This window comes from Arthrobacter sp. Z1-9 (assembly GCF_054792695.1).
Window position 1 is genome coordinate 2792209 of sequence record NZ_CP096456.1, and the last position, 56804, is coordinate 2849012.

Below are 56804 nucleotides of genomic sequence, written 5' to 3' on the forward strand. Positions count from 1 at the left end.
CCAGCGTGGGCGCGGGAGGCGCTTCAGTCCCTGCCCGAGATCATGGCCGGATCCGACCAGCTGGCATCACGGATGGAGCGGATGGCCCTGGATACCGTCGAGGCTGCCCTGCTGGTTAACCACATCGGGCAGGAATTCGACGCAATCGTGATTTCCGGGTCCAAGCCGCAAAAAGAGAACGGCAAAAACGGCAACGGCAACGGCAACGGGAAGAACGGTAACGGGAACGGTGGTTCGGGGATCATCCAGATCGCAGACCCCGCTGCAACCGCCCGCTGCGCCGGAGAACTGGTGTCCGGGACCAAGGTCCGGGTCCGCCTCGTCTCCTCGGATATCGCAACGCGGGAAGTCCATTTCGAGCTCGTGGAGTAGTGGCGTCGAGGGGCCCCGCGGCCCCCAAAGCCGGGATTTGGGCCGCCTGCGGCTAGACTGGAGATGTAGAAATGGATGCCCGGTCGTTGATTTCCTTGATTTGAAACCAACAAGCCCGCCCCTACGCGATCTTGAGATACACCCGCTGGTCACCAGTGCCAGCATTTAGATAGCCCGCGATCGGCTTCCACTGGAATTGCTTGTGCGCCCGAGCGTGCTCCGGAACAGTCCCTGGCCGGCCCGTTGAGCAGGCAGCGCCACTGCCCAAATGAATAAGGAAACTCCCCAGTGAGTGAATTGCATACGCACCAACTTCTGACCGACGAGTCCGGCACCGAGACTATCGAGCCGGAAGAAACCATCATCTCGGACGAAAAGCCGCACGAGATCGCGGAGAAGTCTTTCGCGGACTACAACGTCCGGGCTGACATCGTGGAATCCCTGGCCGACGCCGGGATCACCCACCCCTTCCCCATCCAGGCCATGACCCTGCCGGTGGCCCTGTCCGGCCACGACATCATCGGCCAGGCCAAGACCGGTACCGGCAAGACCCTCGGCTTCGGCATCCCCGCCCTCCAGCGCGTGGTTGGCCAGGACGACCCCGGCTACGACAAGCTTCCGGTCCCCGGTGCCCCGCAGGCCCTGGTCATCGTGCCTACGCGCGAACTCGCCGTGCAGGTGGCCAATGACCTGCAGACGGCATCCCGGAAACGCAACGCCCGCATCACCACCATCTACGGCGGCCGTGCCTACGAACCGCAGGTGGAGGCCCTGAAGAAGGGCGTGGAGATCGTGGTGGGAACACCGGGCCGCCTGATCGACCTCTACAAGCAGAAGCACCTGAGCCTGAAAAACGTCAAAATCGTCATCCTGGACGAAGCTGACGAGATGCTGGACCTCGGCTTCCTGCCGGACGTGGAAACCCTCATCGCCGGTACACCGGCAGTCCGCCAGACCCTGCTGTTCTCCGCCACCATGCCCGGCCCGGTCATCGCCATGGCCCGCCGCTACATGACGCAGCCCACCCATATCCGGGCAGCAGATCCCGACGACGAGGGCCTCACCAAGCGCGACATCCGGCAGCTGATCTACCGTGCCCACAGCATGGACAAGACCGAAGTCGTGGCCCGCATCCTCCAGGCGCGCGGCCGCGGCCGCACCATCATCTTCACCAAGACCAAGCGCACCGCCGCCAAGGTGGCCGAGGAGCTTGTGGACCGCGGCTTCGCAGCCGCCGCCATCCACGGCGACCTGGGCCAGGGCGCCCGTGAACAGGCGCTCCGTGCCTTCCGCAACAACAAGGTGGACGTCCTGGTGGCTACCGACGTCGCCGCGCGCGGCATCGACGTGGACGACGTCACCCACGTCATCAACTACCAGTGCGTGGAAGACGAGAAGATCTACCTGCACCGCGTGGGGCGCACCGGCCGGGCCGGCAACAAGGGCACCGCCGTGACCTTCGTGGACTGGGATGACATGCCGCGCTGGAGCCTCATCAACAAGGCCCTGGGCCTGAGCGTGCCGGAGCCCATCGAGACCTACTCCTCCTCGCCGCACCTTTACGAGGACCTGGACATCCCTGAAGGCACCAAGGGCCGCCTGCCCCGCGACAAGCGCACCCTGGCCGGAGTTGACGCCGAGGTCCTTGAAGACCTGGGCGAAACCGGCAAGAAGAACAGCCGCGGCGGCCGTGACAGTGGCCCCTCGCGCGAACGCGACGGCCGGGACCGCAGCAGCCGGGGCCGCGACAGCAGGGGCGGAAACCGCGACGACAGCCGCAGCAGCGGTGAATCCGCCGGTCGCACCGGGGAACGCCGCCGTCGTACGTCCGATTCCGCTGCAGCCCCCACCGCTGCCGCCGAATCCCCCGCCGCGGCCTCAACCGCAACTGAGGGCGAGCAGCCCTCGCGTACCCGCCGGTCCCGCACGCGCACCCGCCGCCGCAACGGCGAGGTAGTGGCGGGCAGCGACACAGCAGCACAGCCCGGCAGCACCGAGGCCTAACCCCCTCAATGACTGACACTGTCTGGGCGCCGGACGGCAGCAGCATGGTGGTCCACGCGGACAACGCGGAGTTCCTCCCCTCGCTGCCGGACGGCGCCTTCACACTGATATACGTGGACCCGCCGTTCAACACCGGCAGGCCGCAGCAGCGCCAGCAGACCACCATGGTCGCCAACGCTGGCGGCACGGGCGACCGGGTGGGTTTCAAGGGACGCTCCTACGACACCATCAAGGGAGCGCTGCACCGTTACGACGACGCGTTCAGCGACTACTGGTCCTTCCTTGAACCACGGCTGGTCGAGGCATGGCGCCTGCTGGCCGAGGACGGCACGCTGTACCTGCACCTGGACTACCGCGAAGTGCACTACGCCAAGGTGATGCTGGACTCGATCTTCGGCCGCGAATGCTTCCTGAACGAGATCATCTGGGCCTACGACTACGGCGCGCGGGCGAAAAACCGCTGGCCCACCAAGCACGACAACATCCTGGTCTACGTCAAGAACCCGGCCAAGTACCACTTCGACAGCGCAGAAGTGGACCGCGAACCCTACATGGCGCCCGGCCTCGTCACGCCGGCAAAGCGCGAACTGGGCAAGCTGCCCACCGACGTCTGGTGGCACACCATCGTCTCCCCCACCGGCAAGGAAAAGACAGGCTATCCTACGCAGAAGCCCGAAGGCCTTGTCCGGCGGGTCGTGGCTGCGTCAAGCCGGCCAGGGGATTGGTGCCTGGACTTCTTTGCGGGTTCCGGCACGCTCGGCGCCGTTTCGGCGAAGCTCGGCCGGAAGTTCGTGTGCGTGGACCAGAACCAGCCGGCCATCGACATCATGGCCAAGCGGCTGGGTGCCCACGCCGAGTTCACCGCTTTCCCGCCCAACTAGGTAGCGCTATGTGTCGTTTTGACGCTCGAAAACGACACTTGGCGCTACCTACTTGCCGTGTTCAGGAGCGGACGACGGCGGTCCCTGTGCCCATGTCCTCGATCCGGGCCAGGACCTCCGGTCCCGTTAGGTTTTCCCCCAGCAGGTTGGGTTTGCCGGTGCCGTGGTAGTCCGATGAACCGGTGATCAGCAGGTCATGCTTCGCGGCGAGCTGGCGCAGGAAATCACGGCCCTCCTCCGGATTATCGCGGTGGTCGATCTCCAGGCCCGCCAGACCGGCGTCGATCATCTCATGGTAGACGCGCTCCCCCACGATGCGGCCCCGCGAGGAGGCCACCGGATGGGCAAACACGGGCACCCCGCCTGCAGCGCGGACCAGTTCGACGGCGGTGGCCGGGTCCGGCGCGTAATGCTGGATGAAGTAGCGGGACCGGGAGGTGAGAATGGAGGCGAACGCCTCGGACCGGTCCTCCACCACCCCGGCGGCCACCAGCGCATCGGCGATGTGCGGACGCCCCAAGGTGGCACCCGGGGCCACATGATGGATGACGTCGTCCCACGTCAAGGGGTAATCCTCCGCGAGGAGGGTGACCATCCGCTCGGCACGGGTATGCCGGGCATCCTTGGCTTTGGTGATTTCCTCCAGGAGCCCGGGATGTTCGGGATCGTGCAGGTAACTCAGGAGGTGGACGCTGATTCCCTGCTCCGTCCGGCAGGACACCTCCATGCCCGGCACCAGTGCGACGCCGTGCTGCACTGCCGCAGCGGACGCTTCCATCCAGCCCGCGGTGGAATCATGGTCGGTCAGTGCCACCACGTCCAGTCCGGCACGGGCGGCCGACGCCATCACGTCGGCAGGCTTTTCGGTGCCGTCGGAGACGTTGGAGTGGGCATGCAGGTCAATCCTCACCACACCAGCCTAGTAGACCCTGCATCCTCCGTTCATACGGCATTCGCACAAGGCTTCGTGCTGGTGAGACGATGGTGCCGTGAACGCTGCCGATAACACCCCAGATTCTGCTTCCCAGCCCTTGGAAGAGCGGGTCAACAACCGCTCCCAGCGGCCCAGTTCCAACGCCTTCAAGGCCTTTATGGCCAGCAACTGGGCGCCGTCCAGCCAGGAGCTCCCGCCGCGCGACGCCGTTGCCAGCCACGCCGCAACCCGGCGCAAGGCCATCTCCGACCAGTTCAAAGGCGAACGCCTGGTCATCCCGGCCGGTCCGCTGAAGGTCCGTTCCAACGACTGTGACTACCGCTTCCGCCCGCACTCGGGTTTTGCGCACCTCACCGGGCTTGGCCTTGACCACGAGCCTGACGCCGTCCTGATCCTGGAGCCTGTCGATGAAGGAAAGGGCGACGACGGCGGCAACCACCGTGCCACGCTCTACTTCCGGCCACTCGCCGGGCGGGATACTGAACAGTTCTACGCCGACTCACGCTCCGGCGAGTTCTGGATCGGCGCCCGCCCCACGCTTGCCGAGTTCGAGGCGCGACTGGGCTTGGCCACGGCACACATCGACCAGCTTGAGACGGCCGTCACCAAGGACGTGGGTGCCCCTGAAATCGGCGGCATCTCCATCCGCCTGGTGCGCAAGGTGGACGAAAACATCGATGCCCTGGTGGACACCGCCCGGTACAACACGGCAAAGGACCCAGACAACCTGGACCTCGCCGTCCTGGACGCCCTCGACGAAAAGCTCAGCGAAGCCCTCTCCGAGCTGCGCCTGCTCAAGGATGAGTGGGAAATCGAGCAGATGAAGCTCGCCGTCGCCGCCACCGTGGAAGGTTTCGAAGAGGTAGTGAAGGCCCTCCCCCGGGCCCTGACTCACGCCCGTGGTGAACGGGTAGTGGAGGGCGCGTTCTTCGCCCGCGCCCGCGAAGTGGGCAACGAGCTGGGCTACGACACCATCGCGGCCTCCGGCAACAACGCCACGGTCCTGCACTGGACCCGAAACACCGGAAAGATCAACGCCGGCGAGCTCCTGCTGCTGGACGCCGGTGTGGAAGCTGATTCGCTGTACACCGCTGACATCACGCGCACCCTGCCGGCCACAGGAGTGTTCTCGGAAATCCAGCGCAAGGTGTACGAGGCAGTGCTGGACGCTGCAGACGCCGGGTTCGCAGCGGCACAGCCGGGCACCCGGTTCCGTGACATCCACACCGCCGCCACCACTGTCCTCGCGGAAAGGCTCGCGGAATGGGGCATCCTCCCCGTCACCGTGGAAGAGGCGATCAGCCCGGAGGGCCAGCAGCACCGCCGCTGGATGCCGCACGGAACCAGCCACCACCTGGGACTCGATGTGCACGACTGCGCGCAGGCCAAACGCGAGCTGTACCTGGACGGCATCCTCACCGAGGGCATGGTGTTCACCATCGAACCGGGCCTGTACTTCAAGGAAGAGGACCTTGCCATCCCGGCGGAATACCGCGGGATCGGCGTGCGCATCGAGGATGACATCCTGATGACCGCAGAGGGTCCGGTAAACCTCAGCGCCGCCCTGCCGCGCAGGGCGGACGACGTGGAGAACTGGATGGCCGGTATTTACCGCGACGCCGAGGGCGCAAACTAGGGACACAAAAAAGCGGGGCAACCGGAGAGATATCCGGTTGCCCCGCTTTTGCTTGTGGCTGCCCCAACTACTGCCGTGGGTTGTCCGGGCGTTGATCGTCGCCAGGGCGCTGATCGTCAACAGGCCGCTGGTCCGCCGGCTGACCGCCGTCGGACGGTCCTGCGGAGTGCTGCGCCGCAGCCTGCTGGGCGTCGGCAACCTCGCCGGCGCCTGCCTCAGGACCCTGGGGAAGCCGGACGCCATACTGGGGCCGGCCGTCCGGGAGGTCGGGGTAGCGCACCGCGCGCGCCGGCGACGCTGCGGGCTGCTGCTGGACACCGGCGTCGGCCTGTTGTCCGGCCGGCGCCCCGTATGCCGGGTTTTCCTGCACCTGGTTCCCCGAAGACTGGCCGTACGGATCGTTCCAGCCGGAGGGGCGGGCAGGGCCCTGGCCCGGCTGCTGCTGGTAGGGCTGGTTCTGGTAGTCCCGCTGCGTGTAGGGACCGTTTCCCGCGGCGGCGTCCGAGCGGGTCATCGGCAGCTGCTGCAGCAGCCGGCGCGCCTCGTGCGCGGCTTCGGGCGAGACGACGACGTCGTAGCTGGTAGCCACCACCTGGCTGGTGGACGTGAAGTCCCGCTTTCCGCGCTGCATGGCGTAGGTGACGATGCCGAACAGCATAAAGAAGGCCGCGCCCATCAGCACGGACGTCAGGATGGAGAAGTACCCCGGCGACGGCGCGAAGAAGGAGAGCATCACGCCGACGAAGAGGCCGAACCACATGCCGCTCAGTGCCCCGGACAGAGCCACACGGGGGTAGCTCAGGCGTCCCGTGACCCGCTCCACCATCTTCAGTTCGTTGCCCACGATGGACACCATGTGGACCGGGAACTGCTGGTCCGCGAGGTAGTCCACAGCCTTCTGGGCGTCCAGATAGGAAGTGTAGGAACCAACGGTGTTGCCGGTGGGAACCGCGCGGGCTTCGTCCGCGCCGTTGGGCCCGCCAGCCTTGGGAGCACCAAAAATGTTTGCCATGGTCCCATTCTTGCCCATGACCATGTGTGCTGCCTGTAAATTCAGCTAAAAGAGAGCAGACTCGGTAGCCTGTAGGAGTGAGCACAACTCCTACCCGCGTCTTCGTGGCGCGCCTGCTGGGCCTGGACGTCTTCGACCCGCTGGGCGACCGGCTGGGCCGGCTGCGCGATGTTGTTGTGCTCTCCCGGGGCACACAGGGTGCCCCGCACGTGGTGGGCATCGTGGTGGAGGTCCCCGGAAAAAAGCGGGTCTTCGTGCCCATGACGCGGATCACCTCCATCGACCAGACCCAGATCATCTGCACCGGACTGGTCAACCTCCGCCGCTTCGAGCAGCGCGGCGCCGAAACGCTGGTGGTGGCAGAGATGTTCGACCGCCGCGTCACGCTCCGGGACGGCAGCGGCGACGCCACCATCGAAGACATCGCCATGGACCAGCACCGCTCCCGCGACTGGTTCGTCAGCAAGCTCTTTGTCCGGCGGGGCCATTCCCTCTCGCCGCTGAGCCGGCTGCGCCGCAACGAAACCCTCATCATCGACTGGGCCGATGCCCTGCAGGGCCCCCGTACTGAGCCTCAGGCAGCCACCCAGTTCGTAGCAAACCACGAAGACCTCAAGCCTGCCGACTTCGCCGAGGCACTCCAGGAGATGAGTGACAAGCGCCGCTTCGAAGTGGCCAGTGAGCTGCAGGACGAGCGCCTGGCCGACGTGCTCCAGGAGCTGCCGGAGGATGACCAGGTGGAGATCCTCTCCGCCCTGGACGTCCAGCGCGCAGCCGACGTACTGGAGGAAATGGATCCCGACGACGCCGCCGACCTCCTCGGCGAGCTTCCCTCAGCCCAGGCGGAGGAGCTGCTCCAGCTGATGGAACCCGAGGGTGCAGAGGACGTCCGGCGCCTGCTGGAATACGACGAGGACACTGCCGGCGGCCTGATGACGCCTGTCCCGGTCATCCTGCCGCCTGAAGCCACGGTGGCAGAAGCACTTGCGCATGTGCGGCGTGAGGAGCTCTCCCCCGCGCTTGCATCGTCCATTTTTATTGCCAGGCCTCCGCTGGAGACGCCTACCGGGCGCTTCCTGGGCGTAGTCCACATCCAGCAGCTGCTCCGGTACCCGCCGTTCGAGCCGCTGGGAAACCTGGTGGACAAGAACCTGGAGCCGCTGTCCGACCAGGCCCATATCAGCGAAGTGGCCCGGACCCTGGCTACCTATAACCTCAACTCCCTTCCGGTAGTCAACGACACCGGCCGGCTTGTGGGGGCGGTGACTGTTGATGACGTCCTGGATCATCTGTTGCCGGATGACTGGCGGGCCCATGATGGCGAAGCCCCGATAAGAAGGCTCGGTGGCCGCATTGGCTGACATTGGTGCTCCCAAGAACCCCAACCTGCGGACGCCCGCCAAGGCGGCGGCGAAGGGCAGCCTGGACACCCCGTTGAGCGGCCGCCAGCGGATCCTGCCCAAGTTCTCTCCGGATCCGGATGCCTTCGGCCATGCCACGGAAGGCTTTGCCCGCTTTATGGGTACGCCAACGTTCCTGGTCTACATGACGGTCTTCGTTGTCGTCTGGCTGGCTTGGAACACCTATGCGCCGCTTGCCTGGCAGTTCGATTCCCGCGACCTTGGCTTTACCCTGCTGACCCTGATGCTGTCCCTGCAGGCGTCCTATGCGGCTCCGCTGCTGCTGCTCGCCCAGAACCGCCAGGACGACCGCGACCGCGTCTCGCTCCAGCAGGACCGCCAGCGCGCCGAGCGCAACCTTTCCGACACCGAGTACCTGACCCGGGAACTGGCATCGTTGCGGATCGCGCTGCGCGAGGTGGCAACGCGCGACTACGTCCGTGCGGAGCTGCGTTCTCTCCTGGAAGACATGCTGGAAGCCCAGGAGGAGCTCCGGACCCATGACCCGTCCGGGCAGGGGCAACACGAGTCCCCGCGCGACAAGGTGCGGGAAAAACTCAAGGAACAGCGGGACCGGCAGCGTAACCCCCGCACCCAACAGCTTCCCCGGGTCAAGCCCGGGCACTCCACCCAGGACCGCTAAGGAGCGCACCCATCAAGAACACCTCGCTGGCCGGGGCAGTTAATGCCGCCCTGGCAACGGTCATCGATCCCGAACTCCGCCGTCCCATCACTGAGCTGGGCATGGTGGAGTCCGTCAACGTGTCCGACGACGGCAGGGCCAGCCTGGTTGTCCTGCTAACCATTGCTGGCTGCCCGCTGCGGGACACCATCACCGCCGACGCGACGACGGCGCTGCTGGCAGTGCCGGGAGTGGCCGCCGTCGACATTGAACTGAAGGTGATGACGCAGGAACAGCGCGATGCCCTCAAGGAACTGCTCCGGGGGGCCGGCGGCAGGCGCGGCATCCCCTTCAACGAGCCCGGCTCGCTCACCAGGGTCTACGCGGTGGCCAGCGGCAAGGGCGGCGTGGGAAAGTCCTCAGTGACCGTCAACCTTGCCTGCGCCCTGGCCGCACAGGGACTGCGCGTCGGAATAGTGGACGCCGACGTCTATGGCTTCTCGGTTCCCGCCCTGATGGGCATCAGCCAGGCGCCCACGCGCGTGGACGACATGATCCTTCCCCCTGTTGCGTATGGCGTGAAGGTGATCTCCATCGGGATGTTCGTGAGCGGGAACCAGCCCGTGGCCTGGCGCGGGCCCATGCTGCACCGGGCCCTTGAGCAGTTCCTGACGGATGTCTACTTCGGCGACCTGGACGCCCTGTTCCTGGACCTGCCGCCGGGCACCGGAGACATCGCGATCTCCGTGGCGCAACTGCTGCCCAAGGCGGAGATCCTGGTGGTCACCACGCCCCAGGCCGCAGCGGCCGACGTCGCGGAGAGGGCCGGCGCCATCGCCACCCAGACGGGGCAGTCCGTGGCGGGCGTCATCGAGAACATGTCCTACCTGGAAATGCCCGACGGCGGGAGAATGGAGCTGTTTGGAAGCGGCGGCGGGGCGGTCCTCGCCGAGCGGCTGACGGCCACTGTGGGCACCGAGGTGCCGCTGCTGGGACAGATACCGCTGGACATCCAGCTGCGGGAAGGCGGCGACGCGGGGCTACCGATCGTCCTGGGCCAGGCAGGTACGCCGGCGGCAGAAGCGCTGACGGACATTGCCGGAAGGCTGGCGGCAAGACCCCGGGGCCTGGCTGGCATGAAGCTGGGGCTGCAGCCCCGCTGAGTGTCCGCCTGCCCGGGATTCCCGGGGCCGGCCTTAGCTACGTGGCTTCTGTGTCGAAAGGGGCAGCTTCGCCCGGTGGAAGCGACTGGAGCACCCTCTCAGGCCGCTTCGGAGCGGCGGTCTCAGCCACAGCTACGGCCGCGGCGCCGGAGACGGCCGCAACGGCTGCAGGCGCACCGGCGCTGACTGGCTTGGGGTCATCGTCCAAAAGCGCCTCTTTGATGATGCGCCGGGGGTCGTACTGGCGGGGGTCGTACTTCTTCCAGTCGACATCATCGATGTCGATCCCCACTTCTTCCTTGATCTGCTCGCGCGCGCCGGAGGCCATACGGCGGACTTCCTTGACCAGGTTGGCCAGCTTCTGCGTGTATTCGGGCAGCCGCTGAGGACCGATCACGAGGACGCCAATGATCAGCAGAAGAAAGAACTCCGGGCCGTTGATTCCAAACACTTTAGGAAGATTACCCTCTCCGGGCTGCCAGTGACGATTCCCACCCACGGACGGCGGAAACCGTCCGTTTTACTGGGTAAAAAGGGCCACGATCTTGTTCACGCCGCGCTGCAGGCGTTGAGCCACCGGTTCACTGTCATGCGCCCGGGGCTCCTCCAGCACCTCCGCTGCGACGCCTTCTCCCGCTTGTTCGCTGAGGCGCTGCAGGATGGGCACGGCGTCGTCAGCCTGCTCCGGCGGGAGGTCGGAGACGACGGTAAACGTGCGGCCCTCCGTCCGGTACCTGGCCGACCAGGGCGACGACGCCAGGATCTGCAACGGCGGGCCGGGCAGTCCCGAACCAGGTTCTGCTTCTGTGTCCCCGCCAGGGTAATGCCGTTCGGTGATGGTGGCGTAGTGCGTTCCGTCGGAGAGCTTCAGTTCCACGGCAGGCCCGCCCTCCAGCACCACGGCCTTCGCTGACTCGAGGTGGAAGCCCATCGCCTCAAGCTCGGGGCACACCCATCCCTCCGAGCGCAGTCCCGACAGCCGGTCCTCGCTCAGGGTCCTTCCGTCGGCCGGAGTCTGGGCAGAGACCTGCGAGAGGGTGGCTCCGGCCTCAGCGCCATCTGCCTGAAGTGGATCACCGGCCACAGTAAAAGCGCCGGCAGCGAGCACACCCGCTGCGGCTACGGTGCCCCCCGCCGTCATGGCGAGCGCCCGGACCACTGCCCTGGCTGGCTGGTGATGCGGGGCAGGAGCCGGTTGCCGGGCTGCCAACTCCTGGGTCCTGGCGAGCAGCCGGGCAGTCAGGTCATCGCTTGCCGGCGGAATGGGCGCGTCCCGCAACCGCTCCAGGTACTGCCGCTCCCGGCGCACGGCTGAAGCGCACTCGGGGCAGGACTGGATATGGCTGGCGGTGCGCTGATGCCTGCGGCTGAGCGGAATGTGGGGCCTCATATGCCGTTCAGAGGATGCCGGCGATGCGCGGCAGCGACAGCTTGGGCCTGGACTGCTGCGGTCGCGGGTCGCGGTGGGCCAGCTTTTCCCGGAGCATGGTGCGGCCGCGGTGGATGCGGGAGCGCACCGTACCGAGCTTGACGCCCAGGGCCTCGGCCACCTCGTCGTAGGACAGGCCTTCGAGGTCACAGAGAACCACGGCGGCACGGAAGTCCGGCGGGAGTTCCTCAAGGGCGGCCTGAACGTCGAGGTCCAGGTTGTTCAGCTCGAAACTCTGCTCGGGGCCCGGTTCCCGTCCGGGAATCCTCGATTCGGCGTCCTCGGCAAGGGCGTCAAAGCGGATGCGGGTTTTACGCCGCGCCTGGTCCAGGAAGAGGTTGGTGGTGATGCGGTGCAACCAGCCGTCCAGCGTTCCGGGCTTGAAATTCTCCAGCGAGCGGAAGACGCGGACAAAAACCTCCTGGGTGAGGTCTTCGGCGTCGTACTTGTTTCCGGTCAGGCGGTAAGCCAGCCGGTAAACCTTTGCGGAGTGGTTGGTCACCACTTCTTCCCAAGTGGGGCGCACCCACTCGGACTCAGGCTTGTTTGCTGCAGGGACAGGTGCCACAACTGATGATGACATCGTCCACTCCCCTCGTGGAATGCTTACGCCCGGACACTGTTGACATCTCTGATTCGGCGCCGGCCACCCTATGGATGACCAGAAAATAATCATTTCAAATTTGGCTGGGAATTTCCTGACTGCCGGGTAACTTCAGCCGTGGGCGCAACAGCCCGCCTTCCCGGCTGTTGCCGAACTACACAGTAGGCTGTAGAGGACACTCCCCCTGCCGCCCAGAAAGCGAAAATCCATGAGCGCCGACAAGTCCACCAGCTGGTCCTACGCAGAAGATCTGCCCGCTGAGGATGAGGTCATGCTGCGGGCCCGGGAGCGCTCCTTTGAATTGGGCGTCACCCCCATCGGGCCCGGCGTGGGTGCTGTCCTCACCGTCCTCGCTGCGTCGTCAAAGGCCCAGACCGCCGTCGAGATCGGAACCGGGGCAGGGGTCTCCGGAGTCTGCCTGCTCCGCGGCCTCGGCCCGCACGCTGTCCTCACCACCATCGACGTGGACGTGGAACATCTCAAAGCCGCACGGGAAGCATTTTCCGAGGCCGGCAGCCCGGCCAACCGGACGCGAACCATTTCCGGCCGCGCGGGAGATGTTTTGCCGCGCCTCACGGACCGCGCGTACGACCTGGTGTTTATCGACGCCGACAAGCCGGGACTGCCCGGGTATGTGGAGCAGGCCATCCGGCTTCTGAAGCCCGCCGGGCTGCTGATCATCAACGATGCGCTGGACAAGGACAAGGTAGCCAACCCTGCCGGCCGCGAGGCCACCACCGTAGTGCTGCGCCAGGTGGGGAAGAGCATCCGCGACGACGAGAGGCTGGCCTCGGCCATGCTTCCCACGGGGGACGGCCTGCTCGTGGCGGTCAAAAAATAAGACAGGACCCGCAGCCCGAAGGCTTGCGGACCCTGTCCGGCACAATTATTCGGTAACGCCGACCAGGCATTCCTTGAGGTTGGCCGCTTCGGCTGCATTCAGTTCGACCACCAGGCGCCCGCCGCCTTCGAGCGGGACGCGCATGATCAGGCTGCGGCCCTCCTTGGTGACTTCCATTGGGCCGTCGCCGGTGCGTGGTTTCATAGCCGCCATGAGGAATTCCCCTCCATTTAGTCCCAGGACTGATCAGCCCGGGTGGGCTGTGTCCGCATGTAGATCAAGCTGCCATGGCGGAGTGGATGGACACCGCCGGGGCTGCGCGTATTCTGAATGCTTATTGTCCTTGCTTACCTACCATTATCGCGGAATTACCCGCCCGTAGCTAATCGATGGACATTTGCGGGCAGGTCCAATTTCCACTCTGACCTGCACGGAAGCCGGGATCTCTATGGGGGATAATCCCCGCCGCCCGGCAATTGCGCCCACGCCCACAGCCAGACAATCCATACGATCTGCAACAGCACAAACATCACCACAACAGCTCCCCGGTAAGCCCGGGACCGGGACAGTAAAGCGGCCCCCAACGCCAGAGGGAAAAGCGGCAGCAGCATACGGAAAGTACTCGTCTGCGGGTGCAGGAACATCACCAGGTAGCCCATGTAGCAGGCGCACCACAGGCGGAGTTCGACGCCGAGCCGGACCACCGGCGGCAGGTACAGCATCGCGCCGAAGAGTGCCACAAAAATGAAGGGCGCCAGCACTCCGAGCACCGGGCCAAAGAGGTTCACGCCGGTATCGAACCAGGGCTTGAACGGCACCAGGTCGTGGCCCCGCCATACAGTTTCAGTCTTGGTGTAGGCCTGGATATCCCCCGTTGCCGCCCATGCTGCGGCCGGCCATGCCAGCGCCGAGAGGCCTGCCACCGCCGTAAGGGTGGCAAGGGCCGCCAGGTCACGGACCGGATGCGATTCCCGGCTGCGGAACCGCTGCACCAAGCGGTGGACCAGAAGGAGCCCCAGCATGGCCGCGAATGGAACGCCCACGGGACGTGAGAGGCACAGCAACACCACCACCGGGATCGCCCACAGGAACTGCCGGCGGACCACCAGCAGCAATGCGGCCGCCAGCAGCAGCAGTGACAACGGTTCGGCATAGGGCACCTGGAGCACCGCGGACACGGGGAAGGTGGCGACGAACGCCACCGCCCAAAGTGATGGCCCGTGTGCTGCCTTATGCCGGAAAAGCACGTAGACCACCAGCGCGGCGGCCAGTCCGGACAGCATGGCGATAATGGTCAGCGAGGCAGCAGGGGTCAACCCAGTCAGTCTGCTGAGCCCACCTGCCAGGGACGGGTACAGGGGATAAAAGGCCCACGTGTTTTCCTGGACGTTGCCGGCCTCATCGGTCGGAAGTTCCGCGGGATAACCGCTGGCGATTACTCTGCCGTACCAGCGCGCGTCCCAGATGTTGATGAAGTTCCAGTAATCAGGCTTGGCCGGAAACCAGGGATTGGGCCCCTGGTGCAGGGCGGCAGCCATAAAAATCGCGGCGCTGACGAGCCTTGCGGCGATATAGATGGCCGAAACCTGGAGCCACCAGGGCCAACCGCTTACGGTTGCCCGGAAGCGGACGGCGAGCGCCTGAACCGACGCTGCAACACCTGGTCCGCGGCGGGTGGCGGTACTCACGCCCGGTCCTCCCCGGCCCCGGGCCCTGCGACTGAGGGCTCGTGGGCTTCCGCTGTTGGTGGTGCCGCCTGCGCCCCAGTCTTTTCAGTCCCGGCCACCCGGACCTCCTGCGCCCCGGACTCAGCGGGGGGCCCGGACTGTTCCGCGGCCTCCAGCCTGGCTTTCAGGGTCTCAATCTCCTGCCGGCTTGCTTCAAGCTGGTCCCTCAATTCATCGAGCACCTGGTCCACCTGGTCCATCCGGTAGCCCCGCAGGCCCAGGGAAAACCGCACGCGGTCCACATCCTGTGGCGCAGCGTTTGCCGGCAGGAGGACCGGCGGGAGGTTGGCGGGAGGCTGGTCGAGACCGGCGTCCAGCAGGGAAGGGAGCGCCCGACCGCCCGGTTTACCGGAGCGTCCCCCTGCGCCGGCCCACAGGACAACGCCGATCAGCGACACGGCAAGGAAGACCAGAAAATAAGTCACTCCCCCATCGTGCCAGACCTGGCCGCCTTCGCTATTCCGGGCGCTGTTCGCCGTTCAGCGAGGGCGTGATGGCAACGTGGAGGACCCGGTCCACGGCTTCCGCCGGGTCATCCACCACCTGGATCAGGTCCAGGTCCTTTTCGGAGACCATGCCCTCCGCCACGAGGGTGCCCCTGATCCAATCGATCATCGGGCCCCAGAAGTCGACGCCGAGCAGCACGATCGGGAAGGACGTCACCTTCCGCGTCTGCACCAGGACCATGGCTTCGAAGAGCTCGTCGAGGGTGCCAAGGCCCCCGGGCAGGACGATAAATCCCTGCGCGTACTTCACGAACATCGTTTTGCGCGCGAAGAAATACCGGAAGTTAATCCCCAGGTCCACCCACTGGTTCAGGCCCTGCTCAAACGGGAGTTCGATGCCGAGCCCCACTGACACCCCGTTGCCTTCAACGGCGCCGCGGTTGGCGGCTTCCATGGACCCCGGTCCGCCTCCGGTGATTACCGCGACTCCGGCCTCGGCCAGCTTCCGCCCCACCTCGACGCCCATCTCGTAGTAGGGGCTGCCTGGCTTGGTCCGGGCTGAACCGAAGACGCTTACTGCCGGGCCGAGATCAGCCAAAGCCCCGAACCCCTCGACGAACTCGCTTTGGATCCTCAGCACCCGCCACGGATCCGTGTGCACGAATTGGCCCAGGCCTTTGGTATCAAGCAAATGCTGGTCAGACATCTCCACCGACGCCTGCTTGCGGCGTAGTTCAAGGGGTCCTTTGCGGCGCGGCTGGGAGTTTTTGGCCGGATCTGCACTGATGCTCATTCCCCAAGGCTAACCTGCCTGCGGGAGGTATCTCTTGAATCACGATCCGCAGGAACTTGGGGTGATTCGCGTCATAAGGCACCGTTGTTCGCTAGATTCTTCCTTATGACTACTCATGTGCCCGGCGATTCCCTCGTCTCCCTGAACGCCGTAAATAAGCATTACGGCCAGCTGCATGTTTTGAAGGACATCAACCTTCAGGTCCGCAAAGGCGAGGTTGTCGTGGTCATCGGGCCTTCAGGCTCCGGTAAGTCCACGCTCTGCCGTGCCATCAACCGCCTCGAAACCATCGAAGGCGGCACCATCAGCATTGATGGGAAAGTCCTTCCCGCGGAAGGCAAGGAACTGGCACAGCTCCGGGCCGACGTCGGAATGGTTTTCCAGTCATTCAATCTCTTCGCCCACAAAACGATCCTCGAAAACGTCACTCTCGGCCCCATCAAGGTCAAGGGCGTTCCGAAGGCAACCGCGGACAAGGACGCCATGGCGCTGCTTGAACGGGTGGGCGTCGGGCACCAGGCTCCGAAACTTCCCGCACAGCTGTCCGGCGGCCAGCAGCAGCGTGTTGCCATCGCCCGTGCCCTCGCCATGAAGCCCAAGGTCATGCTTTTCGACGAGCCCACCTCTGCGCTTGACCCCGAGATGATCAACGAGGTCCTGGACGTGATGATCCAGCTGGCCAAGGAGGGCATGACCATGATCGTGGTCACCCACGAGATGGGCTTCGCCCGCAAAGCCGCGGACCGGGTGGTCTTTATGGCGGACGGCCAGATCGTCGAGGACGCCACCCCTGAGGAGTTCTTCACCAATCCCAAGAGCGACCGCGCCAAGGATTTCCTCTCCAAGCTCCTGACCCACTGATTCACCTACGAACAAACACTCCCAGTTCGCACCCAGGCCGTGACCCACGGCCACCAATGAAAGGAATGTCATGAAGGCATTTATGACCCGGCGGAAGTCATTCTTTGTGGCGGCTACCGCTGCCCTCGCCCTGTCCCTGAGCGCCTGTGGCGGAGGCGGGGCCGGCACCACCAGCGACCCCTCTGTTGAGGCAGCACCCACCTTCGCCGCCGGCACCACCATGGAAAAGCTCGCCTCGGCCGGAACCATCAAAATCGGTACCAAGTACGACCAGCCGCTCTTCGGCCAGGTGGGCTTGGACGGCAAGCCCGTCGGCTTCGACGTCGAAATCGGCAAGCTGATCGCCGCCAAGCTGGGCATCGCCGCTGACAAGATTGAATGGTCCGAAACCGTCTCGGCCAACCGCGAGCCGTTCATCGAGCAGGGCAAGGTTGACCTGGTCATCGCCACCTACACCATCAATGACAAGCGCAAGCAGGTTGTCAGCTTCGCCGGACCGTACTACGAGGCCGGCCAGGCACTGATGGTGAACAAGGACAACGACACCATCAAGAAGCCCGAGGACGTCAAGGGCAAGAAGGTCTGCTCGGTCACCGGTTCCACTCCGGCTGCAACGATCGTGGACAAGTACGGTGCTGAGCTTGTTCCCGCCGCCACCTACTCCGCATGCCTGGAGCCGCTGCGCAACAAGCAGGTTGAAGCAGTCACCACCGACAACGTCATCCTCGCCGGTTTCGTGGACAAGGAGCCGGACGCCTTCAAGCTCGCCTCGGATGAGACCTTCACGAAGGAGCCCTACGGCATCGGCCTGAAGAAGGACGACACCGAGTTCCGCAACTGGATCAACGACCAGCTGGAAGCATTCCAGGAGGACGGGTCGTACAAGAAGGCATGGGAAGATACCGCGGGTTCAGTCATCAAGACTGCCCCTGAGCTGCCCAAGCTCGACCGTTACTAAGTAGCGCCTGTGGTTGCCGGGGCCGCTTCCAGGTCCCGGCAACCACCGCCTTTACCCCCGTCCACGCCCCACAGCCAAAGGATCCAATGGACGTCATTCTTGAAAACCTGCCCCTGTATTGGAACGGTTTTCTCCGCACCCTCTTCCTTTCCGCCGTTTCCGGAGTCATTGCCCTGGTTCTTGGCACCCTGCTGGCGGCTGCCAGGGTCTCCCCCGTAGCAGCGCTCCGCGGCTTCAGCACCGTCTACGTGGAAGTTCTCCGGAACACTCCGCTGACCATCGCCTTCTTCTTTGCAGCCATCGTCCTTCCGCGGCTCGGAGTGAAATTCGAGCAGTTCGAAATCGCCGCCATCATCGCCCTCAGTACCTACACCGCAGCGTTCATCGCCGAAGCTGTCCGCTCAGGTGTCAACAGCGTCCCCGTGGGCCAGGCTGAAGCCGCCCGGAGCATCGGCATGAACTTCGGGCAGGTCCTGAACCTCATCATCCTCCCCCAGGCCCTGCGGACGGTGGTCCCGCCGCTGATCAACATACTGATCGCCCTGGTGAAGAACTCCTCCGTGGCCGGCGCCTTCTTTGTCCTTGAACTGTTCGGCTACGGCCGCCAACTGGCCAACGCCAACGGTGATGCAGTCATCCCCGTCCTGCTCGGCGTTGCGTTCTTCTATCTGCTCCTCACCGTTCCGCTGGGTATCCTGGCCAGCACGGTGGAACGAAAGGTGGCGATTGCCCGATGAGCTCGGTACTGTACGACGTTCCCGGCCCCAAGGCCCGGCGGATATCCCTTATTGGTTCCATCGTCGGTTCCGTGCTGATCCTGGGCCTGCTTGCCTGGATCATCATGACCTTCGCCCAGCAAGGCATCTTTGAAGGGCGCCGGTGGGCTATTTTTACCCGCGCAGACGTGTGGACGCTCATGGGCAACGGATTGAGCGCAACCCTCAGCGCCGCGGCCCTGGCAGCGGTCATTGCTTTCCCGCTCGGCCTCCTGCTGTGCCTGCTGCGCATCGCAGATGCGGCCTTCATCCGTATCCCTGTCCGGGTGCTGCTGGAGTTCCTCCGCGGCATGCCGGTGGTCCTGATGATGCTGTTCATCCTGCTGGGCTTCGGCACCTCGCCGTTCATTGCCGTGGTTACCGGCCTGGTGCTCTACAACTCGGCAGTGTTTGCTGAAATCATCCGTGCCGGCATCCAGTCGCTTCCCAAGGGGCAGCGGGAAGCCGGGCTGGCCATCGGCCTGACCAGCTTCAAGTCCCGCATGCTGATCGAACTGCCGCAGGCCATCCGGCGCATGATGCCCTCACTCGTAGCCCAGATGGTGGTGCTCCTGAAGGACACCTCCCTCGGCTACATCGTGGCGTACGGTGAGCTACTGCGCGCCGTACAGGTGATGGCGGATTTCCTGGGTACGCAGTTCCTGTTCCCCATCTTCTTCGTAGCCGCGGCGATCTACATCGCCATCAACATCCTCGTTTCACGCATTGCCGTGTGGATCGAGCGCCGCGGGTCCAAGAAGGCGGCGGGCGGGGTGGCCAAGGCGGAACCGGAAAAAGCCGAAGCACCCGTCCCCTGATACTTCCTGCAGCAGTGGCCCGGACCTTTTGGTCCGGGCCACTGCCGTTTAAATCAGGCTGCCAACCAGTCCCGCAGCGCCTGCAGGCATTTGCGGATGGCGTCGGCGTGGACGTGCTCGTTGTCCTTATGGGCCAGCAGGGCATCACCCGGTCCGAAATTGACCGCGGGGATGCCCAGTTCACTGAAACGCGCGACGTCGGTCCAGCCGTATTTGGGCTTTGGCTCGGCTCCGACGGCGGCGACGAAGGAAGCGGCGGCAGGGTGCTGGAGCCCCGGCCGTGCACCGGCGGCAGCATCAGTGCGGACGACGTCGAAACCTTCCAGAAGTTCCCGCACCACGGCTTCGGCCTGGTCCGGGGTCTTGTCCGGCGCAAAACGGTAGTTGATCTCCACCACGCACCGGTCCGGAATGACATTGCCGGCAGTGCCGCCATTGATCTTCACCGCGTTGAGGCTCTCGCGGTATTCCAGCCCGTCAACGTTGATGGTGGCAGGTTGGTACGCGGCGAGCCGGGCCAGGATTGGTGCCGCTGCGTGGATTGCGTTGCTGCCCATCCAGGCACGGGCGGAGTGGGCTGCCTCGCCCACAGTTGTCGCCTCAAACCGGCTGGTGCCGTTGCAACCGCCCTCCACCGTGCCGTCGGTTGGTTCCAGCAGGATGGCGAAATCACCGTCGAGCAGGTGGCCGTGGTTGCGCACCAGCCGGCCCAGGCCGCTCTTCACGGCCTCTACTTCCTCGTGGTCGTAGAGAACAAAGGTGACGTCCCGCTTGGGTGCGGCCCCGCCGTCGAACATGGTGGCCGCAAGAGCCAGCTGCACCGCGACGCCGCCCTTCATATCGGTGGCACCGCGGCCATACAGCACGCCTTCCCCGGCGACACCGGACTCCCAGCTGGAAGGAACCGTACCCCTGGACCCTTCAGCTAGGGGCAGCGGAACAGTGTCCAGATGGCCTGCCAGGATGACACGTTCGGCGTTGCCCAGCTCCGTGCGGGCAATGATCGAGTCGCCGTCGCGGACAACGTGCAGTTCCGGAAGGGCCAGCAGGGCCGCTTCGACGGCGTCGGCCAGTTCCGTTTCATTGCCGGAGACGCTGTTGATGTCCATGATCGCGGCGGTCAGGAGCGCAACGTCCTGGCGGAGGTCAAGGCGAAGGGTGGAATAGTCCGGAGCGGTTTCGGCAGTCACGAAGCCAGTCTAGTTCGGAGCAGGTCCCCGCCCGTCGATAGACTGGGGCCATGACTGAGACTGCTTCCTCCGCTGTGCCCGAAACCCAGACTGCCCCCACTGAAGAACGCTCCGCCTACGGCTTTGGCGTGGCCACCATTGCGTCCGCGAAAGGCACCGACACAGGTGATGCCACCGTCCTTGACGTCTGGTTCCCGGCACCCTCGCTGGGCGTCGCTGCCGAACACCTGCGGGCAGTGGAAAATGCGGACGAGGCACTTACCCGGATTGCAGAGGCCGGCACGGACGAGGACCGTGGCACCGAGCAGAAGGTGGTTTTTGTCCAGATCAACCTCGATGAGGCCCCGGCTGATACGGCGGACGCCTACCTGCGCCTGCACCTGCTCTCGCACCGGCTGGTCCGCCCGAACACCATCAACCTCGACGGCATTTTCGGCAAACTGCCGAATGTGGTGTGGACCAACTTCGGGCCCGCCGCCGTGGAGGGCTTCGAATTGACGCGTGCCCGCCTGCGCCGGCGCGGAGCCGTCACAGTGTACGGCGTCGACAAGTTCCCCCGCATGGTGGACTACGTGGTCCCCACGGGTGTAAGGATCGCCGACGCCGACCGTGTGCGCCTGGGCGCCCACCTCGCCGAAGGCACCACGGTCATGCACGAAGGCTTCGTCAATTTCAACGCCGGCACCCTGGGCACCTCCATGGTGGAGGGCCGGATTTCCGCCGGCGTCGTGACCGGTGACGGCAGCGACGTCGGCGGCGGAGCGTCCATCATGGGCACGCTGTCCGGCGGCGGCAAAGAGAAGATCACCATCGGTGAGCGCGTCCTCCTCGGCGCGAACTCGGGCGTGGGCATCAGCATCGGGGACGATTCGGTGGTGGAAGCCGGCCTCTACGTCACGGCAGGAACCCGGGTGCGGGTACCCGGTCCCAAGGACGAGGTGGGCGAAGACACCACAAAGATCGTTAAGGCCGCAGAACTCTCCGGCGTGCCCAACCTGCTGTTCCGCCGCAACTCCACCAACGGCGCGGTGGAGGTCCTCCCCCGCGCGGGCCAGACCGTTGAACTGAACGACGCCCTGCACGCCAACTGATCCCTATGGCACGAAGCCGGGGCCTGCGCCGCCTCCTGGTACTGCTGCTCGCCCTCGCACTGGTGATCGGCGGCGTCTATGCGGCGGTGTTTTTTGTGCAGCGTTCCGAAACCCTTGTTTCGGAACGCTGCACAGCCGTCGTAGGCGGAGGAACGGCAGAACTGGCACCCGACCAGGCCGTGTACGCATCGCTGATTACCGCCGTCGCCGTCCAGCGGGGACTCCCGCCGCGGGCCGCGAGCATAGCGCTGGCCACCGCAATGCAGGAGTCCAAGCTTCGGAACATCGCTCACGGAGACAAGGCCGGCCCCGATTCACGGGGACTGTTCCAGCAACGTCCCTCGCAGGGCTGGGGCAGCGAGGCGCAGGTGATGGACCCGTACTACGCAGCCAACGCCTTTTACGACGCGCTGGTCAAGATCCCGGGCTATGAGTCGATGGAGATCACGGAAGCGGCGCAGCGGGTGCAGCGGTCCGCTTTCCCTACCGCGTATGCCCAGCATGAGCAGATGGGCCGCTTTTTTGCTTCCGGGCTATCGGGCCAGACACCCGAAGCCGTTCAATGCACCCTTCGTTCAGCAGCTGCTGCCGGCGACCCCAGTGCCGTTTCGGCGGAACTGTCCCAGGCCTACGGGCCGCTGGAAACGGCTGTGGAAGGCCAAACGCTGGTGGTGGAAGCCGATGGCAGCCAGGCCTGGTCGGTGGCCCAGTGGGCGGTGGCGAACGCCAAGGGTTATGAGGTGACGCAAGTACAGGTGGCTGGACGCACGTGGGACCGTGCGGAGCGGAACGGCTGGCAGGAATCATCAGCCTCTGACAGCCAGGTCCGGATCACTGTGTCACCGGCCAGCGTCGAAGGCTGAGCTCCTGCCGGCTTGCCTACGCCAGGATTTCGACCACGGGCTGGACGTAGCTGCGGAACAGCTCGGGCTGGCCCATCAGCTCGTGGCTCATGATGATTTTGTCCGGCTCCAGGTACCAGGCCCGCTGCTCATTCAGCGGCAGCTCGATGATGGTCAGCTTGAAGTCGCGGGCGTCCCGCCCCACCTCCAACAGCCTGTCATCCACCATGTCCTCCAGCAGCTGGTCTGCACCGATGGCAGCGCGCTCTGCTTCCAGCTCGGCGTATTCGCTCCTGCGCTCCCGGGCCCAGGTGAGGGCAGAGCCGAAGTGGGCCTGAAGTACGCGCTGCAGGGCGGGTGAATTGGCAAAGGCCTCAAAATTGGGCGGAGACAGTTCGGGCGACGTCTGGGGATGGGCTTTCAGTAGCTGCGTCCACCAGGCCTCCCACTCCGTCTTAAGCACGCCCAGGCCACCAACATCGGCAGTAAGATGGGTATGGTCGGCAGGGCGGATTTTGGGAGCGGCATGCGACAGGGCCGGATGGCCGGCGCCGTCCAGTCCGGCAGCATCGCGGACATACAGGGCAATCATCATCGGTCCGGACGTGTCGGTGGTGATCTGCCACCCTGAACCGCCTGTTTGGTGCATCCGTAATCCTTCCCTGGCACGCTTTACCGGACCTGTTGATCCGGTTTCACGCCCCCGGTTATCAGTCTATTCCCCCATGTTCCGGACGTTAACGGTAGTCAGGCGGCCAGCCCTTCAAGATGCCGCTCAAGGACATCCAGGCACATACGGGCCGGCATCCAGGCCGGCTGGAGCAGGGCATGCATACACAGCCCGTCAAGGGTCGCCAGGAGCCGTTCGGCCTCCACCACCAGCGTTTCCTCAGATGCACCATCGGGCAGCAGGGCGGTGATGACGCGTCCCATCAACGCCGCGACTTCCCGGTGGCTGCGGTCCGCCTCCGCTGCAAGGAACGGCCTGATCCTGGCGGCGTTCCGAAAGGCCATCCAGACGCATGCCTCCACCGCCCGCTGTTCATCCAGCGGCAGCAGTTCGCCCAGGAGTGTTAAAACAGCCGCGCGGTGTTCCCGGCTTGTGGGCGGGTTCTCCTCAAGGGCAGGCAGTGCTTCAACCAGCCGGCTGACGATACGGTTGATGACGGTGGCGAAGGAGTGAGTGAGGAGTTCCTCGCTTCCCGCAAAGTAGTGCCGTACGGAGCCGACGGCGAGGCCAGCCTCACCTGCCACTTCCCGGAGCGACGCCTTCTCCAGCCCGTCCACTGCGACGATCCGCCAGACCGCTTCGACGACGTCCTGGCGCCGGGCTTCGGCATCCACAATTTTAGGCACTCCATTTTTTAGCACGTCTGTGCTCAAAAAAATACCCGGCCCGCCGCTGGCACCGAAAACGCCCGTCATGCTGCCCGTCATCCGGGACACACCCGCGGCGGTACGCCGAGTTGGGATAGCGTTGGAGGCATGAAAATACTGGTCACAGGGGGCACCGGCTACATCGGTTCCCACACTGTTTTGTCCCTGCAGGAAGCCGGCCATGACGTGGTGGTCATCGACAACCTCGTCAACTCCAGCGAAGAGTCGCTTCGCCGGGTTGCGGAACTCACCGGCAAGACCGCAGAGTTCCACAACGTTGACCTCGTGGACGAAGCCGCCGTGGAGAAGGTGTTTGCCGGCAACGCCATCGAGGCCGTGATCCACTTTGCCGGGCTGAAAGCCGTGGGCGAGTCAGTGCGGGAGCCTCTGAAGTACTACTACAACAACCTGGTGGGGACCCTGAACCTCATCCGGGTCATGGACCGGCACAACGTCCGCTCCGTCGTCTTCAGCTCCTCAGCCACGGTCTACGGCGAACACAACCCCATCCCCTACGTGGAAAAGATGGAAATCGGTGCCAACAACCCCTACGGCCGCACCAAGGAACAGATCGAGGACATCCTCTCCGACCTTGGCTCCGCGGACAGCCGCTGGCATATAGCCCTGCTGCGCTACTTCAACCCCGTCGGGGCACACCCCTCGGGCCGGATCGGCGAGGACCCCCAGGGCATCCCGAACAACCTGGTGCCTTTCATCGCCCAGGTGGCCGTGGGCCGCCGCGAAAAGCTCATGGTGTTCGGCGGCGACTACGACACCCCGGACGGCACGTGCCTGCGCGACTACATCCACGTCGTCGACCTCGCCGAAGGCCACGTGGCCGCCCTGGACCATGTTGCGGACCGCGCCGGCGTTTTCCGCTGGAACCTCGGTTCCGGCAAGGGCTCCTCGGTGCTGGAGGTCCTGCGCTCCTTCGAGAAGGCAGTGGGCAAGCCCATCCCTCACGAGATCACGGGCCGCCGGGCGGGTGACCTGCCGGCCTTTTGGGCTGACGCGACCTCCGCCCTGGCTGACCTCAGCTGGTCCACCACCAAAACGGTGGATGAGATGTGCGAGGACCACTGGCGCTGGCAGAAAAACAACCCCCAGGGCTACAACTCCTAAGGCAACGAAACGGCCGCCCACCTCCAGGAGGTGGGCGGCCGTTTCGTTGTTGTGGGGCCACGCCGGCGAGGGCCCCGAACCGTCCGCTTCGGCGAGGGACCCGACCCGAGCTTGCGAGGGTCGGGAGCCGGAGTGACCTTGCGAGGTTTGGGAGCCGGTGGGGATCAGCGGGCCGGGTAGTCCCGCTCCGGCTCGCCGATGTAGAGCTGCCGTGGGCGGCCGATTTTGGTGTTCGGGTCGCTGATCATTTCACGCCACTGGGCAATCCAGCCGGGGAGGCGGCCGATGGCGAAGAGGACGGTGAACATCTTCTCGGGGAAACCCATGGCCTTGTAGATGAGGCCGGTGTAGAAGTCCACGTTCGGGTAGAGCTTGCGCTGGATGAAGTAGTCATCGTTCAGCGCCTTCTCTTCCAGGCGCAGGGCGATGTCCAGCAGTTCGTCGTTGCCGCCGAGCTTGGTGAGGATCTCGTGTGCGGTGGCCTTGACGATCTTGGCGCGCGGATCGTAGTTCTTGTAGACGCGGTGCCCGAAGCCCATGAGGCGGACGCCGTCTTCCTTGTTCTTGACCTTCTCCATGTAGTCCTCGGGCTTGGTGCCCTCGGCCTGGATCTGGCGGAGCATCTTCAGCACTGCCTCGTTGGCGCCGCCGTGGGCAGGCCCGAACAGCGCGTTGATGCCTGCCGAGACGGACGCGAACAGGTTGGCGTTGGAGGAGCCCACCAGGCGCACCGTTGAGGTGGAGCAGTTCTGCTCGTGGTCCGCGTGCAGGATGAGCAGCAGGTCCAGGGCCTTGGCGACCACCGGGTCCACTTCATACTGCTCGGCCGGAAGCCCGAAGCTGAGCCGGAGGAAGTTTTCCACAAGGTTGTGGGAGTTGTCCGGGTACAGCATGGGCTGGCCAATGGACTTCTTGTGGGCGTAGGCCGCGATGACCGGGAGCTTGGCCATCAGGCGGATGGTGGATACTTCCACCTGTTCGGCGTTGAACGGGTCCAGCGAGTCCTGGTAGAACGTGGACAGCGCGGAAACGGCCGAGGACAGGACGGGCATGGGGTGCGCGTCGCGGGGGAATCCGCCGAAGAAGCCCTTGAGCTCCTCGTGCAGCAGCGTGTGCCGGCGGATCTTCTGGTCGAATTCGTCCAGTTCGGTGGGCGTGGGCAGGTTGCCGTAGATCAGCAGGTAGGACACCTCAAGGAAGCTGGAGTGCTGTGCCAGCTGCTCGATGGGGTATCCGCGGTAGCGCAGGATGCCCGCATCGCCGTCGATGTAGGTGATAGCCGAAGTTGTGGCTGCTGTGTTCATGAAGCCGGGGTCAAAGGTGACTGCGCCCGTCTGCTTCAGCAGTTTGGAAACGTCGTAGCCCTCGTTTCCTTCAACAACCTGGATGCGCGGCAGCTGGAGCTCGCCTCCTGCGTGGTGCAGGGTCGCAGCATTGTTGGTCTCAGTCATGGAGTCCCCTTCATGAGGCGCCTGGGCCTCTGTCGAAAGCTTGATCCAACATCAGGTGAGCCGCGCACGAAGCCTGAATGGACAGGTTCCAACACCCGGGCTGCCTTCTTGTAGAAAGCCACCATTGATAGTCACTTAAAAAGCTACCGCTCCTTGGCGGGTGCCACTAATCCGCGACGTTCCAAAATGGCCTAAAACGCGCCGGATGTGGTGCGAGTCACAGCATTGTTACGGTGCGGCGGCCAGCCGGGCGACGGCGGCGTCGATCCGTTCGTCGGTTCCCGTGAGGGCGACCCGGACGTACCCGTTGCCTGCCTCCCCGTAGAAGACGCCCGGGCCCACCACGATGCCGCGTTCCGCCAGCCGCGCCACCGTGTCCCAGGTCCCCTCCCCCGCCGTGGACCACAGGTACAGGCCGGCGTCGGATTCCTTGATCTCCAGCCCGAAGTCCAGCAGCGCCGGAACCAGCCGTTCGCGGCGTCCCCGGTAAAGGTCCTTCTGCGTCTCCACGTGCGCGTCATCGCCCAGTGCCACCCGCATGGCCTCCTGCACCGGATAGGGCACGATCATGCCAGCGTGCTTGCGGCTGTTCACCAGGTTGGCCATCAGGTCCGGATCACCGGCCACAAACGCTGCCCGGTAGCCTGCAACGTTGGATTGCTTGCTCAGCGAGTACACCGCAAGCAGGCCCTGGTGGGATCCGCCCGCAACCCGGGGGTCAAGGATGCTCGGAACTGCCTGGCCGCCGCGTTGGACGTCCCAGTCGCCCCAGCCAAGTTCTGCGTAGCATTCGTCCGAGGCCACCACGGCACCCAGGTCCCGGGCCTGGGCCACAAGTCCCCGCAAGGATTCAATGCCGCGGACGCTGCCGGTCGGGTTGCCCGGTGAATTAACCCAGATCAGCCGGACGCGGGAGCGGGTGGCGTCGTCGAGCTCGTCCAGGTCGTCAGTTGCAACGGACGTAACGCCGGCGAGGGTGGCGCCGATATCGTACGTGGGGTAGGCAACCTTGGGGCGAACGACGACGTCGTCCGGCTTGAGTCCCAGCAGCAGGGGCAGCCACGCCACCAGTTCCTTGGAGCCTACCGTCGGCATGATGTTGCGGGGATCAAGACCGGCCACTCCGCGGCGGCGTTCGAACCATCCTGCAATGGCTTCCCGGAGCGCGGGCGTGCCGTGGACGGTGGGGTACCCGGGGGCGTCCGCGGCGGCCTTCAAGGCCTCCTGGATGAGGGCGGGAGTGGGATCCACCGGAGTGCCGATGGAGAGGTTGACCGCCCCGTCCGGATGCGCGGAAGCCTTGGCGAGATACGGCGCCATGGCCTCCCACGGGTAGTCGGGCAGGTCAAGGCCGAACGTATTCACTGCTGCGGTCACCGATCCTGCCTGCGTCAGTGGTCTTGGTTCTGCGGCGGCAGCGCGGCGATCATGGGGTGGTCCTTGCCGGTGTTGCCGACCTTGGCGGCACCCCCCGGTGAACCGAGGTCATCGAAGAACTCAACATTGGCCTTGTAGTAGTCGGCCCACTCATCCGGGGTGTCGTCCTCGTAGTAGATGGCCTCAACGGGGCAGACGGGCTCGCATGCCCCGCAGTCGACGCATTCGTCCGGATGGATGTACAGCGAACGCTCACCTTCGTAGATGCAGTCGACGGGGCATTCTTCGATACATGCCTTGTCCTTGACATCTACACACGGCTGCGCGATTACGTACGTCACGTCCCTGGCCTCTCCACGTTGGTTCCGGCGACCCGCCGGTTTTTGCATCCGGCAACTCTCGCCGGACCCTGACATCTGAGCCTATTATCTCCCGGCCTGTTCCCGCGAACCTAGCCGGTGGCCTTGTGTGAAGCCCTTTAGTATGAAGTGGTGAACCTGCCTGCCCCCACACCTGCCGGATTTCTTGCCGCTGCCGCGCCCGGTACCCGTGTGGTTGTGCGCTACCGCATCGATGGCGGCTTCACCGATGCGTTGGGGCACTTGGTGATGTGCGACGCCGGTGCCTGCACCGTCCGCACGCGGCAGGCCGACGTCGTCATCCCCCTGGAGCGTGTTGTCGCTGCCAAGGAAGTCCCGCCGGCACCCGAGCCGCGGGGCCCGCGCCGGCAAGCCGCACCATAAGGGCGTCCCACTGCGCAGGCCTGTACGCGATTGGTAAGCCCCTCCAGCTGCCGCGCCCACCAGCGGGCAAAGAAAAAGCCGGGACGACGGCGGCAAAATGCCGCCTGCCGTCCCGGCAGTTTCATTGGCCCTCAGGGCCGTTGCTGCTAGACCTTTGCGCGGGCGCGGTTGGCCTTGGCGCGCTCATTGGTGTCCAGGATCACCTTGCGGATGCGGATGGACTCCGGGGTCACCTCGACACATTCGTCTTCGCGGGCGAATTCGAGGCACTCTTCGAGCGTGAGGTCGCGCGGGGGCGTCAGGTTCTCGAAGGTGTCGGAGGAGGCCGCACGCATGTTGGTGAGCTTCTTTTCCTTGGTGATGTTCACGTCCATGTCGTCGGCGCGGGAGTTCTCGCCGACAATCATGCCCTCGTAAACCTCAGAGGTGGGCTTCACGAAGAAGGAACCGCGCTCCTGCAGGTTGATCATGGCGAACGGCGTTACAACACCGGCACGGTCGGCGACCATGGAACCGTTGGTGCGGTACTCGATGGGGCCGGCCCAGGGCTCGTAGCCCTCGGAGATGGAGGCTGCGATGCCGGCACCGCGGGTGTCCGTGAGGAACTTGGTGCGGAAGCCGATCAGGCCACGGGCGGGAACGATGAATTCCATCCGGCACCAGCCGGTGCCGTGGTTGGCCATGTTGGTCATGCGGCCCTTGCGGGCTGCCATGAGCTGGGTGACGGCACCGAGGTACTCTTCCGGCACGTCGATGGTCATGTGCTCCATGGGCTCGTGGATCTTGCCGTCGATGGTCTTGGTGACAACCTGCGGCTTGCCCACGGTCAGCTCAAAGCCTTCGCGGCGCATCTGCTCAACGAGGATGGCCAGGGCCAGCTCGCCACGTCCCTGTACTTCCCACGCGTCGGGACGCTCGGTGGGGAGAACCTTGATGGAGACGTTACCGATCAGTTCCTTGTCCAGGCGGTCCTTCACCTGGCGGGCCGTAACCTTGGCGCCCTTGACCTTGCCCGCCAGCGGCGAGGTGTTGATACCGATGGTCATGGAGATCGCGGGATCATCCACGGTGATCAGCGGCAGCGGCTGCGGGTTCTCAGCGTCGGTCAGGGTCTCACCGATCGTGATGTCCTCAATACCGGCGACGGCGACGATCTCACCGGGACCGGCGGATTCGGCGGGGACGCGGTCCAGGGCCTTGGTGGCCAGCAGTTCGGTGATCTTGACGTTCTTGAGCTCACCGTTGGCGCGCGCCCAGGCAACGGTCTGGCCCTTGCGCAGGGTGCCGTTGTAGATGCGCAGCAGTGCCAGGCGGCCCAGGAACGGCGAGGCGTCCAGGTTGGTGACGTGCGCCTGCAGCACACCCTCCGGGTTGTACGTGGGAGCCGGGATGTGCTCAATGATGGTCTTGAAGAGCGGCTCGAGGTCCTCGTTTTCCGGGGCAGTGCCATCGGCGGGCTGCTCCAGGGACGCGCGGCCGACCTTGGCCGCAGCGTAGACAACGGGAACTTCGAGGATCTTGTCCAGGTCCAGATCCGGAACTTCATCGGCCAGGTCAGAGGCCAGGCCCAGGAGGAGGTCCATGGACTCGTGAACGACTTCCTCGATGCGGGCATCGGGACGGTCGGTCTTGTTGACCAGCAGGATGACGGGCAGGTGGGCGGCCAGGGCCTTGCGCAGCACGAAGCGGGTCTGCGGCAGCGGACCTTCGGAAGCGTCAACGAGGAGGACGACCCCGTCAACCATGGACAGGCCGCGCTCCACCTCGCCACCGAAGTCGGCGTGGCCGGGGGTGTCGATCACGTTGATGGTGATGGTCTGGCCGTTGGAGGACGGACCATTGTAGGCCACCGTGGTGTTCTTGGCCAGGATGGTGATGCCCTTTTCGCGCTCAAGGTCACCGGAGTCCATCACGCGGTCTTCGAGGTGGTTGTGCTCGGCAAAGGAGTTGGTCTGCTTGAGCATGGCATCGACCAGGGTGGTCTTGCCGTGGTCAACGTGGGCCACAATCGCGACGTTGCGGAGGTCACTGCGTGATGCAGTGGCTACCGCGGTGTTGGTGGTGGTTTCAGACATGCGTAATGGCTCGATTCAGTGGTGAAAGTCAGCTGTTGTATCGCGACATTTCCAACTGGAACGCACGACGGATCAGGCCCTTAGCACAGGGCGCCTTCCCCAAGTCTAGCTGCTGTGCCATTTATTGGCCTAAATTTTTCCGGCGGCGTGCGGGTCCCAGGGCACCCAGGCCTTACGCCGCACCGGAAAATTGTGGGCAATATCACTGGCCATACAGGGAGGCATGCCACATGATTGCTCTGACAGACCATGCCAGCCCGAAAGATACCAGATGCGCAAAGCCTCGCCTGCGTTGGCCCGGACCCGTTCTGCCGCGTCCCACGGCATCGCGGTGATTGCCTTATCTGGTGTCCTGGCCCTCGCCGGTTGCGGCCTGTCCGGGCAGGCCCTTGGAGATCCTCCCCCGCCCGCCGCGGCCGCAGGTCCCCACGGAGTACCCGGCGGGCAGTTGCGTGCCGGTTTCCCCGTCCTGAATCCCGCCAATGGGCGGCTCGAGGCCGTTGTCCCCGATATCAGCAGAACCGTCCTGTTAATCGGCGATTCGCAGTCCGAACCGGCTGACGGCTGGCCGCGCCGGGGCTTGGCGGCTGCGGGGTACAAGGTGTACTTCTGCGGGCGGGGCGGCACCGGCTTTGTCTCCTCGAAGGGCGCAACCGGCAACTACATCGATGCCCTGCTGCACGGGGACTGGCTGCTCCCGTCCGGCACGCCCGCCCTGATCGTCATTCAGGGCGGCGGCAATGACGCCGCCGGCGGAGCAAGTGACAGCCGGATTGCCGCCAACGCCGCACGCCTGATCGCGGAGCTGCAGGGGCGGTACCCGGGCACACGCATGGCGATGATCGGAACGCTCGCCCGGGGGGAAGATCACGGCGGCGGCCGGAGAAGTGAAGTCGATGCGTTGCTGGGATCCGTGGCGGCTGCCCATGGCCTGGCCTTCGTGTCCGTGGGTGACTGGCTCACCAGATACGGCCTGGCCGAGGACCTTTCGGACGCAGTGCACATGAATCCCCGCGGCCACCAAAGGCTGGGAGTGCTTTTGGAGGGCCGCCTCCGGGAACTGGGCTTGGAGCGAAAGCCGACAGCGGACCAGCCGCCGTTTCTCGCTGCAGGCACGGGGGAAGCCGGTCCGGTCCAGGACTGAAACGACAAAAGGCCGGAGCCGGAGCCCAAAGGCCCCGGCTCCAGCCGATTGTCGTTGATGCAGCCGCTTACGCCACTTCCGGCGGAAGCATCAGCTTGGCGCCAGGGATGGCGTTAAGCAGTGCCTTGGTGTACTCCTGCTGCGGCGAGTCGAAGACGTCGTCCGTGGAGCCGGTTTCCACCAGCCGCCCCTTTTCCATCACGCAGACGTGGTCGGCGATCTGCCGCACCACAGCAAGGTCGTGGGTAATGAAGAGGTAGGTCAGCCCCAGGTTGGACTGAAGGTCTGCCAGCAGATTCAGCACCTGGGCCTGGACCAGCACGTCCAGGGCGGACACGGCTTCGTCACAGATGATGACTTCAGGATCCAGGGCAAGTGCACGCGCAATGGCGACACGCTGCCGCTGCCCGCCGGAGAGCTCATTCGGGTACCGCTGCATGGTGGACTGCGGCAGCGCCACCTGGTCCAGCAGTTCACGGACCTTCTTCTCCCGGCTGGCCTTGTTCCCGATCTTGTGGACGCGCAACGGCTCCTCGATGGTGCGGAAGATGTTGTACATCGGGTCCAGGGAGCCGTAGGGATCCTGGAAGATGGGCTGGACGCGGCGCCGGAACTTGAACAGCTCCGAGGGCTTCAGCAGCGAGGTGTCCAGGCCGTCGAAGAGGATCTTGCCGTCGGTGGGTTTCTCCAGCTGGAGCACCATCTTGGCCACGGTGGACTTGCCGGAGCCCGACTCCCCCACGATCGCCGTCGTGGTTCCCCGTTTAACGTCGAAGCTCACGCCGTCCACGGCTGCGAAGTCCGTGGTCTTGCCCAGCCCCTGCCGGAGCTTGTATACCTTCCGCAGGTCCTGGATCTGCAGGACGTTGTCCGCTGCTGCCGGCTCGGCTGCCGGGGCGAGCAGGTCCGCTGCCTCCACACCCTGCTCCTTGGCAGCCTGGATCCTTCGGCTGGCCAGGGACGGTGCGGACTCCACGAGCCTCTTTGTGTACGGGTGCTGCGGGTTTTGCAACAGTTCCAGGGAAGGTCCTGACTCCACCACCCGGCCCTGATACATGACCACCACCTTGTCGGCCCGTTCGGCTGCCAGCCCCAGGTCGTGGGTGATGAGCAGCACCGAGGTGCCCAGTTCGGTGGTCATCGTGTCCAGGTGGTCCAGGATCTGCCGCTGCACCGTGACATCGAGGGCGGAGGTGGGCTCGTCCGCGATCAGCAACCGGGGCTGGCAGGAGAGCCCGATGGCGATCAGGGCGCGCTGGCGCATGCCACCGGAGAACTCGTGCGGGTACTGGTTGGCGCGCCGGTAGGCGTCCGGGAGCCCGGCCTCGGAGAGTACCTTGGCAACGTCATCCGGACCGCTGGGCTGGCCGTTGGCGCGGAGCGTTTCACGGACCTGGTAGCCGATTTTCCATACCGGGTTCAGGTTGGACATCGGGTCCTGCGGCACCATGCCGATGGTGTTGCCGCGAAGCTCGATCATGCGCTTTTCGGATGCATGCGCAATGTCTTCGCCGTCCAGCAGGATCTGGCCGCCGGAAACACGGCCGTTGGAGGTAAGCAGGCCAATTGCAGCCAGCGCCGTAGTGGACTTGCCGGAGCCGGACTCCCCCACAATCGCCACGGTTTCACCGGGCATGATGGTCAGGTGTGCATCACGGACCGCCTGGACTTCACCGCCGCTGGTCTTGAAGGTGATGGCGAGGTCGCGGATCTCCAGCAGCGGCTTGGTGGCCGTGGTGTCAGCCTCCGCGATTCGTATTTCTGGAGTTGTCATCTCTTTGTCTCTCATCGCTGGCGGCTCTTCGGATCAAGGGCGTCACGTACCGCATCGCCCAGCATGATGAAGCTCAGCACCGTGATGGACAGTGCCGCGGCCGGGAACAGCATAATTTCCGGCCTGGTTCGGATGGATGCCTGCGCCCCGGCGATGTCATTGCCCCAGGACATAATGCTCTGCGGCAGGCCGATGCCCAGGAAGGACAGCGTTGCCTCCGCGACGATGAAGACGCCGAGCTCCAGGGTGGCCAGGACGATGATCGGAGCGAGAGCGTTCGGCAGCACATGCCGCACCAGCGCGCCGAACCTGGAAACGCCCAGCGCGCGGGCGGCTGTAACGAAGTCCGAATTGCGCACTTCAATAACGGCACCCCTGGTGATGCGGGCCATCTGCGGCCAGGCCAGCAGCGAGATCACAAAGACTACTGTCCACACGCTCTTGTTCTCGCGGAACAGAGGCAACTGGGTGATGACCAGCGCGCCGAGGATCAGCGGCAGGGCGAAGAAGATGTCGCCCAGCCGGGCCAGTACGGCGTCGATCCAGCCGCCGTAGTAGCCGGCGAGGGCACCGAGGGTCACGCCGATGACCAGGACGCACAGCACTGACAGAATGCCAACGGACAGGGAGGCCTGGGTACCGTGGATAACGCGGGAGTAGATGTCGCAGCCCTGGAAGGTGAAGCCGAAGGGGTGTCCGGCCGTGGGACCGCCCTCGGAATTGGCGAGTTCACAGCCTTCGTTGGGTGCAACGGAGGTGAACAGGCCCGGGAACAGCGCAACCACCGTGAGGGCCAGGATGAGCAGCGCCGAAATGATGAACAGTGGACGACGGCGGAGCTTGCGCCAGGCGTCCGACCACAGGCTGAGTGGTGCCTGGTCAGTCTTGACGGCGTCCGTTGCCAACAACGGGGTTTCGTCGATGGGCGCCACGTAGTGGCTGTTATTACTGGTCATAGCGGATCCTCGGGTCAAGCCAGGCATACAGGAGATCAACAAGCAGGTTGGCTACCACGAACACCAGCACCAGGACGCTGACGATGGAGACGATAGTGGGTCCCTCTGTGCGGAGGACTGCCTGGTAAAGCTTGTTGCCGACGCCCGGAACGTTGAAGATGCCTTCGGTGACAATGGCGCCGCCCATCAAGCCGCCCAGGTTGGCACCAAGGTAGGTCACCACGGGGATCAGCGAGTTGCGCAGGATGTGGGCCAGAACCACCCGCGGCCGGGAGAGTCCCTTGGCGGTGGCGGTCCGGACGTAGTCCGCGTTCATGTTTTCGCTGACCGAGGTGCGGGTCAGGCGGAGCACATAGGCGAAGGACACCAGGCCCAGGACCACAGCCGGAAGCAACAAGGAGCCCCAGTCTGCGTTGGCACCTACAGTGGGCTTCGCCCAGCCCAACTGCACGCCGAAGACGAGCTGGAACACAAAGCCGAGGACAAAGGTGGGAACCGCGATCACCACCAAGGACGCCACGAGGACAGTGGAGTCGAACCAGCCGCCGCGGCGGAGGCCGGCGAAAACGCCGAACGCAACGCCGAAAATGGCTTGGATGGCCAACGCTTCAACAGCGAGCATTGCCGTAACAGGGAAGACCCTGCCCAGAGTGGCTGCAATAGGCTGCCCGGTGAAGTCATTGCCCAGGTTGAAGGTGAAGAGGTTTTTCAGGAACAGGCCGTACTGGACCCAGAAAGGCTCATCGAGGTGGTACTGGCTGCGCAGCGTGTCGATAACGGCCTGCGGAGGCTGGCGGTCGCCGAAGAGCGCCGCGATGGGGTCCCCGGGAAGGGCGAACACCATGTAATAAACAAGGAGGGTTGTGCCGAGGAAAACAGGGATCACTTGCAGGAGTCGGCGCAGAATAAAGCGGACCACCGGATCACCAGCCTTCCTGGTGGGAAGAGTACAGGTTCATTGGTGCCTTCCTGCCGTGCAAGCCAATGGGGGCCCGGCCGTGACCGGACCCCCAATGCGCCTGGCGGCAAGTTAGATCTGGGACTACTTGGCAGTGATGTTGTAGTAGAGGATGCTGCCGTTCCAGCCGGTCTCGGCCTTCACAACGTTATTGCTCCACACAATCGGCTTCGCGTAATCCCAGAGCGGCAGGCCCGGAAGGTCCTGGAACAGGATTTCCTGCGCCTGGTTGAACTTGGCGTTCGCCTCTTCCGTATTCTTGGCTGCGAGGCCTTCCTGCAGCAGCTTGTCGAACTCAGGGTTGGAGTACTTCTCGTAGTTCGAGGAAGCGTTCGTGGCCCAAACCGGTCCCAGGAAGTTGTAGAGCGACGGGTAGTCACCCTGCCAGCCGGCGCGGGTCAGGCCAGGCAGCTGCTGGGACTTGCGCAGGTTCAGGACCTCGGCGAACTTGGCGAACGGCTGTATTTCAGCCTGGATACCGAGGTTGTTCTTGAAACCGTTCGCCACCGCGTCAATCCATTCCTTGTGGCCACCGTCGGTGTTGGAGGCAATCTGGAGCGGCTTGGAATTGTCGTACGGCTGGATCTTTTCAGCCTGTGCCCACAGGTCTTTGGCCTTCGCGGGGTCGAACTTAAGGACTTCGCTGCCCTTGAGGCCTTCTTTGAAGCCATCAATGACCGGCGGAGCGAAGGCCTTAGCGGGGGTACGGGTTCCGCTGAAGACCACCTTGGTAATCTCCTCGCGGTTGATCGCGTAGGAGAGGGCCTGGCGGCGCAGCTTGCCGGCTTCACCCTGGAAGTTCGGGTTGTACGGCGGGATGTTCAAGGTCCCGTTTGTCGCCACAGGCTGGGAGGCGTTGCGGTCCGGGAAATCTGTGACGTACGTCTTGGTAGCATTCGACGGCAGCACATCGGTGATGTCCAGGTTATCGGCCTGCAGGTCGGTGTAGGCCGGTGCAGGATCGGTGTAGAACTTGAACGTCACACCACCGTTTTTAGCTGCGCGAGGTCCGTTGTAGTCGGGGTTCTTTACCAGCGCAATGGACTGGTCGTGGACCCAGGCTCCCTCTTTCTCGAACTTGTACGGGCCGTTGCCCACCGGGTTCTCGCCGAAGGTTTTCGGGTCTGCAATTGCGGCAGAGGGCAAGGGGTAGAACGCTGAGTAGCCAAGGCGGAGCGACCAGTCAGCCTCGGGCTGCGCAAGTTTTACTGTGAGGGTGGAATCATCCGTGGCAACCAGGCCGGACATGGTTTCGGCGGTCGGCGCCGGAGTGGTGGTGGTTTTGCCGTCGGCCGACTTTTCGGTTGTCACTGCCGACACCTCCTCGTACCCTGCTATGGATTCGAAGAAGAAGCCGTTGTTCTGCAGGTTCTTGGAGTTCGCGGCGAAGTTCCAGGAATCGACGAAGGTCTTGGCAGTGATCGCTTCACCGTTCGTGAACTTCTGGCCCTGCTTGATCTTGATGGTCCAGTTCTGGGCATCGGAGGATTCAATGGACTCGGCAAGGGCATTGACCGGCTTGCCATCGGCGTCGTAACTGCGAAGACCTTCGAAGAGCAATTCGACAACGCGGCCACCATTCGTTTCGTTGGTGTTCGCGGGCAAGAGTGGGTTCTGGGGTTCACTGTTGTAAGCAGTGATGACCTTGTTCGGGTCGCCGGCAGACTGGCTGGCACCGTCATTGCTGCCGCCTCCAGCGCCGCAGCCGGTCAGGGCGAGTGCGGCGATTGCCACGATGCCCAGTGCTTTGGAAGTGCGCGCAAAACGCATTCCGCCTCCTATGAGTTGTGGGAGATAACGAGGGGAATTTGGTGCTTCCCCGCAGGCGAGACGCAGCTTTCCGCTGTGACGCAACCTACATATACGAGTAGCCTAACCGCATGAAGTCCAGATGCTGGTACTCCGTTGCCAAACCGTGACCGGCTTAAACTGAACGCCTAGTCGGTCAACGGAAGTTGTGCAAGTCACATGCTACTCGCCGGTAGGCATTAGGGCGAATTGGAAATGTGAACCGTGCCACGGCGCGTGCGGCAGGGCAAAAAAGGGGCTTAGGCCAGCCGCCAGTCCCAGACGTTCCACCAGACGCCCAAGGGGCCCGGGCTCGGTTTTACGCCCGTTATCCGGGCACTAAAAGCTGTTGTGCCCACAGTCTGGTACAGCGGGAGGCCGTAGGCGTTCTCCCATACCTGCTTATCAATCTCCGCCAGGAGCTCGTCCTGTTTGGCCAGGTCAGTGGTCCCGGCGAGTTCCTCCATGACTTTGTCGGCGTCCCGGTCGGAAAATCCGTTGAAGTTGCTGCCGGCGCCGGTGCGGAAGATCTGGGGGACGCGGCTGACTCCCACTCCGTTGCCGATCCAGCCGAGCAGCGCTGCGTCGTACCCGCCGCCGCCCAGGGCCCGGGCCCAGTCGGCGTTGCCTTGTCCGGCGTCGACAACCTGGAAGCCGGCCCGGGCTGCCGAGTCCCGGATCAGGGCGAATGCCTCGGTGCGGTTGGGGTTGTCACGGTTGTAGAGGACCCGAACGGTGGGGGTTTCTCCCTCCAGGAGCGCCTTGGCCCCGTCGATGTCCACCTCGGCATAATCCGCGGACCCGTTGTTCTTGGCGGTGTCGTCATACTTTGGCTGCCCCGGCAGGAACACATGCGAGTCGAGGGGTTTTGCATCGGGCAGCAGGTCCCCGACGACGGCGTCGACAATGGCTTGCCGCGGAACTGTCTTGAGGAAAGCCTCCCGGACGTCATCCCGTGCGAAGGGGCCGGAAAAGTTCAGGTCCAGGTGGTCATACCCGGACTGGTTGTAACGCTCGACGGTGTTGCCCTGTTCAACCAAGCCAGTGAACAGATCATCGGTGCCGGCAGAGGGCTGGGGTGAGATGATGTCCGCCTGACCGTTCCGGAGGGCATCCACAGCTGCCGGCATCGACCCGCTGAACCGGATGTTGATCTCATCGAGCCACGGTTCCTGGCCCCAAATGTAGTCGCGGTTGCGCACCAGCCTCATGGAAACCTCGGGGACGATGTCCCGGACGATATACGGTCCGCTGGAAAGATACAGCGAGGGATCATCAGGAAGACCCTTGGCGTCGAATCCGGAATTCCAGAAGTCGCTGACCTGTTTGAGCGCAGTGTTGACCGCGGGATCTTCGACATCACCGCGGGGTGAGTCCTTGATCAGGTCGATGAGGTCTTCCTCATCGTTCAGGCCGCTTTTCGCGGCCACCACGTGGGCCGGCAGGCCGACGTCGAACGCCACTTCCCAGTCGGCGTAGGCCGCTGCGTACTCGAGGGTGATGGATCGCCCGTCCGCGCCGACCTCGGGAAGGACTGTTCCGGCCAGGCCGCTGGTATCGGCGGCGGTGGAGAAATACTTCGTGCCGGTGCCGGCCAGGGGATCGGCGTCGTCGAAGTAGCCGGAGCCGGCAGCCCAGCTCAACAGGAGGTCACCCGCGTCGATCGCTTCACCGTCAGACCACGTGACGCCCTCGTTGACGGTGTACCTCACCTTGAGCGGCTCGTCGGACACCTTTTCGAAGCGTCCGAACTTCTCGTTGCGCACCACGGTGGACGAGTCATCGAGGTAGTAAAAACCCGAGTGGGTGATGTGCCCGACCTTCGAGTTGATGTCCGTGTTGCCGTCAGTGCTGTACGGGTTGAAGGACGAGAACGCGTTGACCTCGGCAACCGTGGCGCTGCCGCCTCGCTTGGCCTCCCCCACCACCACGGGGGCCGGACTTCCGCTCCCGGAGCAGCCCGAAAGCACCAGGGCAGCCGCTAGTGCCGTGGTGATGACCTGCATCAGACGCCTGACGGGCATGCCGCCTCCTTGTTTTCCTTCTGCGGGAGGGGCTCCTGGAACTGCCAGGATCACGCCCTGTACTCAGGATAAGGCGTCCGACGGCGCGATCGTCGACGCCGTTCGCACCAGCCGTGTTGCCTCCTGCCAGCGCGGAGCAGTGCTTCAGCACGACGGCGGTGCTCACGATACCGTCTACTCGAGCACTGTGGCTGATGCCCACAGGCCATGCAAATGGACGCCTGACGCTCCAAGTCGTTTCCGACTCGAGCAAAATGGCTTCGACGCACCGCCGTCAGCAAAGAACCCGCTTCGGGGTCCATTAGCTTCTTTGGCGCTCAGTTGAAGGACGCGGCCGAGCTTAGAAGGCGGTGCTGGGCAGATCCTTTTCGCCGTCGACGATCGCGGTGATAATTCGCGCTGCAACCAGGTCTGGATCCAGCTCCGCGCCGAATTGCGGCGCTGACCCGGCGATCGGATGGTCGGACAGTGCGGTGCCAGTGTGACCGGGGCGGGCGTCCACGATTCGGATACCGGCGCGGCGATACTCGCGCGCCGCTGCGACAACGAAGGCCGCGAGCCCAGCCTTCGACGCCGAGTACGCCGCCAGACCGGCGACAGGTGCCTCGGCGACAACGCCGCTCAGTGTGACAACAAAGGGCTCCCGGCCCTCACGTGCCGAGGCCGCGAGGTAGGGCTGGCTCTGGGTAATGAGCTGGATCGGACTGGTCGTGTTCACAGCGAAGAGTTCGTCCACGGTGGCGGGTTCAAGGTCTGATGCGGCGCCGAAGGCAACAACCCCGGACGCAACCACTAGCCCGTCGAGGCGTCCGTACCGCGCATTCGTCTCATCCAGCACCTCCTGGATCACGGAGGGTGCGCGCAGATCGTGCCCAGCAGACTTTGACGACCGGGCGACGGTGGCGCCGTTACTCTCCAGCTGAGCGGCGATGCGCGAACCGAGTCCACCGGTGGCGCCGACTACCAGAACAACCGCACCCTGAAGAGTCGTCATGGGTAGATCCTAGGTCACGTGCTGCAGGTCGCCCAGCGCGGGTTTCCTGAGGCTGGACGGATTACATTATCGGCACATAGAACCCACGGATGCTCCCATCGCATAAACAGAGACGGGCCCATCTGCGGAAGCAGATAGGCCCGTCCAAAAATTCTGTGGGCTAGACGTTGAAGCGGAACTCCACCACGTCGCCGTCGGCCATGACATATTCCTTGCCTTCGATCCTGACCTTACCCCGGGACTTGGCCTCGGCCATGGACCCGGCTTCGACGAGGTCATTGAAGGAAACCACCTCAGCTTTGATGAAGCCGCGCTGGAAGTCAGAGTGGATTACCCCTGCTGCCTGCGGTGCAGTATCCCCCTGGCGGATGGTCCAGGCACGGGTTTCCTTGGGGCCTGCCGTGAGGTAGGTCTGCAGGCCCAGCGTGTGGAAGCCGACGCGCGCCAGCTGGTCCAGTCCGGATTCGTCCTGGCCGTTCATTTCCAGCATTTCGCGGGCTTCTTCCTCGTCGAGTTCCACGAGGTCGGCTTCGAGCTTGGCGTCGAGGAAAACGGCGTCCGCCGGGGCAACCATGGCCCGCAGTTCCTCCTGCTTTTCGGGACTGCCCAGGATGGCTTCGTCGGCGTTGAAGACGTAGATGAACGGCTTTGCCGTCAGGAGGCCGAGCTCCTTGAGGTGTTCCATTTCCAGCTTGTCGCTCTTGATGGAAGAGAAGATGGTATCGCCGCGCTCCAGAACCACTTGGGCTGCCTTGATGGCGGCAAGCTCCGCAGCTTCCCGCTTCTTGATCTTGACTTCCTTTTCGATCCGCGGGATGGCGTTCTCGATGGTTTGCAGGTCGGCCAGGATGAGCTCGGTGTTGATGGTTTCCATGTCGGAGCGCGGGTCCACTTTGCCATCGACGTGGATCACATCGGGGTCATCGAACACGCGCACCACCTGGGCAATAGCCTCGGCCTCGCGGATGTTGGCCAGGAACTTGTTGCCCAGGCCTTCACCTTCGGACGCGCCCTTGACGATCCCGGCGATGTCCACGAAGGACACCGGCGCCGGCAGGAGGCGCTGCGAACCGAAGATCTCAGCCAGCTTCTGAAGGCGGGGGTCGGGCAGGTTCACGACGCCGACGTTGGGCTCGATGGTGGCGAACGGGTAGTTCGCCGCCAGCACCTGGTTGCGGGTCAGTGCGTTGAAAAGGGTTGATTTGCCGACGTTGGGCAGTCCGACGATGCCAATAGTAAGAGCCACGAGCATTGATTCTACCCGCAGCAGGGCGCGAAGGGGTTCCGGGGCGGTGGGCGGAAATGTCGCTTCCGGGAAATGTCACAGCCCCGTGCAACAGTGAGCACATGGATGCTTTTGCGCTGATACTGGCTTTGTTCATGCTGTTGCTGGGGGCCCTTGCGGGTGCCGCAGCCACCTACTTTGTGCTGCGGAAAAACAGCCGGGCGGTGGAAGAGGACTTCGACGCCGTGTCGTCGCGGCTTTCGGAGGTGAGCGCACAGTTTGCCGCGGCCGACGCCGAACGCCGCCTTTTGGCTGCACAGAACCGGGAGCTGGGGGAATCACGGTCCCAGGACGGCAGTGTGCTCCGTGCACTGGCGCCCGTGGCCGAGAAACTGACCGCAGTGCAGCAGCAGGTGGCGCTTTTGGAGCGGGACAGGCTGGAACAGTACGGCCAGCTGGCCCAGCAACTGCAGGAAGCCCGGCTTTCGGACGAGCAGCTGATCCGGTCCACCCACGCACTGGAGTCCGCCCTGCGTTCCAACAGCGCGCGCGGGCAGTGGGGAGAGGTCCAGTTGCGGCGCGTTGTGGAGGCCTCCGGGATGCTCCGGCACGTGGACTTCATCGAACAGGTCCACAGCGCCGGCGGCGAGTCGTCCGTCCGCCCGGACCTCGTGGTCCAACTGCCCGGCGAGAAGCAGCTGGTAGTTGACGCAAAGGTCCCCCTGTCGGCCTACTTGGAGGCGCAGGAGCTCGGCGCGTCCACGGATTCCCGTACATTCCAGCCCGGGCTGGAACCGGGTACGGACCGCCGCTCGCAGCAGGCGCTCCTGGCTGCCCACGCAAAGGCGCTGCGGGCCCATGTGGATGCACTCAGCAACAAAAAATACTGGGACATCCCTGGCAACTCTCCGGAGCTGGTGATCTGCTTCATCCCGGCCGAGTCAATCCTGGCCGCGGCACTCATGGCTGATGCTGAACTCCTTGACCATGCGCTCTCCCGGAACGTGGTCCTGGCGTCGCCCAGCACGCTGCTGGCTGTGCTGAAGTCCGTAGCTTTCACCTGGCGCCAGGACGTCCTGACGGACAGCGCCCGCGAACTGTTTGACCTCGCGAGGCAGCTGTACGACCGGATGGGGACCCTGGGCGACAATGTCAGCAAACTCGGGTCTTCGCTGAAGTCGTCCGTGGACCGCTACAACTCCATGGTGGGGACGCTGGAAGCGCGTGTCCTTCCCACTGCCAGGAAGTTGAACACGCTGGAGGAGTCGGGCCTGGTCACTCCTGCGGTTGTGGAGGTCACACCGCGCGCGCTGGCCGCCCCCGAACTCCAAAGCGAGGACGAGGCCGCCTGAGGGCAGCCTGCCGGTTAGGGGCTGCCGGACATGGAATCCGGATAAGAAAGAGGGCCTGGCAGCCATAGCTGCCAGGCCCTCCCCCCTTGCTCTTAGCCTCGAGCCGCGCGTTCTCAGCTTCGCGGGCGGCGTCCACCCAGGGCGCGGCTGACATCGCCGGCCTGCTTCAGGGTTGCCCGGAGCTCCTTGGGCAGCGAGAAGAGGAGATCCTCTTCGGCCGTGACAACTTCCTCAACGGTGCCGTAGCCGTAGTCGGCGAGCAGGCGCAGCACGTCCTGCACCAGCACCTCGGGGACGGAGGCCCCGGACGTCACGCCAACTGTTGCAACGCCTTCGAACCAGGCCTCATCAACTTCATTGGCAAAATCCACGCGGTAGGAGGCCTTGGCGCCGTATTCGAGGGCAACCTCCACCAACCTCACGGAGTTTGAGGAATTAGCCGAGCCCACCACAATGACCAGATCTGCCTGGGGGGAGATCTTCTTGATTGCCACCTGGCGGTTGGTGGTGGCGTAGCAGATGTCGTCGCTGGGCGGGTCCTGCAGCGTGGGAAACCGATCCTTCAACAGGCGGACTGTTTCCATGGTCTCGTCAACGCTGAGGGTGGTCTGTGACAGCCAGATGACCTTTTCCGGATCCCGCACCGTCACCTTGTCCACTTCGTGCGGGCCATTGATGATCTGGATGTGTTCCGGAGCTTCGCCGGCCGTGCCTTCAACTTCCTCGTGGCCGTCGTGGCCGATCAGCAGGATGTCGAAATCGTCCTTCGCGAACCGTACGGCTTCTTTGTGGACCTTTGTCACCAGCGGGCAGGTGGCGTCGATGGTGCGCAGGCCGCGGTCCTCAGCGGACTGGACCACCGCCGGCGAAACGCCGTGGGCGGAGAAAATCACCAGCGCACCCTCCGGCACTTCATCCGTCTCGTCAACGAATATGGCACCCTTTTCCTCCAGGGAGCTGACCACATGGACGTTGTGCACAATCTGCTTCCGCACGTACACCGGAGGGCCATAGTGTTCCAGGGCCTTCTCAACGGCGATGACGGCACGGTCAACACCGGCGCAGTATCCGCGGGGAGCAGCGAGCAGCACCTTTTTGGTTCCGGATACGGGGGCTGCAGCAGCTACTTCCTCGGGAGAGCGGCGCCTACGCGGGATAGTGGGCATCGATAGGGAAACAGCTGAGGCGGTCATTACTCGATTCTACCGGGTAGCGCGTGCCTGCTTTCGCGGTATGAGGCCGGCCACAATTCCTGCCAGCGCCAGCACCCCGCCGGTGATTGCCGCCGTCCAGATCCATGCCTGGAAGTCGGCGGAGGACGCCGCTACGAACTCGTTCCTGAACATGTTGGCCACCTCGTTTCCGCTGTCCTTGGCCAGCACCGCGGCAGAGCCCGCCTGCGCGCCGAGCGTCCAGAGTGCTGCCAGCAGCAAGGCGCCAACTCCCGCACCCACCAGCACTGTCCAGCGCCGGTGGGCGGCAACGAGGGCCAGGAGCAACGCCACCGCCGCTCCCCCGGCCAGCAGGTAGCCGGCGGGGGCATAGGTCCGCAGGCGCTCCGTCCATTCCTTGTGCTCCGGCTGGCCCACGTTGATCAGCGTCTGCTGCGGCGGTTCCAGGGGAAGCCTGGTGGTGCGTGAGATCTCCTCGGCGCCCAGCGCCACCAGGGGCGCGACGTCGAGGGTCAGTGATGAGGCAGACGCGCCTTCAGGGCTGTCCGCGTCCGTCCCCGCGAAGCTAAGGCGGTGGCTCTTTCGCAGCGTTTCTTCCCATGCGGCGGGGTAGCCGGGAAGATTGGCCAGGGACGCCGCAGCGTCCTCCAGGACCGGCCGGACCAGGTCCGAGAGGAAGCCCGGGACGGCGCTGGTGTCGATCGTCCCGATGGCGGCCACAGCCAGTCCTTGCTGGAACTCTGCATTCCTGCCCAGCGGTGCCGCCAGTTCCACGAAGCCCTGCTCCTGGACTATGGTTCGGTCCAGCCATACGGCCGGAACTGCCACAGCGGCGAGCAGTACGGCCAGCACGGTGGCAGCAGCGGAAACAAAAGTGCGCACAGCAGGTCCTTCAGGTCGATGGCGGTCAACCCATCCTAGGCGGGCGTCCTGGCCTGCCATTGTCAGCCCCGGATGCTACAGCTTATGGATAAGGTTGAATGACCGCCGCACAACAGACGAAGGACCCCATGCCCGCAGCTCCAGCCCCGCAAGGGACTCCGCATGTCTGAACAGGCCTCACTTCCGGTCCCTGGTCAGCAACTGGCTGCACCCACCACCCTTCCTGCAACGGCGGCCGAAACCACCCCGGACAACCCATGGCCGCTGCAGCTCCTCTCGCAGAAGCTGAAAGCCCACATCGACCGCACGCCGTCGGCCTGGGTCGAAGGCCAGGTCATTGAGCTGAACCGCCGTGGCAGCAACGCGTACCTCACTCTGCGGGACGTTGACGCGGAGGTTTCGCTGCCGGCCTCGGTGTGGACGAAGGTGCTGGAGCGCCAGAACCTGCCGCTGGAACGCGGTTCCCGGGTGGTCGCCCTGCTGAAGCCCGAGTTCTGGATCAAGACCGGCCGGCTGAACATGCTGGTGCGGGACATCAGGCCCGTAGGCCTGGGCGACCTCCTTGCCCGGATTGAGCGGCTTCGCCAGGCCCTCGCCGCTGAAGGGCTCTTCGCGGACTCACGTAAGAAGCCGCTGCCCCTGCTGCCGCACCGCATCGGCCTCATTACCGGCCGCGACTCGGACGCGAAAAAGGACATCCTCCGGAACGCCGCCCTGCGCTGGCCCGCTGTGGAGTTCGAAATCCGGGAGGTTGCCGTGCAGGGAAACACGGCTGTCTCCCAGGTGGTGCGCGCGTTGCGGGACCTGGACGCCCACCCTGAGGTGGACGTTATTGTCATCGCCCGGGGCGGCGGCGCCCTGGAGGACCTGCTGCCCTTCAACAGCGAAGAACTGATCCGGGCTGTGGCAGCCGCCTCCACTCCCGTGGTGAGCGCCATCGGCCACGAGGCGGACAGGCCGCTGCTGGACGACGTTGCGGATTTGCGCGCCTCGACTCCCACAGACGCGGCCAAGCGCATCGTCCCGGAAGTCTCCGAAGAACTGGCAGGGGTCCGGCAGGCGCGGGAGCAGCTGCGCCGTTGCATGGAGCGTCTCGTGGACAGGGAATCGGACCGCCTGGCGTCTCTTCACTCAAGGCCCGTCATGGCTGCACCTGAAGGCATGGTGACCGTCCGCTCCGAGGAGATCGAGCGGCTGCTCCGACGGTCCTCCGCGGCGGTGAACTCCACCGTGGTGCGGGCCGCCGACCAGCTGGAGCACCTGAAGGCCCAGGTACGCGCACTGTCCCCGCAGAAGACGCTCGACCGGGGGTACGCCGTCGTCGAACTCGCCGACGCCCAGGCAGCACAGTCCGGCAGCGCAGGGCACGCGGTGGTGCGCCGCCCGGCGGAAGCACCGGCGGGAACCCCGCTCTCCGTCCGGGTGGCGGAAGGCCGCTTCGGCGCCACGTCCACGGGCAGCCTTGAACAGCACACATCGGAAACCGGAGACCTTCATGTCTGAGCAAAAGCCAGGAAACGACGTCGCAGCACTGAGCTATGAGGAAGCACGCGAACAGCTCATCGCCGTGGTGGGGAGGCTGGAGGCGGGCGGTGCCAGCCTGGAGGAATCCCTTGCCCTGTGGGAGCGGGGCGAGGCCCTGGCCGCACGGTGCGAGGAATGGCTGGAAGGCGCCAGGAAGCGGCTGGCCGCTGCCCGGGACCAGCCGCTGTAGAGCTTCAGGAGCGGAGGATCAGCTCCCGCTCGGTGGGCACATCAAACCCGGCTTTGGGCCACTCCAGGTTCAGGTTGGAAAGAGCCCCCAGCAACAGCTGCTGAACCGCGATCCTGGCGTACCACTTCTTGTTGGCCGGCACCACATGCCAGGGCGCGTCCGGGGTGCTCGTTTCGTCGAAGGCGGCCTGGTAGGCATCCATATAGTCTTCCCAGAAGGCGCGCTCGTCCAGATCCCCCCTGCTGTACTTCCAGTGTTTGGCGGGGTCATCCAGCCGGGCCAGCAGGCGGGACTTTTGTTCCTCCCCGCTGATGTGGAGCATTACCTTCACGACGCTGGTCCCGGAGTCCCGAAGGCGCAACTCGAACTCGTTGATCGCCATATAGCGGCGTTTGATCTCATCGGGGCTGGTCCAGCCGTGAACCCGATGGATCAGCACGTCCTCATAATGGGACCGGTCGAAAACGCCCACCATTCCGGCAGCCGGCACTTCCTTCTCAATCCGCCACAGGAAGTCGTAGGACTTCTCTTCGTCCGTCGGGGCCTTAAACGCCTTGAACTGCACGCCTTGCGGGTCCATGGCTGCCATTACGTGGTTAACGATGCCGCCCTTGCCCGCCGTGTCCATCGCCTGGAGGATCAGCAGGATCCGCTTCCGGCCGCCGAACCGCGACTCGGCAAACAGCTTTTCCTGCAGCTCGCCCAGCTCGTCGTCCAGATCCGCCAGGAGGGCTTTGCCGTCCTCCTTGGCGCCGCTGTAGCCGGGAGTGGAGTCCGGATCCACGTCCGCCAAGGAAAAGCCCTCCCCTGCCCGAAGGGTTTCGGAGGGGTGCTGATCGAACTGGACGACGCCGGCCATGAGGGAATCCTTTCCGCGAAGGTACACGGGCCCGAGGCGCCCGTGTCCACAGGCTAGTTCCCCTGATACCTGCTTAGGAAGTCCCCCATCCGCCCAACTGCCTCTTCGATGTCCTTGACGTTGGGCAGGGTGACCATTCGGAAGTGGTCCGGGCGTACCCAGTTGAAGGCGCGGCCGTGGGAAACCAGGATCTTCTGCTCCCGAAGGAGGTCGAGGACAAACTTCTCGTCATCCCGGATGTGGTAGACCTCGGGGTCCAGCCGGGGGAAGAGGTACAGGGCACCACGCGCCTGCTGGGTGCTGACGCCTGGGATGGCGTTGAGCATGTCATAGGCTTTGTTGCGCTGTTCCAGGAGGCGGCCGCCGGGCAGGATCAGGTCGTTGATGCTCTGGTAGCCTCCGAGCGCCGTTTGGATGGCGTGCTGGGCGGGAACATTTGCGCAGAGACGCATGTTCGCCAGGAGGCTGATGCCTTCAAGGTAGTCGGCTGCATCTTTCTTGGGGCCTGAAATGGCCATCCAGCCTGCACGGTACCCGCACACGCGGTAAGCCTTGGACAATCCGCTGAAGGTCAGGCACAGGACGTGGTCGCCGGTGAGCTTGGCGAGGTTCACATGGACTGCGTCTTCGTACAGGATTTTTTCGTAAATCTCGTCAGCGAAAATCACCAGCCCGTGCTTCTCCGCGAGGCCCACAATCTTTTTCAGCGTTTCTTCGGGGTAGACGGCGCCGGTGGGGTTGTTCGGGTTGATAACCACGATGCCCTTGGTCCGCGGCGTGATCTTGGCTTCCATATCCTCCAGGTCAGGCTGCCAGCCGGATTCCTCGTCACAGAGGTAGTGGACTGGCTTCCCGCTTGCGAGCGCCACGGACGCGGTCCACAAGGGGTAGTCCGGCGTGGGGATCAGGACTTCGTCGCCGTCGTCGAGCAGTGCCATCAGGGACATGGTGATCAGCTCGCTGACGCCGTTGCCCAGGTAAATATCATCGACGTGGATGTTCTGGATCCCGCGGGTCTGGTAGTACTGCGAGACGGCGGTACGCGCCGAGAATATGCCACGGGAGTCGCTGTAGCCCTGGGCATGCGGCAGGTGGCGGATCATGTCCACCAGGATGGCGTCGGGGGCTTCGAAGCCAAACGGCGCCGGGTTTCCGATGTTCAGCTTGAGGATCCGGTGCCCCTCCGCTTCCATCTGCTGGGCGGCCTGGAGGATCGGTCCACGGATGTCGTAAAGGACGTTGTTGAGCTTCGTGGACTGCTTGAATTCTGCCATCCACTAAATATGCCACAGGAGGGATGCGCTTCCGCTGAGACGTCAGCCACACCCGCGTCACGTGCAGCCCGCAGCACAGGGGCCCAGGCTTAACGGCGGCGGCTGCCGGACTGGAAAAGTCCGGCAGCCGCCGTCGTACTGGCACAGCAGGTAAGCGCGCTCCTACTTGACGATGCCTTTGTCCTTGAGCCAGGCGTCGGCCGCTTCCTTGGCACCCTGCTTCTGGTCGCCGCTGACTGCCCGGTTGAGGTTGATCAGGTCCTCGGTGGTGAGGATCCGCGAGACGGAGTTAAGCGCTTCCTTCGCCTTGTCCGTCATCTTCGCCTCGTTGTACAGCGGGATCACCTGCTGGGCGATGAAGTTGTTCTTGGGGTCCTCCAGGACCACCAGGTCGTTGTCAGTGATGGACGGGGTGGTGGTGTAGATGTCAGCCACCTGGACCTGGTCTTCGAGCAGGGCCTTGAGGGTCACCGGGCCGCCGCCGTCGCTGAAGGGCTCCAGCTTCTTGGGCTCGCAGTTGTAGTTCTCCTTCAAGCCGGGCAGCCCGTAGGCACGTTCAGCGAAGGTGGCGGGGGCTCCCACCACGATCTCGCTGCAGACCTTGGCCAGGTCCTCGATGGACTTCAGCTGGTACTTCTCGGCGGTTGCCTTGGTGACCACCATGGCGTCCTTGTTCTCCGCCTTGGAAGCTTCCGCAACCGCAAGGCCGTCGGGCAGTTTGTCCGGCAGCGCTCCGGCGATGTCTTCCGCCGATTCCTCTGTGGCTTCCTTGTCCACGTGCAGCAGCAGGTTTCCGGTGTAGTCCGGAACCACATCCACCGAACCGTCCTGGACAGCCTTGAAGTACACCTCGCGGGAGCCGATGTTCGGCTTGGTGGTGGCCGTGAGGCCTGCCGCGTTCAGCGCACCGGCGTACAGTTCGGCCACGATCTGGCTTTCCGGGAAGTCAGCCGAGCCAACCACCAGGGACGTTGCTTCGCCGGAGCCTCCTGCACTGGTGGCCGGAGCATTGCTCAAGGGATCGGAACCACCGCAGGCGGACAGCGCCAGTGCCACACCGAGCCCGGCGGCGAGCCCGCCCAGGGCCCTCCTGCCGAAGTGTTGGGAACGGCTTTCTTTCATGACTTACCTCCTTGTACAACAGCCTCCGCGATCACGGGGTCTGTGAGATCGACCGCAGCCTGCTGGCTGCGGCGTGACTGCTTCGAGGCTCCTGATGAGAGGAAGAGCCTCTGGAAAAGGGACAGGACGAGGTCGACGGCGATGGCCAAGGCTGCGATCAACAGGGAGCCTCCCAGCATCTGGGGGAAGTCGCTGAGGACAAGGCCGTCGAAGAGGTAGCGGCCAAGGCCGCCAAGGTTGATGTAGGCAACGACGGAGACGGTGGCGATGACCTGCAGCACGCCGGTGCGGAAGCCGCCGAACATCACGGTCAGCGCATTGGGCAGCTCGGCCCGGAACAGGACCTGGAGTTCAGTCATTCCCATCGCCCGGGCGGCGTCCACCACGTTGCGGTCCACACTCGAAATTCCGGCATAGGTGCCCGCGAGGAGCGGCGGTACCGTCAGGATGACCAGTGCCCAGACCGGGGGCATGAGGCCGATGCCGGCAAGCAGGACGAAGAGTGTCAGCAACCCGAGGGTTGGCAGGGCGCGCAGGGCACCTGCGAGGGCAACGATGGCTACCCTCCCCCTGCCGGTGTGGCCGACGTACAGGCCGACGGGAACGGCGATTGCGGCGGCAATCAGCATCACCAGGCCGGTGTACTGCAGGTGCTCGCCGAGCCGGGTGGGAATACCGGCGCTGCCGGTCCAGTGCTCAGGGTCGGCAAGCCATGCGAAGGTGTCGGTGAAGACGCTCATGCGTTTCCGCCTCCCGTTTTCGGCTCGGAAAGACGACGCGCTTCCGCCGCTGCCGCTGGTGCGCCGCCTCCCGCTGCTTGCGGCGTGGGCCGCTTCCCGGCCCGTTCCCAGGGCGTGAGAATCCGCTCCAGGAGGACCAGGATGGCGTCCATCAGCAGTGCCAGGACCAGGATGGCGATGATGCCCACCACGATTTCGGTAACAAAATCCCGCTGCAGGCCGGACGTAAAGAGCATCCCGAGGTTCCCGATGCCCAGCAGGGCTGCAACGCTGACCAGGGAGATGTTGCTGACGGACACCACCCTCAGGCCGGCAAACAGGACAGGGAGGGACAGCGGCAGATCCACCTGCAGGAACCGCGCCAGCGGCCTGTAGCCCATGGCGACGGCGGCCTGGCTGACATCCTCATTCACGGAGTCGAAGGCGTCCAGGGCTGCACGCACCAGCAGGGCCACGGCATAGATGGTCAGTGCCACCACCACGTTGAGCGGGTCGAGGATCCGGGTGCCGAGGATCGTGGGCAGGATGATGAACAATGCCAGCGACGGGATGGTGTACAGCAGCGACGACGCCGTCAGCACCACCGAGCGGAGAGTGCGGTTCTGCCGTGCAAGCTGCGCGAGCGGGATGGAAATCAGCAGCCCCAAAACCATGGGGACAAGGGCGAGGAGCATGTGCTGGCCCGAGCGTTCCAGGACCATGCCGCTGTTCGCCAGGAACCACTCCATCAGAGCGCAGCCTGCCGTATCTGGCGTGCCTCTTCAATCAGGGCCAGGACTTCGCCGCCGCGGACCACGCCCAGGACTTTTCCCTCGGAATCGACCGCCACGCCAAGGCCCGACGGTGACGACAGGGCAGCATCCAGCGCCCGGCGTAGGCTCTCGCCCGGCCGGAACAGCGAACCGCCGGGGATGAGGCCGGTGTCGGTGCCCGGTGCCGCCCATCCCAGCGGGCGCATATCCGCATCCACCACAAGCTGCCAGCCGCCGGAGGCTCCGGGATCGGACCCGTAACCGGAGGGACCGCGGACGATGGTTGGCACCGGGTGGAGCGTGACGCCGTCGGACGGGGTGAATCCAAGGTGGCGGAAACCGCGGTCGCGCCCAACGAAGGAGGCCACGAAGTCGTTGGCCGGGGCACGCAGGATTTCCTCCGGCGCAGCGTACTGGGCGAGCCTTCCGCCCACCGCGAAGACAGCCACCCTGTCCCCCAGTGTTGTGGCCTCGTCGATGTCGTGGGTGACAAAAACAATGGTTTTGGCGAGGTCCTTCTGCAGCCGCAGCAGTTCCTGCTGGAGTTCGTCACGGACAACAGGGTCCACGGCGCTGAAGGGTTCATCCATCAGGAGGACGGGCGGGTCCGCTGCGAGGGCCCGGGCTACACCCACGCGCTGCTGCTGGCCGCCGGAGAGCTGTGACGGGTAGCGCTTGCCCAGGGAAGGGGCCAGGCCGACGACGTCGAGCAGTTCCCCTGCACGTTTCCTTGCATCGGACTTCGAGACACCGTTGAGCCTGGGTACGGTGGCGATGTTGTCCAGCACCGAACGGTGCGGCAGCAATCCCGCGGACTGCATCACATATCCCATGGAACGGCGCAGCTCCGGCGCCGGGACCGAGGTGACATCCTTGCCCGCTACGGTGATGACACCTGAGGTGGGCTCGACCATGCGGTTGATCATGCGCAGCGAGGTGGTCTTTCCGCAGCCGGAGGGCCCGACAAATACGGTGATGGAACCCTGGCTGATGGACATGGTGAGCTGGTCCACGGCCGGCTGCCCGCCCTGGTACTGCTTGGTGACGCTCTGAAACTCGATCATGGCCTGGTCCATGGGCGGACTTACCTGTTCTGTTGGACGGCTTCGGAAAGCAACGCGAAATTGTCACAGCACGCTGATAGTTACGGTAACCCAAACCGGACGCGGCAACACCTGCAGCACGCCCCAATTCCGGCAAAGGAATCCCTAACTGTGATCATTCGGCGCCGGTCCCCGGCCGGATGGGTAGGGACGAGTGGCAGGTGGCGGGCAGGCCATACCGCGGGGTGGTAACCCGCCCTAGAGTGGGGACGTGACCAATTTGGAAGTTTCCCCGCAACAGGAAGTCTGCCCGCCGGCACAGCCGGAAGGAAGCTCCGGCCCCTGCCTGCAGCTGTGGCCTGAACGTGAAGTACCGCTGGGCGGAGTGCGCGCCATGAATGTCTTACGGACGCTTCCCCAGCGCGGGCTTCCGACCATCGGCGCCTGGTGCTTCCTGGACAGCTTCGGCCCGGACCGGACCGCCATGTCCGTGCTTCCGCACCCGCACATCGGGCTGCAAACGGTGACCTGGCCGCTGGCCGGAACCATCCGGCACCGGGACAGCGTGGGCAGCGACGTGGTGGTGCGGCCCGGCGAGCTGAACATCATGACAGCCGGGCACGGGGTGTCCCATTCGGAGTTCGCAGTGCTTCCGCCGGGGGGCGAACTGCCCCTGCAGCGGGGCCTGCAGCTCTGGGTGGCCCTGCCGGATGGGCAACGGCACCGGCAGCCGGCGTTCGAGCAGCACCGCGACCTTCCGAAAGCAGCCGGCGACGGTTTTACCGCCACCGTGATGGTGGGCGAACTTGGCGGTGCGGTCTCGCCGGCAACGATGTATTCCCCGATTGTGGGAGCGGACGTTTCCTGCGAAGGCAGTGCCGTGCTCCCCCTCAACGAGCACTTTGAGCACGGCATTTTGGTGCTCGACGGCGGGCTGACGCTGGACGGCCAGGAGCTTACCCCCGGGCCGCTGGGCTACCTTGGCATCGGCCGGCGGGAACTGCAGGTGCAGGCGAAGCCCGGTACGCGTTTCCTCCTGATCGGCGGGGAGCCCTTCCAGGAGGAACTGCTGATGTGGTGGAACTTCGTGGGACGGACGCACGAAGAAGTCGAGCAGGCCCGGGATGCATGGGAGGCGCAGGCAGCCCTTCCCGACGGGGAGACGGCAGCAGCCCGCTACGGCCTGGTCCCCGGGCACGGTCCTGACGCCGGTCCGGAGGCCGGCCGCATCCCGGCTCCCCCGCTTCCTGCCGTGCGGCTCACTCCGCGCAAGCGATCGGTGTAGGGACCGTATAGGCCGGGCGCGTCACGTTGAGGACCCGGCCCGGCGGGTGCGCGTCCCCGCTCGCGCTACCCGTCAGGCAGGTTCTGCCAGCAGTTGCAGCACACCGAAGACAGGTTCCTGGTCCAGGACCCGGACATCGGCCACCCCGGCCTCCGCAAGGTGCCGGCGGAAGGCGTCCTGGAGCGGCACCACGTTCATGCCCAGCCCGCCGCCCAGGATGACCGGTCCGGGGATCTCCAACTGGTGGAGTACCTGCAGGGCCAGTCCGGCCAGGTCCTGGCCTGCCTGCTCGAGCAGTGCCTGGCTCGCCGGATGGCCCGCTGCTGCCGCCTCCACGACGTGCCGGGCCTGCTGCGCCCAGAAACGGCGGCCCGTGTCCGGGGAATGGAAATGCGCGATGAGGCGGTTCGGATGGTCCACTCCGCAGGCGGCCAGCAGCGCGGCAGTCAACTGGTCCACCGGAAGGCCCTGGTTCATCCGCCGCAGGCTATGCCGGACAGCTTCCCGTCCCAGCCAATAACCGCTGCCTTCGTCACCCAGCAGGTAACCCCAGCCTCCCGCCCTGGCCTCCAGGCTGTCTGCGTTCCTGCCCCAGGCCGCCGAACCGGTGCCGGCGATTACCGCCACGCCTGTGCTGGCGTGGCCTGCTGCCAGGAGCAGCCGCGAATCATGCACCACCGTGATGTGCGCGCCGGGAACGTGCGGTTCGATCAGCCCGGCGAGGGCTGCGGCGTCCTCCTCGGTGTCGATGCCGCCGGATCCTGCGTACACGTGGGACACCGTACCGCCGCCGATCCTTTCAAAGAGGCTGGCCAGGTTGCGGGCTGCTTCATCCCGGGTGACGTTTTGCACGTTCGAACTCCCTGCAGACTCGTCAGCCACCGGAACCCCGTTTTCGAACCGGATGCCGTGGGTTTTCGTCCCGCCGATGTCCAGGCCGATGATGACACCACCGGGCGGACTGGACGGTGGGGTCAGCGTCTGGGCGGGCCGGGCAGCGGTATTTTCGGTGTTCGTCACGTCACAAGGGTACTGGTCACCGGTCTAGTGAAGGTTCGTGCCGGTCGTCCCGGGGACTGGCCGGCCGGGACCGCCGTTCCACCAGCCCGGCGAGGAGCTCCGGCCCCTCGGTGAGGACCATGTCGCGGAACAGCCGGACGGCAGCCTGTTCAACCTCGGTTTTACGCTGCCGCCAGTTCAGGCCGACGTCACGGAAGGCCAGGGCCGAGTCGAGGGGCACCTCGACCCAGCCCAGGTTGCCCGTTTCCGCGCTGACGTTCCGGCCGGGGGCGTCCCCGCCAGGCGGCAGGATGCTGACGCCGAGGCCAGCCGAGACGAGCCCCCGGACGGTATGGGAATCCTGGCTTTCGAAGGCAATGCGGGGACGGTATCCGGCCTCACGGAACAGCGCATCGGTCAGCGAGCGCATGCCGTACCCGGGACCGAGTGCCACAAACGGTTCCGAACGGATGTCCGCGACGGACGCCACCGGCCTGCCCGCGAGCGCATGGGTGTGGTGGACCACCAGGCACAGGGGTTCTCGGTAGAGCGGGGCGGAGAGAAGGTTCCTGCCGGGGGCTGCCACCGGCGCGGTCAGCGCCAGGTCGGACTCGCCCGCCGCGAGCTCGGCAAGGCAGGAATCGCGCGCTCCCTGGCTCAGCGTAAACACGGCGCCAGGGTGGCGGCTGCGGAAGGCGCTGATGAGGAGCGGGAGGGTGGACTCACCAAAGGTGTGCTGGAACGATACTGAGATCCTGCCGCGGACCACATCGGACTCGTTGCGGACCAGGTCCAGCCCTGCCTGGAACTCCGTCAGCGCCCGCTGGACATAGGGCAGCAGGGACCGGGCGGCCGGGGTGAGGCGGACTCCCCTGCCGTCCCTGACCAGGAGTTCGGTACCGACGACGGCGCTGGCGCGCGCCAGCGCCCTGCTCACCGTGGACTGGGGTACTCCGAGGAGTTCGGCGGTTTCGGTGACATGCTCAGTCCGGCCCAGTTCGGCCAGCAGAGGCAGGAGCGGAAGAAGCTGCACCAGCTGCTTGTGGTTGGGCTCCATACGTCCTCCCCGTCTCCGGGCTTTAAAGGGGGAAATGTTCCGGATCTGATATGAGTCTGGCACAAAAGATGCATTGGAGGCAGGCATTGGGCCGGGTCTACGCTTGCCACATGCCCTACAGTCCGCCGCAGCCCGGCCACCAAACGTCCCCGCCGGGGTGGGATGGGCACGCGAAAGGCTCGAGGGCGTATGGCCGCATCATTGCCGGCCTGGCCTTTGCCGGGGTGGCGACCTTTGCCCAGCTGTATTCCACCCAGGCCGTCCTGCCCCTCCTTGCTTCGGATTTGCAGGTCACGGCCGCAGAGGCCGCGCTGACCATCTCGCTGGCTACGGTAGGGCTGGCCGTCACCGTAATCCCCTGGTCCTTCCTTGCGGACAGGATAGGCAGGGTCAAGGCCATGACCTGGGGAATCTCCGTGGCAACGGTGCTGGGCCTGATGGTTCCGCTGTCCACCAGCTTCGCCATGCTGCTCAGCCTTCGGCTCCTCGAGGGGATGGCACTTGGCGGGATTCCGGCCATCGCCATCGCCTACCTCAACGAGGAGGTCACCAAGGCCCATGCCGCAGTGGCAGCAGGAAGCTATGTCGCAGGCACGACGCTTGGTGGCCTGGCCGGCCGCTTGGTGGCCGGACCCGCCGGGGAGTTGTGGGGCTGGCGTGCCGCGGCACTGGCCGTCTCTGTCCTGGCCACGCTCGCAGCTGTCGCCTTCCTGGTCCTGGTGCCGCGGGCCCAGGGATTCACCGCTGCCAAGGCTCCCGGACTCCGCGGAGCCGCCCGTACCCTTGGCGGCCACCTGCGCAACATCCGGCTGCTCGCCCTCTACATCCAGGCTTTCCTGATGATGGGCGGCTTCGTGGCCGTCTACAACTACCTCGGATTCCGGCTCTCCGGAGAGCCTTTTGGCCTGCCCACCACCGTCATCAGCCTGATTTTCCTTGCCTACCTTTCCGGGACCGTCTCCTCACGCTGGGCAGCAGGGCTGACCATGCGTTTCGGTCGCCGCAACGTACTGCTCGCCGGGCTGGCCCTCTCCACGGCGGGCCTCGCCCTCACGCTGACCCCGTCACTTGTGCTGATCCTGGCAGGGCTCGTTATTTTTACGGGTGGCTTCTTTGCCGCCCACAGTATCGGCGCGGGCTGGACGGGCGCCATTGCCAACACCGGA

At 64.8% G+C, this 56804-nt stretch carries 55 protein-coding genes (2 of these 55 only partly in view); 22 read left to right on the forward strand and 33 right to left on the reverse strand.

Features of this window, described 5'->3' with window-relative positions; translation table 11 throughout:
• From M1D93_RS12875 to M1D93_RS12885, 3 genes are all read left to right on the forward strand, one after another.
• On the forward strand, positions 1 to 372 hold the 3' portion of the coding sequence (locus M1D93_RS12875; RefSeq protein WP_461171912.1) for an RNB domain-containing ribonuclease. It extends 1122 nt beyond the left edge of the window; the window shows 372 of its 1494 coding nt (coding positions 1123–1494); its start codon lies beyond the left edge, outside the window; it ends in the stop codon at positions 370 to 372.
• A 288-nt stretch (positions 373 to 660) separates the two neighbouring features.
• Positions 661 to 2376, forward strand: coding sequence for a DEAD/DEAH box helicase (locus M1D93_RS12880; RefSeq protein WP_461171913.1), 1716 nt, complete (start codon positions 661 to 663; stop codon positions 2374 to 2376).
• 8 nt (positions 2377 to 2384) lie between these two features.
• Entirely contained in the window at positions 2385 to 3257 is an 873-nt protein-coding gene (locus tag M1D93_RS12885) for a DNA-methyltransferase (RefSeq protein ID WP_461171914.1), read from the forward strand.
• A gap of 61 nt (positions 3258 to 3318) precedes the next feature.
• Here M1D93_RS12885 and M1D93_RS12890 read toward each other — a convergent pair whose 3' ends face one another.
• Positions 3319 to 4167 (reverse strand): PHP domain-containing protein, encoded by an 849-nt coding sequence (locus M1D93_RS12890; RefSeq protein ID WP_461171915.1) that lies wholly within the window; start codon positions 4165 to 4167, stop codon positions 3319 to 3321.
• A gap of 79 nt (positions 4168 to 4246) precedes the next feature.
• Here M1D93_RS12890 and M1D93_RS12895 point away from each other — a divergent pair, with 79 nt between their 5' ends.
• On the forward strand, positions 4247 to 5827 hold the full coding sequence (locus M1D93_RS12895) for an aminopeptidase P family protein (protein ID WP_461171916.1): 1581 nt from the start codon (positions 4247 to 4249) through the stop codon (positions 5825 to 5827).
• A 67-nt stretch (positions 5828 to 5894) separates the two neighbouring features.
• On the opposite strand, the gene M1D93_RS12900 is transcribed toward M1D93_RS12895, so the two are convergent.
• Positions 5895 to 6839, reverse strand: a complete 945-nt coding sequence (locus tag M1D93_RS12900; RefSeq protein ID WP_461171917.1) for a YflT domain-containing protein — start codon at positions 6837 to 6839, stop codon at positions 5895 to 5897.
• Positions 6840 to 6916: 77 nt separating this feature from the next.
• Here M1D93_RS12900 and M1D93_RS12905 point away from each other — a divergent pair, with 77 nt between their 5' ends.
• From M1D93_RS12905 to M1D93_RS12915, 3 genes are read left to right on the forward strand one after another with little or no spacing between them, the layout of a single operon-like run.
• Complete coding sequence (locus M1D93_RS12905) at positions 6917 to 8200, forward strand: magnesium transporter MgtE N-terminal domain-containing protein (protein ID WP_461171918.1); 1284 nt, start codon at positions 6917 to 6919, stop codon at positions 8198 to 8200.
• Positions 8184 to 8882: a DUF1003 domain-containing protein gene (locus M1D93_RS12910; protein WP_461171919.1), complete on the forward strand. Its 699-nt coding sequence runs from the start codon at positions 8184 to 8186 to the stop codon at positions 8880 to 8882. Before M1D93_RS12905 ends, M1D93_RS12910 begins: the two co-directional genes overlap by 17 nt.
• An 11-nt stretch (positions 8883 to 8893) precedes the next feature.
• Positions 8894 to 10024, forward strand: coding sequence for an Mrp/NBP35 family ATP-binding protein (locus tag M1D93_RS12915; RefSeq protein WP_461175016.1), 1131 nt, complete (start codon positions 8894 to 8896; stop codon positions 10022 to 10024).
• Between the two features lie 37 nt (positions 10025 to 10061).
• Here the strand turns inward: M1D93_RS12915 and M1D93_RS12920 are convergent, their stop codons facing one another.
• The 3 genes from M1D93_RS12920 to sigE form a co-directional block, all read right to left on the reverse strand.
• Positions 10062 to 10475 carry a Sec-independent protein translocase family protein gene (locus M1D93_RS12920; RefSeq protein ID WP_461171920.1) on the reverse strand — a complete coding sequence of 138 codons (414 nt, stop codon included), beginning with the start codon at positions 10473 to 10475 and terminating at the stop codon, positions 10062 to 10064.
• Positions 10476 to 10544: 69 nt separating this feature from the next.
• Positions 10545 to 11414 carry an anti-sigma factor gene (locus M1D93_RS12925; RefSeq protein ID WP_461171921.1) on the reverse strand — a complete coding sequence of 290 codons (870 nt, stop codon included), beginning with the start codon at positions 11412 to 11414 and terminating at the stop codon, positions 10545 to 10547.
• A gap of 7 nt (positions 11415 to 11421) precedes the next feature.
• Positions 11422 to 12036, reverse strand: a complete 615-nt coding sequence (gene sigE / locus M1D93_RS12930) for an RNA polymerase sigma factor SigE (protein WP_163162164.1) — start codon at positions 12034 to 12036, stop codon at positions 11422 to 11424.
• Positions 12037 to 12265: 229 nt separating this feature from the next.
• Between sigE and M1D93_RS12935 the strand changes: the two genes are divergently transcribed.
• The gene (locus tag M1D93_RS12935) at positions 12266 to 12898 is read left to right on the forward strand and encodes an O-methyltransferase (RefSeq protein ID WP_461171922.1); all 633 of its coding nucleotides are present in this window, start codon (positions 12266 to 12268) and stop codon (positions 12896 to 12898) included.
• A gap of 45 nt (positions 12899 to 12943) precedes the next feature.
• On the opposite strand, the gene M1D93_RS12940 is transcribed toward M1D93_RS12935, so the two are convergent.
• From M1D93_RS12940 to M1D93_RS12955, 4 genes are all read right to left on the reverse strand, one after another.
• Positions 12944 to 13111, reverse strand: a complete 168-nt coding sequence (locus M1D93_RS12940) for a DUF3117 domain-containing protein (RefSeq protein ID WP_009357720.1) — start codon at positions 13109 to 13111, stop codon at positions 12944 to 12946.
• Positions 13112 to 13344: 233 nt separating this feature from the next.
• Positions 13345 to 14586 carry a hypothetical protein gene (locus tag M1D93_RS12945; protein ID WP_461171923.1) on the reverse strand — a complete coding sequence of 414 codons (1242 nt, stop codon included), beginning with the start codon at positions 14584 to 14586 and terminating at the stop codon, positions 13345 to 13347.
• Positions 14583 to 15050 (reverse strand): DivIVA domain-containing protein, encoded by a 468-nt coding sequence (locus tag M1D93_RS12950; RefSeq protein WP_461171924.1) that lies wholly within the window; start codon positions 15048 to 15050, stop codon positions 14583 to 14585. Before M1D93_RS12950 ends, M1D93_RS12945 begins: the two co-directional genes overlap by 4 nt.
• Positions 15051 to 15081: 31 nt before the next feature.
• Positions 15082 to 15864, reverse strand: a complete 783-nt coding sequence (locus M1D93_RS12955) for an LOG family protein (RefSeq protein ID WP_461171925.1) — start codon at positions 15862 to 15864, stop codon at positions 15082 to 15084.
• 105 nt (positions 15865 to 15969) lie between these two features.
• Between M1D93_RS12955 and M1D93_RS12960 the strand changes: the two genes are divergently transcribed.
• The 4 genes from M1D93_RS12960 to M1D93_RS12975 all read left to right on the forward strand — a co-directional run bounded on the left by M1D93_RS12960 (position 15970) and on the right by M1D93_RS12975 (position 19256).
• Positions 15970 to 16725, forward strand: a complete 756-nt coding sequence (locus M1D93_RS12960) for an amino acid ABC transporter ATP-binding protein (protein WP_461171926.1) — start codon at positions 15970 to 15972, stop codon at positions 16723 to 16725.
• A 70-nt stretch (positions 16726 to 16795) separates the two neighbouring features.
• Positions 16796 to 17683, forward strand: coding sequence for a glutamate ABC transporter substrate-binding protein (locus tag M1D93_RS12965; RefSeq protein WP_461171927.1), 888 nt, complete (start codon positions 16796 to 16798; stop codon positions 17681 to 17683).
• Positions 17684 to 17769: 86 nt separating this feature from the next.
• Positions 17770 to 18420, forward strand: coding sequence for an amino acid ABC transporter permease (locus M1D93_RS12970; protein ID WP_102974984.1), 651 nt, complete (start codon positions 17770 to 17772; stop codon positions 18418 to 18420).
• Positions 18417 to 19256, forward strand: a complete 840-nt coding sequence (locus M1D93_RS12975) for an amino acid ABC transporter permease (RefSeq protein ID WP_461171928.1) — start codon at positions 18417 to 18419, stop codon at positions 19254 to 19256. The genes M1D93_RS12970 and M1D93_RS12975 overlap by 4 nt, the downstream gene beginning before the upstream one ends.
• A gap of 53 nt (positions 19257 to 19309) precedes the next feature.
• Here M1D93_RS12975 and dapE read toward each other — a convergent pair whose 3' ends face one another.
• Complete coding sequence (dapE, locus tag M1D93_RS12980; protein ID WP_461171929.1) at positions 19310 to 20446, reverse strand: succinyl-diaminopimelate desuccinylase; 1137 nt, start codon at positions 20444 to 20446, stop codon at positions 19310 to 19312.
• Between the two features lie 50 nt (positions 20447 to 20496).
• Here dapE and dapD point away from each other — a divergent pair, with 50 nt between their 5' ends.
• Entirely contained in the window at positions 20497 to 21537 is a 1041-nt protein-coding gene (dapD, locus tag M1D93_RS12985; RefSeq protein ID WP_461171930.1) for a 2,3,4,5-tetrahydropyridine-2,6-dicarboxylate N-succinyltransferase, read from the forward strand.
• Between the two features lie 5 nt (positions 21538 to 21542).
• Positions 21543 to 22400, forward strand: coding sequence for a hypothetical protein (locus tag M1D93_RS12990; RefSeq protein ID WP_461171931.1), 858 nt, complete (start codon positions 21543 to 21545; stop codon positions 22398 to 22400).
• Positions 22401 to 22416: 16 nt separating this feature from the next.
• On the opposite strand, the gene M1D93_RS12995 is transcribed toward M1D93_RS12990, so the two are convergent.
• Complete coding sequence (locus tag M1D93_RS12995; RefSeq protein ID WP_461171932.1) at positions 22417 to 23028, reverse strand: hypothetical protein; 612 nt, start codon at positions 23026 to 23028, stop codon at positions 22417 to 22419.
• Between the two features lie 98 nt (positions 23029 to 23126).
• Positions 23127 to 23735, reverse strand: coding sequence for a TetR/AcrR family transcriptional regulator (locus M1D93_RS13000; protein WP_461171933.1), 609 nt, complete (start codon positions 23733 to 23735; stop codon positions 23127 to 23129).
• A gap of 129 nt (positions 23736 to 23864) precedes the next feature.
• On the opposite strand from M1D93_RS13000, the gene galE reads away from it, so the two are divergent.
• A complete protein-coding gene (gene galE / locus M1D93_RS13005) occupies positions 23865 to 24878 on the forward strand; it encodes a UDP-glucose 4-epimerase GalE (protein ID WP_461171934.1) in 1014 nt (337 codons plus the stop codon).
• A 164-nt stretch (positions 24879 to 25042) separates the two neighbouring features.
• Here the strand turns inward: galE and M1D93_RS13010 are convergent, their stop codons facing one another.
• From M1D93_RS13010 to fdxA, 3 genes are all read right to left on the reverse strand, one after another.
• Entirely contained in the window at positions 25043 to 26329 is a 1287-nt protein-coding gene (locus M1D93_RS13010; protein WP_461171935.1) for a citrate synthase, read from the reverse strand.
• A gap of 228 nt (positions 26330 to 26557) precedes the next feature.
• A complete protein-coding gene (dapC, locus tag M1D93_RS13015) occupies positions 26558 to 27706 on the reverse strand; it encodes a succinyldiaminopimelate transaminase (protein WP_461171936.1) in 1149 nt (382 codons plus the stop codon).
• Positions 27707 to 27720: 14 nt separating this feature from the next.
• A complete protein-coding gene (fdxA, locus tag M1D93_RS13020; RefSeq protein WP_050685972.1) occupies positions 27721 to 28047 on the reverse strand; it encodes a ferredoxin in 327 nt (108 codons plus the stop codon).
• A gap of 147 nt (positions 28048 to 28194) precedes the next feature.
• Here fdxA and M1D93_RS13025 point away from each other — a divergent pair, with 147 nt between their 5' ends.
• Positions 28195 to 28449, forward strand: a complete 255-nt coding sequence (locus M1D93_RS13025) for a putative acetyltransferase (protein ID WP_461171937.1) — start codon at positions 28195 to 28197, stop codon at positions 28447 to 28449.
• Between the two features lie 146 nt (positions 28450 to 28595).
• On the opposite strand, the gene typA is transcribed toward M1D93_RS13025, so the two are convergent.
• Entirely contained in the window at positions 28596 to 30524 is a 1929-nt protein-coding gene (typA, locus tag M1D93_RS13030) for a translational GTPase TypA (RefSeq protein ID WP_256248410.1), read from the reverse strand.
• 271 nt (positions 30525 to 30795) lie between these two features.
• Between typA and M1D93_RS13035 the strand changes: the two genes are divergently transcribed.
• A complete protein-coding gene (locus M1D93_RS13035) occupies positions 30796 to 31668 on the forward strand; it encodes an SGNH/GDSL hydrolase family protein (RefSeq protein WP_461171938.1) in 873 nt (290 codons plus the stop codon).
• A gap of 67 nt (positions 31669 to 31735) precedes the next feature.
• Here the strand turns inward: M1D93_RS13035 and M1D93_RS13040 are convergent, their stop codons facing one another.
• The 7 genes from M1D93_RS13040 to ychF all read right to left on the reverse strand — a co-directional run bounded on the left by M1D93_RS13040 (position 31736) and on the right by ychF (position 41408).
• On the reverse strand, positions 31736 to 33442 hold the full coding sequence (locus tag M1D93_RS13040; RefSeq protein WP_461171939.1) for a dipeptide ABC transporter ATP-binding protein: 1707 nt from the start codon (positions 33440 to 33442) through the stop codon (positions 31736 to 31738).
• A gap of 11 nt (positions 33443 to 33453) precedes the next feature.
• Positions 33454 to 34398 carry an ABC transporter permease gene (locus tag M1D93_RS13045; RefSeq protein WP_461171940.1) on the reverse strand — a complete coding sequence of 315 codons (945 nt, stop codon included), beginning with the start codon at positions 34396 to 34398 and terminating at the stop codon, positions 33454 to 33456.
• The gene (locus M1D93_RS13050; protein WP_461171941.1) at positions 34388 to 35317 is read right to left on the reverse strand and encodes an ABC transporter permease; all 930 of its coding nucleotides are present in this window, start codon (positions 35315 to 35317) and stop codon (positions 34388 to 34390) included. Before M1D93_RS13050 ends, M1D93_RS13045 begins: the two co-directional genes overlap by 11 nt.
• 123 nt (positions 35318 to 35440) lie before the next feature.
• Positions 35441 to 37126 carry a peptide ABC transporter substrate-binding protein gene (locus tag M1D93_RS13055; protein WP_461171942.1) on the reverse strand — a complete coding sequence of 562 codons (1686 nt, stop codon included), beginning with the start codon at positions 37124 to 37126 and terminating at the stop codon, positions 35441 to 35443.
• 278 nt (positions 37127 to 37404) lie between these two features.
• Positions 37405 to 39168 (reverse strand): ABC transporter family substrate-binding protein, encoded by a 1764-nt coding sequence (locus M1D93_RS13060; RefSeq protein WP_461171943.1) that lies wholly within the window; start codon positions 39166 to 39168, stop codon positions 37405 to 37407.
• A 340-nt stretch (positions 39169 to 39508) separates the two neighbouring features.
• Positions 39509 to 40162: an SDR family NAD(P)-dependent oxidoreductase gene (locus tag M1D93_RS13065; RefSeq protein ID WP_461171944.1), complete on the reverse strand. Its 654-nt coding sequence runs from the start codon at positions 40160 to 40162 to the stop codon at positions 39509 to 39511.
• Positions 40163 to 40322: 160 nt separating this feature from the next.
• On the reverse strand, positions 40323 to 41408 hold the full coding sequence (gene ychF / locus M1D93_RS13070; protein WP_163162110.1) for a redox-regulated ATPase YchF: 1086 nt from the start codon (positions 41406 to 41408) through the stop codon (positions 40323 to 40325).
• Between the two features lie 101 nt (positions 41409 to 41509).
• Here ychF and M1D93_RS13075 point away from each other — a divergent pair, with 101 nt between their 5' ends.
• Positions 41510 to 42739 (forward strand): DNA recombination protein RmuC, encoded by a 1230-nt coding sequence (locus tag M1D93_RS13075; RefSeq protein ID WP_461171945.1) that lies wholly within the window; start codon positions 41510 to 41512, stop codon positions 42737 to 42739.
• 113 nt (positions 42740 to 42852) lie between these two features.
• On the opposite strand, the gene M1D93_RS13080 is transcribed toward M1D93_RS13075, so the two are convergent.
• Positions 42853 to 43932 carry a 4-hydroxy-3-methylbut-2-enyl diphosphate reductase gene (locus tag M1D93_RS13080; RefSeq protein ID WP_461171946.1) on the reverse strand — a complete coding sequence of 360 codons (1080 nt, stop codon included), beginning with the start codon at positions 43930 to 43932 and terminating at the stop codon, positions 42853 to 42855.
• A gap of 9 nt (positions 43933 to 43941) precedes the next feature.
• On the reverse strand, positions 43942 to 44793 hold the full coding sequence (locus tag M1D93_RS13085) for a hypothetical protein (protein ID WP_461171947.1): 852 nt from the start codon (positions 44791 to 44793) through the stop codon (positions 43942 to 43944).
• A gap of 162 nt (positions 44794 to 44955) precedes the next feature.
• On the opposite strand from M1D93_RS13085, the gene xseA reads away from it, so the two are divergent.
• On the forward strand, positions 44956 to 46296 hold the full coding sequence (xseA, locus tag M1D93_RS13090; RefSeq protein WP_461171948.1) for an exodeoxyribonuclease VII large subunit: 1341 nt from the start codon (positions 44956 to 44958) through the stop codon (positions 46294 to 46296).
• Positions 46289 to 46507: an exodeoxyribonuclease VII small subunit gene (locus tag M1D93_RS13095; protein ID WP_461171949.1), complete on the forward strand. Its 219-nt coding sequence runs from the start codon at positions 46289 to 46291 to the stop codon at positions 46505 to 46507. Before xseA ends, M1D93_RS13095 begins: the two co-directional genes overlap by 8 nt.
• A gap of 4 nt (positions 46508 to 46511) precedes the next feature.
• Here the strand turns inward: M1D93_RS13095 and M1D93_RS13100 are convergent, their stop codons facing one another.
• The 6 genes from M1D93_RS13100 to M1D93_RS13125 form a co-directional block, all read right to left on the reverse strand.
• Entirely contained in the window at positions 46512 to 47366 is an 855-nt protein-coding gene (locus M1D93_RS13100; RefSeq protein ID WP_461171950.1) for a polyphosphate kinase 2 family protein, read from the reverse strand.
• Between the two features lie 53 nt (positions 47367 to 47419).
• Positions 47420 to 48640 carry a pyridoxal phosphate-dependent aminotransferase gene (locus tag M1D93_RS13105; protein ID WP_461171951.1) on the reverse strand — a complete coding sequence of 407 codons (1221 nt, stop codon included), beginning with the start codon at positions 48638 to 48640 and terminating at the stop codon, positions 47420 to 47422.
• 162 nt (positions 48641 to 48802) lie between these two features.
• Positions 48803 to 49762 carry an ABC transporter substrate-binding protein gene (locus tag M1D93_RS13110; RefSeq protein ID WP_461171952.1) on the reverse strand — a complete coding sequence of 320 codons (960 nt, stop codon included), beginning with the start codon at positions 49760 to 49762 and terminating at the stop codon, positions 48803 to 48805.
• Complete coding sequence (locus tag M1D93_RS13115) at positions 49759 to 50502, reverse strand: ABC transporter permease (protein WP_461171953.1); 744 nt, start codon at positions 50500 to 50502, stop codon at positions 49759 to 49761. The genes M1D93_RS13110 and M1D93_RS13115 overlap by 4 nt, the downstream gene beginning before the upstream one ends.
• Positions 50499 to 51230 carry an ABC transporter permease gene (locus M1D93_RS13120; protein ID WP_461171954.1) on the reverse strand — a complete coding sequence of 244 codons (732 nt, stop codon included), beginning with the start codon at positions 51228 to 51230 and terminating at the stop codon, positions 50499 to 50501. The genes M1D93_RS13115 and M1D93_RS13120 overlap by 4 nt, the downstream gene beginning before the upstream one ends.
• On the reverse strand, positions 51230 to 52330 hold the full coding sequence (locus M1D93_RS13125; protein ID WP_461171955.1) for an ABC transporter ATP-binding protein: 1101 nt from the start codon (positions 52328 to 52330) through the stop codon (positions 51230 to 51232). Before M1D93_RS13125 ends, M1D93_RS13120 begins: the two co-directional genes overlap by 1 nt.
• 238 nt (positions 52331 to 52568) lie before the next feature.
• On the opposite strand from M1D93_RS13125, the gene M1D93_RS13130 reads away from it, so the two are divergent.
• Positions 52569 to 53582, forward strand: coding sequence for a pirin family protein (locus M1D93_RS13130; protein ID WP_461171956.1), 1014 nt, complete (start codon positions 52569 to 52571; stop codon positions 53580 to 53582).
• A 72-nt stretch (positions 53583 to 53654) separates the two neighbouring features.
• Here M1D93_RS13130 and M1D93_RS13135 read toward each other — a convergent pair whose 3' ends face one another.
• Together M1D93_RS13135 and M1D93_RS13140 are read right to left on the reverse strand one after the other, a co-directional pair.
• Positions 53655 to 54602 (reverse strand): N-acetylglucosamine kinase, encoded by a 948-nt coding sequence (locus M1D93_RS13135; RefSeq protein WP_461171957.1) that lies wholly within the window; start codon positions 54600 to 54602, stop codon positions 53655 to 53657.
• Between the two features lie 16 nt (positions 54603 to 54618).
• Positions 54619 to 55638, reverse strand: a complete 1020-nt coding sequence (locus M1D93_RS13140) for a LysR family transcriptional regulator (RefSeq protein ID WP_461171958.1) — start codon at positions 55636 to 55638, stop codon at positions 54619 to 54621.
• A gap of 110 nt (positions 55639 to 55748) precedes the next feature.
• Between M1D93_RS13140 and M1D93_RS13145 the strand changes: the two genes are divergently transcribed.
• Positions 55749 to 56804, forward strand: the 5' portion of a protein-coding gene (locus M1D93_RS13145) for an MFS transporter (RefSeq protein WP_461171959.1). Its footprint extends 192 nt past the window's final position; only the first 1056 of its 1248 coding nucleotides appear in the window; the start codon lies at positions 55749 to 55751; its stop codon lies beyond the right edge, outside the window.

Coding starts and splice junctions, on each gene's coding strand:
- M1D93_RS12885 (WP_461171914.1), top strand. CDS start 2,385: ATGACTGACACTGTCTGGGCGCCGGACGGCAGCAGCATGGTGGTCCAC.
- M1D93_RS12900 (WP_461171917.1), bottom strand. CDS start 6,839: ATGGCAAACATTTTTGGTGCTCCCAAGGCTGGCGGGCCCAACGGCGCG.
- M1D93_RS12925 (WP_461171921.1), bottom strand. CDS start 11,414: ATGAGGCCCCACATTCCGCTCAGCCGCAGGCATCAGCGCACCGCCAGC.
- sigE (WP_163162164.1), bottom strand. CDS start 12,036: ATGTCATCATCAGTTGTGGCACCTGTCCCTGCAGCAAACAAGCCTGAG.
- M1D93_RS12935 (WP_461171922.1), top strand. CDS start 12,266: ATGAGCGCCGACAAGTCCACCAGCTGGTCCTACGCAGAAGATCTGCCC.
- M1D93_RS12940 (WP_009357720.1), bottom strand. CDS start 13,111: ATGGCGGCTATGAAACCACGCACCGGCGACGGCCCAATGGAAGTCACC.
- M1D93_RS12955 (WP_461171925.1), bottom strand. CDS start 15,864: ATGAGCATCAGTGCAGATCCGGCCAAAAACTCCCAGCCGCGCCGCAAA.
- M1D93_RS12960 (WP_461171926.1), top strand. CDS start 15,970: ATGACTACTCATGTGCCCGGCGATTCCCTCGTCTCCCTGAACGCCGTA.
- M1D93_RS12965 (WP_461171927.1), top strand. CDS start 16,796: ATGAAGGCATTTATGACCCGGCGGAAGTCATTCTTTGTGGCGGCTACC.
- M1D93_RS12970 (WP_102974984.1), top strand. CDS start 17,770: ATGGACGTCATTCTTGAAAACCTGCCCCTGTATTGGAACGGTTTTCTC.
- M1D93_RS12975 (WP_461171928.1), top strand. CDS start 18,417: ATGAGCTCGGTACTGTACGACGTTCCCGGCCCCAAGGCCCGGCGGATA.
- dapD (WP_461171930.1), top strand. CDS start 20,497: ATGACTGAGACTGCTTCCTCCGCTGTGCCCGAAACCCAGACTGCCCCC.
- M1D93_RS12990 (WP_461171931.1), top strand. CDS start 21,543: ATGGCACGAAGCCGGGGCCTGCGCCGCCTCCTGGTACTGCTGCTCGCC.
- M1D93_RS12995 (WP_461171932.1), bottom strand. CDS start 23,028: ATGCACCAAACAGGCGGTTCAGGGTGGCAGATCACCACCGACACGTCC.
- galE (WP_461171934.1), top strand. CDS start 23,865: ATGAAAATACTGGTCACAGGGGGCACCGGCTACATCGGTTCCCACACT.
- M1D93_RS13010 (WP_461171935.1), bottom strand. CDS start 26,329: ATGACTGAGACCAACAATGCTGCGACCCTGCACCACGCAGGAGGCGAG.
- typA (WP_256248410.1), bottom strand. CDS start 30,524: ATGTCTGAAACCACCACCAACACCGCGGTAGCCACTGCATCACGCAGT.
- M1D93_RS13035 (WP_461171938.1), top strand. CDS start 30,796: ATGCGCAAAGCCTCGCCTGCGTTGGCCCGGACCCGTTCTGCCGCGTCC.
- M1D93_RS13040 (WP_461171939.1), bottom strand. CDS start 33,442: ATGACAACTCCAGAAATACGAATCGCGGAGGCTGACACCACGGCCACC.
- M1D93_RS13045 (WP_461171940.1), bottom strand. CDS start 34,398: ATGACCAGTAATAACAGCCACTACGTGGCGCCCATCGACGAAACCCCG.
- M1D93_RS13055 (WP_461171942.1), bottom strand. CDS start 37,126: ATGCGTTTTGCGCGCACTTCCAAAGCACTGGGCATCGTGGCAATCGCC.
- M1D93_RS13060 (WP_461171943.1), bottom strand. CDS start 39,168: ATGCCCGTCAGGCGTCTGATGCAGGTCATCACCACGGCACTAGCGGCT.
- M1D93_RS13065 (WP_461171944.1), bottom strand. CDS start 40,162: ATGACGACTCTTCAGGGTGCGGTTGTTCTGGTAGTCGGCGCCACCGGT.
- M1D93_RS13075 (WP_461171945.1), top strand. CDS start 41,510: ATGGATGCTTTTGCGCTGATACTGGCTTTGTTCATGCTGTTGCTGGGG.
- M1D93_RS13080 (WP_461171946.1), bottom strand. CDS start 43,932: ATGACCGCCTCAGCTGTTTCCCTATCGATGCCCACTATCCCGCGTAGG.
- xseA (WP_461171948.1), top strand. CDS start 44,956: ATGTCTGAACAGGCCTCACTTCCGGTCCCTGGTCAGCAACTGGCTGCA.
- M1D93_RS13095 (WP_461171949.1), top strand. CDS start 46,289: ATGTCTGAGCAAAAGCCAGGAAACGACGTCGCAGCACTGAGCTATGAG.
- M1D93_RS13100 (WP_461171950.1), bottom strand. CDS start 47,366: ATGGCCGGCGTCGTCCAGTTCGATCAGCACCCCTCCGAAACCCTTCGG.
- M1D93_RS13105 (WP_461171951.1), bottom strand. CDS start 48,640: ATGGCAGAATTCAAGCAGTCCACGAAGCTCAACAACGTCCTTTACGAC.
- M1D93_RS13110 (WP_461171952.1), bottom strand. CDS start 49,762: ATGAAAGAAAGCCGTTCCCAACACTTCGGCAGGAGGGCCCTGGGCGGG.
- M1D93_RS13115 (WP_461171953.1), bottom strand. CDS start 50,502: ATGAGCGTCTTCACCGACACCTTCGCATGGCTTGCCGACCCTGAGCAC.
- M1D93_RS13120 (WP_461171954.1), bottom strand. CDS start 51,230: ATGGAGTGGTTCCTGGCGAACAGCGGCATGGTCCTGGAACGCTCGGGC.
- M1D93_RS13125 (WP_461171955.1), bottom strand. CDS start 52,330: ATGGACCAGGCCATGATCGAGTTTCAGAGCGTCACCAAGCAGTACCAG.
- M1D93_RS13140 (WP_461171958.1), bottom strand. CDS start 55,638: ATGGAGCCCAACCACAAGCAGCTGGTGCAGCTTCTTCCGCTCCTGCCT.